Annotated in this window: 47 protein-coding genes, 1 tRNA gene and 1 pseudogene (1 of these 49 running past the window's edge); 29 read left to right on the plus strand and 20 right to left on the minus strand. The window is 41.4% G+C overall.

The window, feature by feature from the left end; genetic code table 11:
- The 3 genes from BKM01_RS08295 to BKM01_RS08305 all read left to right on the plus strand — a co-directional run.
- A protein-coding gene (locus tag BKM01_RS08295; protein WP_072359482.1) for an NADH:flavin oxidoreductase crosses the window boundary here: on the plus strand, positions 1–711 show its 3' portion. Its footprint begins 375 nt before the window's first position; 711 of the gene's 1,086 nt are visible here — the last part of the coding sequence; its start codon lies off the left edge, out of view; its stop codon occupies positions 709–711.
- 111 nt (positions 712–822) lie between these two features.
- A complete protein-coding gene (locus BKM01_RS08300; RefSeq protein WP_072359690.1) occupies positions 823–1,479 on the plus strand; it encodes a S4 domain-containing protein in 657 nt (218 codons plus the stop codon).
- 7 nt (positions 1,480–1,486) lie between these two features.
- Positions 1,487–2,065, plus strand: coding sequence for a DUF2119 domain-containing protein (locus BKM01_RS08305; RefSeq protein ID WP_072359484.1), 579 nt, complete (start codon positions 1,487–1,489; stop codon positions 2,063–2,065).
- Between the two features lie 24 nt (positions 2,066–2,089).
- On the opposite strand, the gene thsA is transcribed toward BKM01_RS08305, so the two are convergent.
- A complete protein-coding gene (gene thsA / locus BKM01_RS08310) occupies positions 2,090–3,718 on the minus strand; it encodes a thermosome subunit alpha (RefSeq protein WP_072359486.1) in 1,629 nt (542 codons plus the stop codon).
- A gap of 142 nt (positions 3,719–3,860) precedes the next feature.
- Here thsA and dph5 point away from each other — a divergent pair, with 142 nt between their 5' ends.
- From dph5 to BKM01_RS08335, 5 genes are all read left to right on the plus strand, one after another.
- Complete coding sequence (gene dph5 / locus BKM01_RS08315) at positions 3,861–4,667, plus strand: diphthine synthase (RefSeq protein WP_072359488.1); 807 nt, start codon at positions 3,861–3,863, stop codon at positions 4,665–4,667.
- 45 nt (positions 4,668–4,712) lie between these two features.
- A complete protein-coding gene (locus BKM01_RS08320) occupies positions 4,713–6,347 on the plus strand; it encodes an ATP-binding protein (RefSeq protein ID WP_072359490.1) in 1,635 nt (544 codons plus the stop codon).
- Between the two features lie 10 nt (positions 6,348–6,357).
- Positions 6,358–6,639 carry a DUF357 domain-containing protein gene (locus tag BKM01_RS08325; RefSeq protein WP_072359492.1) on the plus strand — a complete coding sequence of 94 codons (282 nt, stop codon included), beginning with the start codon at positions 6,358–6,360 and terminating at the stop codon, positions 6,637–6,639.
- A 161-nt stretch (positions 6,640–6,800) separates the two neighbouring features.
- A complete protein-coding gene (locus BKM01_RS08330; RefSeq protein ID WP_072359494.1) occupies positions 6,801–7,145 on the plus strand; it encodes a DUF555 domain-containing protein in 345 nt (114 codons plus the stop codon).
- A 13-nt stretch (positions 7,146–7,158) separates the two neighbouring features.
- On the plus strand, positions 7,159–8,052 hold the full coding sequence (locus BKM01_RS08335; protein ID WP_072359496.1) for a carbohydrate kinase family protein: 894 nt from the start codon (positions 7,159–7,161) through the stop codon (positions 8,050–8,052).
- A gap of 16 nt (positions 8,053–8,068) precedes the next feature.
- On the opposite strand, the gene ppdK is transcribed toward BKM01_RS08335, so the two are convergent.
- Positions 8,069–10,726, minus strand: coding sequence for a pyruvate, phosphate dikinase (gene ppdK / locus BKM01_RS08340; RefSeq protein ID WP_198926184.1), 2,658 nt, complete (start codon positions 10,724–10,726; stop codon positions 8,069–8,071).
- Positions 10,727–10,999: 273 nt separating this feature from the next.
- Here ppdK and BKM01_RS08345 point away from each other — a divergent pair, with 273 nt between their 5' ends.
- The 5 genes from BKM01_RS08345 to BKM01_RS08365 all read left to right on the plus strand — a co-directional run bounded on the left by BKM01_RS08345 (position 11,000) and on the right by BKM01_RS08365 (position 14,120).
- Complete coding sequence (locus BKM01_RS08345; RefSeq protein WP_072359500.1) at positions 11,000–11,260, plus strand: H/ACA ribonucleoprotein complex subunit GAR1; 261 nt, start codon at positions 11,000–11,002, stop codon at positions 11,258–11,260.
- Positions 11,261–11,307: 47 nt separating this feature from the next.
- Complete coding sequence (locus BKM01_RS08350) at positions 11,308–12,321, plus strand: transcription initiation factor IIB (protein ID WP_072359502.1); 1,014 nt, start codon at positions 11,308–11,310, stop codon at positions 12,319–12,321.
- 50 nt (positions 12,322–12,371) lie between these two features.
- Positions 12,372–12,983 carry a LysE family transporter gene (locus BKM01_RS08355; RefSeq protein WP_072359504.1) on the plus strand — a complete coding sequence of 204 codons (612 nt, stop codon included), beginning with the start codon at positions 12,372–12,374 and terminating at the stop codon, positions 12,981–12,983.
- A 4-nt stretch (positions 12,984–12,987) separates the two neighbouring features.
- On the plus strand, positions 12,988–13,983 hold the full coding sequence (locus tag BKM01_RS08360) for a class I SAM-dependent methyltransferase (protein ID WP_072359506.1): 996 nt from the start codon (positions 12,988–12,990) through the stop codon (positions 13,981–13,983).
- Between the two features lie 65 nt (positions 13,984–14,048).
- Positions 14,049–14,120: transfer RNA gene (locus BKM01_RS08365), tRNA-Thr, on the plus strand.
- Between the two features lie 253 nt (positions 14,121–14,373).
- On the opposite strand, the gene BKM01_RS08370 is transcribed toward BKM01_RS08365, so the two are convergent.
- From BKM01_RS08370 to ppcA, 3 genes and pseudogenes are all read right to left on the minus strand, one after another.
- Positions 14,374–14,889, minus strand: a complete 516-nt coding sequence (locus BKM01_RS08370; RefSeq protein WP_072359508.1) for a glutamine amidotransferase-related protein — start codon at positions 14,887–14,889, stop codon at positions 14,374–14,376.
- Positions 14,886–15,264, minus strand: a pseudogene (locus BKM01_RS11095) (carbamoyl-phosphate synthase domain-containing protein). Before BKM01_RS11095 ends, BKM01_RS08370 begins: the two are co-directional and overlap by 4 nt.
- Before the next feature lie 2 nt (positions 15,265–15,266).
- The gene (ppcA, locus tag BKM01_RS08385) at positions 15,267–16,847 is read right to left on the minus strand and encodes a phosphoenolpyruvate carboxylase (RefSeq protein WP_072359512.1); all 1,581 of its coding nucleotides are present in this window, start codon (positions 16,845–16,847) and stop codon (positions 15,267–15,269) included.
- Positions 16,848–17,122: 275 nt separating this feature from the next.
- Here ppcA and purE point away from each other — a divergent pair, with 275 nt between their 5' ends.
- Positions 17,123–17,506, plus strand: coding sequence for a 5-(carboxyamino)imidazole ribonucleotide mutase (purE, locus tag BKM01_RS08390; RefSeq protein WP_332882195.1), 384 nt, complete (start codon positions 17,123–17,125; stop codon positions 17,504–17,506).
- 48 nt (positions 17,507–17,554) lie between these two features.
- Here the strand turns inward: purE and BKM01_RS08395 are convergent, their stop codons facing one another.
- From BKM01_RS08395 to BKM01_RS10925, 4 genes are all read right to left on the minus strand, one after another.
- A complete protein-coding gene (locus BKM01_RS08395) occupies positions 17,555–17,845 on the minus strand; it encodes a MarR family transcriptional regulator (RefSeq protein ID WP_072359514.1) in 291 nt (96 codons plus the stop codon).
- Positions 17,846–17,882: 37 nt separating this feature from the next.
- The gene (gene purC, locus BKM01_RS08400; RefSeq protein ID WP_072359516.1) at positions 17,883–18,650 is read right to left on the minus strand and encodes a phosphoribosylaminoimidazolesuccinocarboxamide synthase; all 768 of its coding nucleotides are present in this window, start codon (positions 18,648–18,650) and stop codon (positions 17,883–17,885) included.
- A gap of 283 nt (positions 18,651–18,933) precedes the next feature.
- Positions 18,934–19,461: a fasciclin domain-containing protein gene (locus BKM01_RS08405; RefSeq protein ID WP_072359519.1), complete on the minus strand. Its 528-nt coding sequence runs from the start codon at positions 19,459–19,461 to the stop codon at positions 18,934–18,936.
- A 603-nt stretch (positions 19,462–20,064) separates the two neighbouring features.
- Positions 20,065–20,220, minus strand: a complete 156-nt coding sequence (locus BKM01_RS10925; RefSeq protein ID WP_169922782.1) for a hypothetical protein — start codon at positions 20,218–20,220, stop codon at positions 20,065–20,067.
- Between the two features lie 124 nt (positions 20,221–20,344).
- Between BKM01_RS10925 and BKM01_RS08410 the strand changes: the two genes are divergently transcribed.
- The 13 genes from BKM01_RS08410 (at position 20,345) to BKM01_RS08470 (ending at position 34,809) form a co-directional block, all read left to right on the plus strand.
- Positions 20,345–21,154, plus strand: coding sequence for a ZIP family metal transporter (locus BKM01_RS08410; RefSeq protein WP_233125613.1), 810 nt, complete (start codon positions 20,345–20,347; stop codon positions 21,152–21,154).
- 298 nt (positions 21,155–21,452) lie between these two features.
- Positions 21,453–22,529 (plus strand): uroporphyrinogen decarboxylase family protein, encoded by a 1,077-nt coding sequence (locus BKM01_RS08415; RefSeq protein ID WP_072359523.1) that lies wholly within the window; start codon positions 21,453–21,455, stop codon positions 22,527–22,529.
- A 101-nt stretch (positions 22,530–22,630) separates the two neighbouring features.
- A complete protein-coding gene (locus BKM01_RS08420) occupies positions 22,631–23,476 on the plus strand; it encodes a DMT family transporter (protein WP_072359524.1) in 846 nt (281 codons plus the stop codon).
- Positions 23,477–23,569: 93 nt separating this feature from the next.
- Positions 23,570–23,944 carry a PH domain-containing protein gene (locus tag BKM01_RS08425; protein ID WP_072359526.1) on the plus strand — a complete coding sequence of 125 codons (375 nt, stop codon included), beginning with the start codon at positions 23,570–23,572 and terminating at the stop codon, positions 23,942–23,944.
- 209 nt (positions 23,945–24,153) lie between these two features.
- Positions 24,154–25,686, plus strand: a complete 1,533-nt coding sequence (locus BKM01_RS08430) for a class I SAM-dependent DNA methyltransferase (RefSeq protein WP_072359528.1) — start codon at positions 24,154–24,156, stop codon at positions 25,684–25,686.
- A 9-nt stretch (positions 25,687–25,695) separates the two neighbouring features.
- Positions 25,696–26,364: a hypothetical protein gene (locus BKM01_RS08435; RefSeq protein ID WP_143744132.1), complete on the plus strand. Its 669-nt coding sequence runs from the start codon at positions 25,696–25,698 to the stop codon at positions 26,362–26,364.
- 80 nt (positions 26,365–26,444) lie between these two features.
- The gene (locus BKM01_RS08440; RefSeq protein WP_072359533.1) at positions 26,445–26,936 is read left to right on the plus strand and encodes a hypothetical protein; all 492 of its coding nucleotides are present in this window, start codon (positions 26,445–26,447) and stop codon (positions 26,934–26,936) included.
- Positions 26,914–28,182 (plus strand): restriction endonuclease subunit S, encoded by a 1,269-nt coding sequence (locus tag BKM01_RS08445; protein ID WP_158008569.1) that lies wholly within the window; start codon positions 26,914–26,916, stop codon positions 28,180–28,182. The genes BKM01_RS08440 and BKM01_RS08445 overlap by 23 nt, the downstream gene beginning before the upstream one ends.
- 2 nt (positions 28,183–28,184) lie before the next feature.
- The gene (locus tag BKM01_RS08450; protein WP_072359537.1) at positions 28,185–29,435 is read left to right on the plus strand and encodes a coiled-coil domain-containing protein; all 1,251 of its coding nucleotides are present in this window, start codon (positions 28,185–28,187) and stop codon (positions 29,433–29,435) included.
- A 135-nt stretch (positions 29,436–29,570) separates the two neighbouring features.
- Positions 29,571–30,869 (plus strand): Fic family protein, encoded by a 1,299-nt coding sequence (locus BKM01_RS08455; protein WP_233125615.1) that lies wholly within the window; start codon positions 29,571–29,573, stop codon positions 30,867–30,869.
- 76 nt (positions 30,870–30,945) lie between these two features.
- Positions 30,946–31,152: a type II toxin-antitoxin system HicB family antitoxin gene (locus tag BKM01_RS08460; RefSeq protein ID WP_072359539.1), complete on the plus strand. Its 207-nt coding sequence runs from the start codon at positions 30,946–30,948 to the stop codon at positions 31,150–31,152.
- Complete coding sequence (locus BKM01_RS08465; RefSeq protein ID WP_234993658.1) at positions 31,136–31,363, plus strand: type II toxin-antitoxin system HicA family toxin; 228 nt, start codon at positions 31,136–31,138, stop codon at positions 31,361–31,363. Before BKM01_RS08460 ends, BKM01_RS08465 begins: the two co-directional genes overlap by 17 nt.
- A 293-nt stretch (positions 31,364–31,656) precedes the next feature.
- Positions 31,657–34,809, plus strand: coding sequence for a type I restriction endonuclease subunit R (locus tag BKM01_RS08470; RefSeq protein WP_072359541.1), 3,153 nt, complete (start codon positions 31,657–31,659; stop codon positions 34,807–34,809).
- Positions 34,810–34,840: 31 nt separating this feature from the next.
- Here BKM01_RS08470 and putP read toward each other — a convergent pair whose 3' ends face one another.
- The 3 genes from putP to BKM01_RS08485 all read right to left on the minus strand — a co-directional run bounded on the left by putP (position 34,841) and on the right by BKM01_RS08485 (position 38,727).
- Positions 34,841–36,331, minus strand: coding sequence for a sodium/proline symporter PutP (putP, locus tag BKM01_RS08475; RefSeq protein WP_200807989.1), 1,491 nt, complete (start codon positions 36,329–36,331; stop codon positions 34,841–34,843).
- Positions 36,332–36,440: 109 nt separating this feature from the next.
- Positions 36,441–38,090: a DUF2070 family protein gene (locus BKM01_RS08480; RefSeq protein ID WP_072359543.1), complete on the minus strand. Its 1,650-nt coding sequence runs from the start codon at positions 38,088–38,090 to the stop codon at positions 36,441–36,443.
- A 73-nt stretch (positions 38,091–38,163) separates the two neighbouring features.
- A complete protein-coding gene (locus tag BKM01_RS08485) occupies positions 38,164–38,727 on the minus strand; it encodes a hypothetical protein (RefSeq protein WP_072359545.1) in 564 nt (187 codons plus the stop codon).
- 112 nt (positions 38,728–38,839) lie between these two features.
- On the opposite strand from BKM01_RS08485, the gene BKM01_RS08490 reads away from it, so the two are divergent.
- Complete coding sequence (locus BKM01_RS08490; RefSeq protein WP_072359547.1) at positions 38,840–39,502, plus strand: hypothetical protein; 663 nt, start codon at positions 38,840–38,842, stop codon at positions 39,500–39,502.
- Between the two features lie 819 nt (positions 39,503–40,321).
- Here BKM01_RS08490 and BKM01_RS08505 read toward each other — a convergent pair.
- Entirely contained in the window at positions 40,322–40,993 is a 672-nt protein-coding gene (locus BKM01_RS08505; RefSeq protein ID WP_072359551.1) for a hypothetical protein, read from the minus strand.
- Positions 40,994–41,099: 106 nt separating this feature from the next.
- Here BKM01_RS08505 and BKM01_RS08510 point away from each other — a divergent pair, with 106 nt between their 5' ends.
- Positions 41,100–42,095, plus strand: coding sequence for a YbgA family protein (locus BKM01_RS08510; protein ID WP_072359553.1), 996 nt, complete (start codon positions 41,100–41,102; stop codon positions 42,093–42,095).
- Between the two features lie 2 nt (positions 42,096–42,097).
- Here the strand turns inward: BKM01_RS08510 and BKM01_RS08515 are convergent, their stop codons facing one another.
- The 7 genes from BKM01_RS08515 to BKM01_RS08545 form a co-directional block, all read right to left on the minus strand.
- A complete protein-coding gene (locus BKM01_RS08515; RefSeq protein WP_072359555.1) occupies positions 42,098–43,603 on the minus strand; it encodes a cryptochrome/photolyase family protein in 1,506 nt (501 codons plus the stop codon).
- Between the two features lie 25 nt (positions 43,604–43,628).
- Positions 43,629–43,940, minus strand: a complete 312-nt coding sequence (locus BKM01_RS08520) for a YbjQ family protein (protein WP_072359557.1) — start codon at positions 43,938–43,940, stop codon at positions 43,629–43,631.
- A 69-nt stretch (positions 43,941–44,009) separates the two neighbouring features.
- Complete coding sequence (locus tag BKM01_RS08525) at positions 44,010–44,807, minus strand: mechanosensitive ion channel family protein (RefSeq protein WP_072359559.1); 798 nt, start codon at positions 44,805–44,807, stop codon at positions 44,010–44,012.
- A gap of 93 nt (positions 44,808–44,900) precedes the next feature.
- Complete coding sequence (locus tag BKM01_RS08530) at positions 44,901–45,317, minus strand: DUF1284 domain-containing protein (RefSeq protein ID WP_072359561.1); 417 nt, start codon at positions 45,315–45,317, stop codon at positions 44,901–44,903.
- A 43-nt stretch (positions 45,318–45,360) separates the two neighbouring features.
- Positions 45,361–45,768 (minus strand): fasciclin domain-containing protein, encoded by a 408-nt coding sequence (locus tag BKM01_RS08535; RefSeq protein ID WP_072359562.1) that lies wholly within the window; start codon positions 45,766–45,768, stop codon positions 45,361–45,363.
- 29 nt (positions 45,769–45,797) lie between these two features.
- Positions 45,798–46,334, minus strand: coding sequence for a KH domain-containing protein (locus BKM01_RS08540; protein ID WP_072359564.1), 537 nt, complete (start codon positions 46,332–46,334; stop codon positions 45,798–45,800).
- 16 nt (positions 46,335–46,350) lie between these two features.
- Positions 46,351–47,142 carry a serine protein kinase RIO gene (locus BKM01_RS08545; RefSeq protein ID WP_072359566.1) on the minus strand — a complete coding sequence of 264 codons (792 nt, stop codon included), beginning with the start codon at positions 47,140–47,142 and terminating at the stop codon, positions 46,351–46,353.
- Between the last annotated feature and the right edge of the window lie 672 nt (positions 47,143–47,814).

The raw sequence follows: 47,814 nt of genomic DNA on the forward strand, positions 1-47,814 counted from the left end.
GGTAAACTTCCAAGGGCAATGACAGAAGATGAGATCCTTGAAACCATTGATGATTTTGTTAATGCTACCCGCAGGGCAATGGAGGCAGGTTTTGACGGAGTACAACTGCATTGTGCCCATGGCTTTTTGCTGAGCAGTTTTATTTCACCCTATACCAACAGGCGTGAGGATAAATGGGGTGGTTCTGTGGAAAACCGTACACGTATTATCACCGAGATAGTGCGCCGTATCCGGGAGGATGTCTCCTCCGATTTTCCTGTAATGGCCAAACTGAATGCAACTGATGGTTTCGATATATATTCTGGTCATATTAGCCTGGATGCACCTGAATGCGTGGAAATTGCTGCCCATCTTGAAAAAGCGGGAGTATGTGCCATAGAGGTAAGTGGTGGAATTGTCGAGGCTGGTTCTGTGATGTCCCAGCCCGGAGTTGATACAGAGGAAAAGGAAGCCTACTTCAGACGCTATGCCAAGATGATAAAGGACACTGTAAGTATACCCATAATACTGGTAGGGGGTATCCGCACAAGAGCCATTATGGATGAAGTCCTCAGGGTTTATGCGGATATGGTCTCCATGAGCCGCCCGTTCATCAGCGAACCAGACATTGTGAAAAAACTGGAACAAGGTGCAGAAGGAGCACGATGTGTTTCATGCAACCGCTGTTTTGATAAAAGTGGCATTAGGTGCAATTATGATTTTGCCCTCTAAGGTCAGGATATTTCTAAAAAGTAAACAGGAACTATTGGCGGGCATAAACATTATTAATTTTTGTGCAGGTCAACTTACCCTATATATAGGGCGTTGTACATCTTGTATCTCATGCGACTTGATGTATATCTTATAGAAACCGGCTTTTTCAGTTCCCGGGGAAGGGCCAAGAAGGCAATTAGTGAAGGTCATGTGAAGGTTGACGGGAAAGTCACAACGAAATCTTCCCGTGAAGTGTCCGAGTTCAATGAAATAGAAGTCGATGAAGGGCTTGATAAACCCCGGGGATATTTTAAACTTCGTAACATACAGGAAAAATTTGATTTAATCAAAGAAGGCGACAGCGTATTGGACCTGGGTTCCAGTGCGGGAGGTTTCCTTATGTTTGCCTGTGAACTCGGTGCGAATGCCGTAGGGATTGAATACAGCCGCCATTTTCGTTCAGAACTTGGCAGGCTGGCTTATGAAAATCCAAATATTACCATAATCCTTGACGATGTATTTACGATGCCGACTTCTAAAATACCTGGAAGTCCCTTTGACGTATTGCTTACTGATATGACTCTTGAGCCAGAGGCTTCGATAGAGGCCCTCGGCAAGGTACTCCCCCTTCTCAAGGAAGGTGGAATGATTTTTCAGGTAATTAAACTGGGCAGGGGAAGAAATAAAAAACACTTGGTTGAAAATATTAAATCACTGGGAATTGAAGTCCTGGAAGTCCTGGATTCTGCCCAGAGGGAATTTTACGTAGTGGCAAAAAAGACATGAGGAACTTATGTTGCTCAAGGTTTATGGTGAGGGCAGGCCCTACAGGCTTTTTGCTGCAGGGATGCATGGTGGTGAGTGGAAAGACACTTCCACACTCCTGCTTAAGTTGAACCCTCCATTGTCGGGTTCTCTTTTCCTGTTGCCCCTTGTTGACCGGGGTCACTATCTCTCTACTCTTCATGAAGGTTACTACAAAGGTCCCGGTTCTAAAATTCCTGTTTTTGTGAACAATTGCGCGCCTGAGATATATATTGAGATTCATTCCTATTCAAAGCAGAATTTCCATAAACTTGCCGGAAGGGATCGTATTTCCAGAACAGGGATTCCTCCTTACAGTGTGCTGGAAGAAGGCCTGCTGCTTGGTTCGGTGTCTCCTCACATCAGGCTACATTTCCCCAAAGAGGCCCTCTGCTTATCTCTGGAGGTGCAAAGGGAAAATCCTGCATCATATGAACTTGCACTTCATATGCTTGATAGGATGAAAGAGTGTAAGGGTCGGGATGATTTTATTGCCTTTTTGAAAAAAAAGTATCCATCTGCGGCTCTTAAGGCAATTGAGGATTATAAAAAATTTTATGGCCTGTGAATATGTCACAGGCCAGACGGGCATTTAGAAAGGCCTGTTGTAGTTATGGATGTTATGTTCGGGGTTGACATCCATCATATCTTTTTTCTGTGCCCTCATCATGTCGTCGATCCTGAGGATCATGGTTGCAACTTCTGAAGCAGACCTTATAGTTTGGGTCTTTACACGAAGGGGGTCCACTATTCCTTTTTCAACCATGTCAAGGTAATCACCGCTATAGATGTCCAATCCAATATTGGGATTTTCGACATGTGCATTACGCAGTTTCAGGATTACGGATGTCGCATCCATTCCACCGTTTTCAGCAATATCCATGGGTATGGATTCTACGGCATCGGCAAATGCAGTGATTGCAAGTTGTTCCCTGCCACCTATGGATGAAGCATAATGACGTAGTCTCTGGGCAATTTCCACTTCTGCTGCACCGCCACCTGCCACGATCTTGCCATCCTCAAAGACGGAGTTGATAACATGGAGTGCGTCATCAAAGGCTCTTTCCAGATTGTCCGTGACATGTTCGGTACTCCCGCGAAGCAGAATGGTAATTACCTTTGTATTTTCACATTTCTTTATGAATATCTTGGCAACGGTGGACTCTCCTTCTTCTCCAACTTCGCCTGCATGTCCCAGGTCCTCTTCACTGAGATCAAAGACCTTTTTCACAATTTTTGCGCCTGTTGCATAGGAAAGGTTCCTGATATCATCATCACTGACTCTGCGGATACCCATAACACCGCTCTTTTGCAAGTAATGTGCTACCTTGTCGCCGATATTCTTGGAGCATATTACGACGTTTGCCCCGCTTTTGATGACATGGTCTGCCATCTGCTTGAAATCATCCTCTTCACGGGCAAGGAAATTTTGCATTTCATCAGCATTGCTAATTTGTAATTTGGATGTGTTTGATGTTTTCTGGGTTTCAAGAGGTGTGTCTATAATAGCGATCTTTGCATCCTTTACAGTTTTTGGCATACCAGGGTGTACCCTGTACTTGTTGAGCATTATGCCATCGAGGATTTCTGTTTCATCGACACTTTTTCCAGGTTCCTGTCTGAGGATTATGTCGTTGTCTACATTGACACTTCCCTTTTTGCTAATCTGCAGGATTGCATCCACACAAAGTGATGCAAGTATCTCCTTGTTTGTTTCGGAAGCTTTTCCTGACATAGAAGTGCTGGCTATTTTTTCAAGAGTTTCCCTGTTTCCTTCGGATACATCTATGGCAAATTCATTGAGAATTTCCAGAGCTTTTTCAGATGCATTTTCGAATCCTCTTACAAGAACACGTGCATGCACACCTTCTTCTATAAGATCGGATGCTTTGTCAAGTAATGTACCTGCAGTCACGACTGCACTTGTTGTACCGTCACCTGCAATCTCTTCCTGGGTACGGGCAACCTCTACGATCATTTTGGCAGTTGGATGCTCGATATCCATTCCCTTGAGGATCATGGCCCCGTCGTTGGTGAGGACGATGTCTCCAATGGAGTTTACCATCATTTTGTCCATACCCTTGGGTCCAAGGGTAGTCCTAACAATGTTTGCTACTGCCTTTGCCGCGGCGATGTTTACGGATAAAGCATCTCTTCCCTGCTTGTGTTCGGTGCGGGGATTCATGATGTAGGCGGGTTGTCCGCCATAATGTCCTGGCATTGATGTTGAACCTCCTGATGAATAATCTGTATATAAAGAAATCTAACTGTCTATGGTTCTATAAATACGTTTCGCAGTAACTCTCTGCTATTGCTACCCTTTTCAAAACCTTTAATATATAGAGCGGGCTCTTATAAAGCCTATGCTTTATTTTGTCGGACTTGGGTTATTTGATGAAAAGGATGTTTCTGTAAAAGGGCTTGAAGTTATAAAAAATGCCGATAAGGTGTATGTGGAATTCTATACTTCCCGGTTGATGGGTGCGGATAAAGAAAAGATGGAAAACCTGTATGGCAGGGAAATACACGTTCTTGACAGGCAGGAAGTAGAGCAAGATCCCTGGTGGCTTGAAGAAGCAAAAGATATCGATATAGCTTTTCTAACAGGCGGGGACACGATGGTATCCACTACTCATGTAGATATCCGGCTCAGAGCAATGGAGATGGGCATTGAAACCCGTTTGATCCACGGCTCTTCCATAGTCTCCGCTATATGCGGTCTGACTGGCCTCCAGAATTACAGGTTTGGCAAAGCTGCAACCATTCCTCATCCATACACGAGCACCCGGGGAAATACCATTATTTCTGAAACTCCCTATGATACTATTCTACACAACAGGCAGATGGGTCTGCATACGGCTGTATTTCTTGATATTGATATGAATAAAGGCTATATGACGGTAAATCAGGGAATTGAACTTTTGCTTAAGATAGATGAAAAAAGAGGTGAAAATCTCATAAAAGGCTCAATAGCTGTAGGTATTGCAAACGCAGGTTCTGAAAAACCTATTGTAAAGGCAGATTTTGCTGAAAATCTCGAAAGTTACGATTTTGGCTCTCCCCTGCACATTGTAGCTATTCCGGCAGATCTACACTTTGTCGAAGCAGAATCCCTTGTTAAACTTGCGGATGCACCCGAATCTATCCTTGAAGAAGGGGAAGAAAATTAATTTGAAGTATTCTGTGTAAAAATCATTTACTGGTGAGAGTATAATATGGTACGTGGTTCAGTAGGAGTCATATTCGGTGAAACAGGAACTCTTAATTTCAAGTTCCTGATATCGGACAGTACGGCAGTTCTGAGAGGGCATTATGTCAAAATATGGCATGAGACAGATGGATGGATACTTGCGCAGGTAATGTCAATTGTGCGCTCCAGTGAAAAATATTCTCTGGAAGAAGCTAAAAAAGGGCAGAGAAAAGATCGAAATGATGACCGTATAGTGGCCTCTGCCACAATAATAGGAAGCAGGGATGATCGTGGTCTTTTAAGGGCACCTATGAGTCCTTTCAGTCCCGGGGATCTGGTCTATCTGGCAGATGATACACTTATTAGAGATACACTGGGTCTTGTGGGAGATGACATGTATATCGGATTGCTTGAAGGTACCGGTATTCCTGTACATCTTAATGTGAACAGTCTTGTACAGAAACATTGTAGTATCCTTGCAAAGACTGGTAGTGGTAAGTCTTACACTGCCGGAGTAATTCTTGAAGAATTACTTGATCATAATGTGCCCATGTTGATAATCGATCCTCATAGTGAATATTCTTCCCTTAAAGAATCAGCCGGTGGAAATGAAGGTGACCTGAAAAAATACGGTATAAAATCCAAAGGATACGGCTCCAGGGTACAGGTTTATACTCCTGCCGATAAGTCAATTAATCCAAATGCTGATCATCTTTTCAGGTTAAACGGGGTTAATCTTACTCCCAGTGAACTGATGACTTTATTTCCTGATAATTTTAACAGTACTCATTCCGGCATTCTCTATGAAGCTGTACACAGGTTACGTGCTGATGTGGAAACCTATTTCCTTGATGATATAATCAGGGAGGTCAGTAACAATGAAAGTAAGGCCCGCTGGAATGTAATTAATTTACTTGAAGATATTAACCAGCTGGATATACTTTCCCCTCAACCTACTCCGGTTGAAGAATTAATGCAGGATGGTAAGGCTTCGATTATTGACCTGAAAGGGGTCCCCCCTCATATACAGACAATGATTGTGGCCCAGCTCTGTGATACTCTTTTTGAAGCTCGCAAACTTGGCACGATTCCTCCGGGAATGCTTGTTGTGGAAGAAGCCCACAATTTTGCTCCTGAAAGAGGGTATAGCAAGAGTTCCAGTTCCGAAATTCTCCGAACAATAGCCTCAGAAGGGCGAAAGTTTGGTTTGGGTATGCTGGTCATCTCCCAGAGGCCCGCAAGGGTTGATAAAAATGTACTTTCACAGTGTGGAAGCCAGATTATATTGAAAGTTACCAATCCAAATGACCTTAAATCCATCAGTAAAGGTCTGGAGGGTGTAAATTCCTATGTAGAAGAAGAATTGTTACGCCTGCCACCCGGGATTGCGATGCTGGTGAGCAATGATATTGAACGCCCGATTCTTGTGGATATACGTGTCAGGAAATCCAAGCATGGTGGGGAATCCGTGAAAATTCTCAATAAATCTTCATCTAAAGCCTCTCCAGGTGTCAAAAAAGAGTCTAAAACAGAACCTGTAACCAAACCTGTAGAAGAAAAAAAATCCCAATCCCCGCCACCTAAAAGGAAACCAAGCCGCAATCCAAAGAAAGAAAGTGGTGGTCTTTTCAATAAGCTGTTTGGCTCTGAAAGTAAATAAGGTGTTATAAATGGCAGCGGATTTGAATGAGAAAGTTGGACGATATGAAAAATTGCTTAAAAAGGCCCTGGAGCTTGCACAACCTGCTCCCAGGACCAATTCCCATTTGATGAAAGTGGCAGATGATTACCTGAATATGGCCCGAGCCTATTACAATGACGGTCTTCATTTCGTTAGAATTGAGGATCCTGTAAATGCTCTTGTATGTTTCAGTTATGGACATGCCTGGCTGGATGCCGGTGCAAGGCTTGGAATTTTTGATGTAGATGATAATGTGTTATTTACAATATGATCTGCCATACCTTATTCAAATTCGATTTAAGCAGAGAATTAATATAAGTGAAACGAATATGACTGAGTTTATTGCTTAATATACTATTTGTGCTTATTAGTTTTGATGGCGATGTTTTAATTTGAGAGAATGTAGAAGTTTTAAACCTGGAGACGAAAAGTATGCCGAGTTATCATGTAACCCTTGAAGCCGCCTGGTTGGTAAGGGATGTGAAAAGCGCAGATGATGCCATTGGTGTAGCAATTGCTGAAGCCGGAAAGAGGCTCAATCCCCAACTTGATTTTGTTGAAGTTGACGTGGGTTCTACTTTCTGTCCTGCCTGTAATGAACCTTTTAGTAGTGTTTTCATAGCAGCAAATACCGGTATCGTCGGCCTTATCCTGGAAATGAAAGTTTTTGATGCTGAAAGTGACGAACATGCTTCCCGTATTGCCAAATCGGTCATCGGAAGGACCTTGAGGGATGTCCCTCTAACTGTAATAGATGTCGAAGAATTTGTAAGATGAAGTGGGAGATTTAATGTCGGCCCCCATAGATGTTGTAGGACATGCGGCATTGGATTATCTTTTTGAAGTAGAACATATCGCTTCACCCAATGAATCCTATCCGATAACAAGCTACGAAGTGCTTTTCGGAGGGGGTGCTGCCAATATTGCCGCAGCAATGGCGCAGTTGGGCGGTAATTCCCGTCTGGTTGCTGCTGTGGGGGATGATTTTTCCACAAGCGGCTATGAGCAACATCTGAATAATCTGGGTGTTGATCTTTCTCTTCTTTATCATATAGAAGGTGAGGAAAGTACCAAAGCTTTTGTCTATACTGATCCAAATCATAATCAATCGTCCTACTTTTACTGGGGTTCATCTTCAAAGTTGCCGGATATAGAAGCTCCAGCTCTGGATTTTGTCCATCTTGCAACTTCTGAGGCAAGTTTCAATGCCCGGGTGGCCCAGAAATCAAAGTTTGTTTCTTTTGATCCGGGCCAGGATCTGGTTACTTACTCGAAAGAGCATCTGGTTACGATACTGGATAATACGGATATTCTCTTTGCCAATGTCCATGAGGTCAAGCGTGTAAAAGAGATGACTGGAAGGTCTTTTGGTGACCTGAAGAAATCCATACCAACGGTTGTAGTCACATGTGATTCCAGTGGAAGCAATATATATTGTAAAGATAAAAAAATTTATATCCCCATCGTATCTGTAAAAGCTGTGGACCCCACCGGGGCGGGAGATGGTTACAGAGCGGGATTCCTTTTGGCTTTCAGCAAAGGCCTACCCTTTGAGGTATGTGGTAAAATAGGTGCAACAGTTGCTTCATTTGAAGTGGAATGTGTTGGATGCCAGACCAATCTGCCAACATGGGGTGCTATGAAAAAAAGATATGAAGAGAACTTTGGAGCATTGCCCCTCTGATCTCTTCTTTTTTGTTTTATTTATTTTTGTTTTCGATCACGGCCTGGGCTGCTGCCAGTCTTGCAATTGGAACACGGAATGGTGAACAACTTACATAATTAAGTCCCACGTTATGGCCATATTTTACAGAAGCAGGTTCCCCACCGTGTTCTCCACAAATACCAATCTTGAGTTTACTATTTGTGTTTCTGCCTTTCTCAATACCGATCTTGACAAGTTCACCTACTCCGTCCTGATCAAGTACTGCGAAAGGATCCTGCTCTAGTATATTGTTCTCTATATAGGATGGGAGGAACTTACCTGCATCATCCCTGCTGAAACCGAATGTTGTCTGGGTCAGGTCATTGGTACCAAAGGAGAAAAATTCTGCCTCTTCAGCGATACGGTCTGCAGTCAGGGCTGCTCTTGGCAGTTCTATCATGGTTCCCACTAGATAATCGATGGTTGAACCGTTACAATCCATTACTTCCTGTGCAGCGGATTTCACTGTTTCCTTGATTATCTTGAGTTCATTGACATGGCTGACCAATGGGATCATGATTTCCGGTACAATTTCCAGTCCTTCCTTTTTCAGGTCACATGCTGCTTCAATAATAGCTTTGACCTGCATTTCGTACACTTCCGGATAAGTAATGCCAAGGCGGCATCCACGGTGGCCAAGCATCGGATTGACTTCTTTGAGTGATTCCACTCCGCCTATCAGTCGGTTTACTTCAGCTATCTCTGATTGTTTGGCGCCCTTAGTTTTCAGTTCGCGTAGTTTTTCCGTGAGTTCCTCATGGTTGGGCAGGAATTCGTGAAGTGGAGGATCAAGCAATCTGATTGTAACAGGATAACCTTCCATTGCACGGAATATTCCGGTAAAGTCTTCCTTTTGCATTGGAAGCAATTTTTCAAGTGCCTTTTTCCTTTCCTGACTGCTTTCTGCCATTATCATTTCACGAACAACAGGGATTCTTTCCTCGCCAAAAAACATATGCTCTGTACGGCAAAGGCCAATCCCTTCAGCTCCGAATTCCCTTGCTACTGTTGCATCATGGGGGGTATCGGCATTGGATCTGACATTTATGGACCTGATACTGTCAGCCCATCCCAGAATTGTATCAAGTTCACCACTCAGTTCAGGAGAAATGAGTTTGACTTCACCCAGTATGACTTCTCCTGTGCTGCCGTCGATAGTTACATAGTCTCCTTCTTTTACAGTAACCTTCCCATTGGTGAATTCTTTTTTGTCCATATCGATTGTAATTTCACCACAACCAGCAACACATGGTTTACCCATTCCTCTGGCAACAACTGCGGCATGAGATGTCATTCCCCCGCGAACAGTGAGTACACCTTCAGAAGCTGCCATTCCTCCGATATCCTCCGGTGAGGTTTCGGTACGTACAAGAATGGTCTGTTTTCCTTCCTTGGATTTTTCTTCGGCTTCTTCTGCTGTGAATACAACCTTTCCGACTGCTGCACCCGGGGATGCCGGTAATCCAGTAGCAATCACATCGAGGTTTGCATCAGGATCTATCATTGGATGGAGGACTTTATCGATCTGTGAAGCTTCGATACGTGATACTGCAATTTCTTTATCAATGAGACCTTCTTTTTCCATTTCCACGGCTATTCTGATAGCTGCTTTTGCAGTCCGCTTACCGTTTCTTGTCTGGAGCATGTAAAGGTTACCTTCCTGAATGGTAAATTCTATGTCCTGCATGTCCCGGAAGTGATTCTCCAGTTTTCTGTAGATCTCCACCAGTTTATCATAGACCTCAGGCATGCTGTCCTGAAGTGCTTCGATGGGTTGTGGGGTGCGTATTCCTGCAACTACGTCTTCTCCCTGGGCATTTGTGAGAAATTCGCCGAAGAAGCATTTTTCACCGGTAGCAGGGTCGCGTGTGAATGCCACACCTGTTCCGGATTTTTCACCCATGTTCCCATAAACCATGCTCTGTACGTTTACAGCAGTACCCCAATTGTCAGGTATATTATTCAGGCGGCGGTACTTTATTGCTCTCTGGTTGTTCCATGAATTGAATACAGCATCGATTGCCATCTGGAGTTGCTTTCTGGGATCCTGTGGAAACTCTTTCCCTGTATTGTCCTTTATTATTGCTTTGAATTTTTCGACCAGATATTTGAGAGAATCCGTGTCCAGTTCGGTATCCAGTTCTACATCCAGTTCTTTTTTCCGGGATTCTATTACCTTTTCAAAATTTTCAGTAGGTATTCCAAGTACAACATCTGCGAACATTGTCAGGAATCTTCTGTAACTATCATAAGCAAAACGCTCGTTAGATGTCTTTTTTGCAAGTCCTGTGACAGTTTTGTCGTTTAGGCCGAGATTGAGAACAGTATCCATCATTCCAGGCATTGAAACCCGTGCTCCGGAGCGAACAGAAAGGAGGAGAGGATTGTCCGGATCGCCAAATTGTTTGTTATTTGCTTTTTCGAGTTTTTGTAACGCCCGGTCCACCTCATCAAGCACTCCGGGTGGATATTGATTGTCTCTTGTATAGAGCACGCACACTTCGGTGGTAATTGTAAAACCTGGAGGTACCGGAATACCCAGGTTTGCCATTTCGGCAAGGTTTGCGCCTTTACCACCCAGCAAATCTTTCATGCTGTTTTTTCCTTCGGTTTTATTATTTCCAAAAAGATAAACGAATTTTTCATCTGCCACTAACTTTCCTCCCATGGAAATGTAGATTCCTGATTATATGTAGGGTCCTGTTTGTTAGTAGATGACACAATAGTTCATTTTATATTAAGGTTTAACGATGCATTATATTTTGAAGCAAAGAAGAAATAATTTCAGGAGAATTAATTTTGTTTAATATCCTTTTTTGTGCCCGGGAATTATATCTGTTTATATTAAAGGTGTTGCGATACATTTATATATAATCAATTTAATCTATTTATACTTCCAAATTACCTTATATAATGGAAAATGCGTATGAAAAGGCTTGGAGTAGTGTCCCACCTGATAGGTGGCAGGAAACTTATAGTTAAAGGCTCCGAAAGCATGTCTTCATGCAATATAAAGGAATTGCCCCGAAAAGGGTCGCCAGTTCTGGACAAGAAGGTTGCAAGAATTGGCAAAGTTTCCGATATAATAGGGCCGGCTTCCCAGCCTTATGTTGTAGTCAAAATTTTTAGTGACGTACCAGATTCGAAGATAAAAAGCTGGATTCGAGAAAAGGTGTATGTCAAATAATTAATGTTTGCGTTTTTATTCCGTGATTTTAATCAGAGGTCCAATACATGGTAGAAGTTGAAAGGGTAAGGTATTCAGACACTTCCGAACGAGAAAAAATGCGTGCTATGATAAAAGCGCGTCGTGAGAAGGAAAAGAATACTGATGTAGAGAATAAGGCACTTGAGTGCCCTGAGTGTGGTAGCCGCAATCTTGAACAGGATTACGAACGTGCAGAACTTGTATGTGCGGATTGTGGTTTAGTAGTCGATGCTGATTTTGTAGATGAAGGACCTGAATGGCGGGCTTTTGACCATGACCAGAGGATGAAGCGCTCCCGTGTGGGTGCGCCGATGACCTACACGATACATGACAAAGGTCTCTCCACAATGATCGATTGGAGGAACCGTGATTCTTATGGAAAGTCAATATCATCCAAGAATCGTGCCCAACTGTATCGTTTGAGGAAATGGCAGAGGCGTATCCGTGTAAGTAATGCAACGGAAAGAAACCTGGCATTTGCTCTTTCAGAACTTGACAGGATGGCCTCAGCCCTTGGTCTTCCCAGGACGGTTCGTGAAACAGCAGCTGTTGTTTACAGAAAAGCGGTTGACAAGAACCTGATTCGTGGTCGCAGTATTGAAGGTGTTGCAGCAGCTGCTCTGTATGCGGCATGCAGGCAGTGCAGTGTTCCAAGGACACTGGATGAGATTGGAGAAGTATCCAGGGTCAGCAGGAAAGAAATTGGTAGGACATACCGTTTCATTTCAAGGGAATTGTCCCTCAAACTAATGCCTACTTCCCCGATAGATTACGTGCCCAGGTTCTGTTCGGGTCTCAGCCTGAAAGGCGAGGTGCAATCCCGCGGTGTAGAAATCCTGAGGCAGGCATCTGAGAAAGAATTAACAAGCGGACGTGGGCCTACAGGTGTTGCTGCTGCGGCTATCTACATTGCCTCTATCCTGTGCGGGGAACGCCGCACACAGCGTGAGGTTGCAGATGTGGCAGGTGTGACAGAGGTTACCATTCGTAACCGTTACAAGGAACTTGCAGAGGAACTCGATATCGAGATTATCCTCTAAAATTTGGAAGGATAATTTTAATATCCTTCAACTTCTTTTCTTCCCGATCCATGCTAGCAATACTGGACATGCTGTTTGTGGGGTTCGCAGTAGGTCTTACAGGAGCGCTTGTGCCAGGCCCGATGCTTTTTGCCACCATTGAAGGGTCTTTGAAAAAAGGATGGAGGGCAGGACCTGAAGTTGTCCTTGGCCATGCTTTGATTGAACTTTTAATTTGCATTCTTATTGTGCTGGGCCTTACATCGCTTATAGGGGATGCGGAAATGTCCGTTATATTCTTTGTAGGAGGTATGGTTCTTGTTGTATTTGGTTTACTTACAATAATACAGTCCCGGAACACATCTATTGATTCAGGGTTATCCGGTGGAGTTCTGGCAAACCCTGTTTCTGCAGGTATACTAACTTCAGCTTCTAATCCTTTTTTCTGGATATGGTGGCTGGCTGCAGGGAGTGCACTTGTGCTCAGGGGATTGGAGATAGGTATATTTGCTGCTGTGATGTTTGTAGTCGGTCACTGGCTGGCTGATCTTGGATGGTTTACCTTTGTTTCCACATCTCTTAGCAAGACGAGAAGTTTCTTTTCGGGACCTATATATAGAGGTGTCCTCACCTGTTGCGGACTTTTCCTGATAGGATTTGGTACCTGGTTTGCCCTGGGGTGATTCAATGGAACGTTTGTGTGTGAAAGTGAAAAAACGATTTGGAGAGCCTGTCAGGCAGGCACTGGCGGAGATGGACTTACTGGATAATTCATACAGGCTGTCTGCAGATGATGACTGTCTGTATGTACCTGTTATGGACGAGTGTCCGGAAGATGTCTGTTCAAATCTTCCCCATGCTGCAGAACTGGTCAAACATGACTTACAACCCAATAAGAAACAGGTTACTCCCGAAAGTTTACTTGGGTTTTCTCCCTCTTTTGAAATTGTGGGGGATATTGCGATTCTTGACGCCGATGAAGAGGAACCTGAAAAAATTGCTCGGGCCCTTCTGGAGTTTAGAAAGAGTCTGCGTGTGGTTTTACAGGAGGAATCAGGGATCACGGGGGAATTTCGGGTACGCAGTTTCAGGCTGGTTGCCGGAGAAGACAGGACCGAAACGGTGCACCGGGATCATGGATGCCGGTATCTGGTGGATGTTGCCAGGGTTTATTTCACACCCCGGCTTTCCACGGAACGCCAACGGGTGGTTTTGCAGCTGAAACCGGATGACGTAGTTGTGGATATGTTTGCAGGTGTGGGTCCATACAGTATCCCGGCGGCAAAAAAATGTGGTTATGTGTATGCGATTGATAAAAATCCGCACGCAGTTGAGTACCTGCAAAAAAATATCGAAACCAACCGGCTGGATAATGTTGAAGCCTTCGTGGCAGACGCCCGTGACCTTCCGCAGAGGCTGGGTCAGGTAGCAGACCATGTTATAATGAACCTGCCTCACAATGCCTGTGATTTTGTTGATGAGGCCGTGGCCCTGACAAAACCCGGCGGTATTATCCATTATTACGCAATGGCACACGAAGATGATCTTTTTGGTCCCTCTCTTTGCCTGATCGAAGGGGCCGCAAAAAAAGCAGGTAGGGAATTTGAAGTGCTGGCTACCCGCTCGGTCCGTTCGTATGCCCCCCATCAGTACAATGTATGTATTGATATGCGGATCAATTGATATTATGCAGGCAAAATAGCGAAATGGTTAAATCCTAATATCCGTATCTGGATACGCCTCTATTTGCCGTCGTGGCTTAGTGGTATAGCGGCTGATTCGTAATCAGCAGGCCGGGGGTTCGAATCCCCCCGACGGCTATCGGCCTTTTTTCAAATAAGTTACTTCCACTCGGCTAGATTATTTTTAAAGTGGCGTGGTGATCATGATAAATTCCCAAGAAAAGACATTGACGAATGTCGAACAAAAGATTCGATGGAGTGATATTGATGAATCATACAAAAAGTACTTTTTACGTTTGAAAAACGAATTTTTATAGAGGGTTTTTAAAAAGTTAGAGTAATGAAATATTTGAGCCAACTTTATACTTTTACTAATTGATGGGAATTGAAATTAAAAACAGTTTTTCTGACTATGGATCTCCCGACCGATATCACAGTCTACTACTGGATGATTAGTACCACGATGGCCAAACTTTAACTTGTATGTCTTTGCACCCAATGCAAGAGAGATAATTTGATGTCCAAGACAAATCCCGAACAAGGGTATTTTTCCTGTTAATTCTCTCACGGTAGATATAGTATGTTTCAATGTTGAGGGATCTCCTGGTCCATTAGATATCAGAACTGCATCAGGGCCCGTATTAAGTATGTCACTGGAAGTAGAATTGAATGGAACAATTAGTACATCTGCATTTCTTGATTTGAGTTTTTCGAGTATAATGTTCTTTATTCCACAGTCGATGACCGTTATTCCTGGCCCATCTATGCTCTTGATTCTCTTGTATTTCTTTGTGGACAGCTGATCTACAACTTTGCATTCTGATATTCCAGGTTGTGCGATTGTTCTCCTCATCAAGGAAGAAATGTCAGGCTCATTTTTCTCGTATACAACTATCCTGCATTTCAATGTACCATGTTCACGGATTTTTTAGTCAATTCCCTGGTATCCATACCTTCTATTCCTGGAACATCGTTTTGTTCCATGAATGTGTCAAGGTCCATCTGTGATCTCCAGTTACTCGGAGCCCTGCATACTTCTTTCACCACAAACCCGCTTGCCTTTATGGTTTCTGATTCACAGTCCTCGCTACATACTCCATAATTTCCTACCAGTATATGTAGACATTAGTATCTGTCCGGTATACGAGGGATCTGTCAGCGACTCCACATATCCATTCATACTAGTATTGAACACTAATTCTCCGTAGGTTTCACCTACTTCCCCGAATCCTTTTCCAAATAGCTTTGTACCATCTTCGAGTACCAATATTGCTTTTTTCATTATTATCCCAAAGATTTTCGAATTTTTCCCATTTTGAAAAGTGCTGACCTTGTGAGCTGAAGGAGTTCCTCATCTTCATCACCTGAATTTCTATTGGGCAATAATACTCCAGGTGGCAACATCTCAAGCAGGATTTCATAGGATGGATTGCATGTATTGTCCAGATCGAATAGGTCTCTTAATATATCGATATCCTGGGAAACATGCTTCATGAAAACATTTGGCAGGAATTTAGATGCTACACTCATGTCCAGATAATCAAAGGCAAATTGAAGATCAGACTGCATGGAAGGGAAATACTTTGTCAGTAACCTCTCACAAGCTTTTTCACCTATTTTTTCCTTTACATCCGCTATGGCACATCCGGTTCCGATGATTTCGGGAGGTAAGCCTATAGAATAAAAGGCACCTGTAAACTTGATTGCCCGTGGTAGATCAAGATTCTCTGAAGGCATACAGGCCTCCAGTTCCTTTTTGATATCACTGCAGCAAAGGTTCGATATAGGGGTTATATCGGGTGCATCTCTTGAGTATCCGGTCTTTCCACGACGTGTCAGACGATCACGCTGCTGAGGCAGAAAATCCGAAATGCTGTTTATAACCGGTGCTACACTTTTCATTGCTTTGTTGTACCGGGCACCAAATATTGCTATAATGTTGATAAGTTCCTTTTTTTCATCATTGGATAACACATTCGGCTGACTTGAAAGTTTGTCTTTGGCTATTTTAACTAACTTCTCTGCATCCCCAATTTCGTGGTCGTATCTCAATCCAGACTGGAGTGTTAGAGTGTCTACTCCGCGGTATTCTTCGAAAAAATTATCAGCATTTTCAAGGGTTACATGTCCTCTGAATGGAAGGGAACCCCCTCCAAATATAATCCCTATCCTTGTATCTATTTCTGTCTCCAATTCATGCAGAGTGCTTATGGCATACTTACACGAAAGGGTACTTGCAACGTGGCCGAATGTCAGTGCAGAGTCTGATTTCCCTATAAATATCCTGTATTTTTCAAATGTATCATTCAGTTGATCCTGGCACCCGAGAATCGTGTTTGCCGTAATGTCCTTTGCATTCAGAAGTCCAGGTACATCTTCGATCAAAGGTATTATGCGGGGAGGATCCATTTCGAAACTGAATTCTTTTTTGGCCAGCTTGCTTATATCTGTCATATGTTGCTGTGCATCTACAATTTCTTCGATGCTACTTGTCATTGGATGTACTAATTCAGAGATAGCCTGATCTTCTGAATATTCATAGGCGCTATAGTTTGCTTCAGCAACAGACATCATTACCATAAGTTGCCTGAATCTGTTTTCGTGAACTGCACTCGGTGCTCTGGGGGTAATGAATACATCCCTTCCGGGAATGTATCTTGTCTCCTCAATGAGCTTTGATACAATCTGAACATTTTGATGATATGGTGTGGTCTTTCCTTCGTAGTCAGGCATGTATTCGTCGCATCCATATCTTGTGACCGCTTCAAAGGCTTCTGTAATTTCTTCCTGGGTAGAGGTGTACTTTGACACTGAATCAGGATGCTGCGTACACATCACTTTTGGAAATTTGATCTTTGATCCCATATTGAATCACACATATTATGAATGATTATGACAAGTTATTTAAAGTTATTGCAAAATATGATATTATGGTATAACTTATGACAAACATGACGGTTCAAAGCCGCAGAAATATGAATATGTTTATATATTTTATCATATATTTGCATACGCTCTCATATCATTGAATAAAAGAGTGAACCAATGACCGATGTAACAATAATACTAGGAAGCAAATCAGACCGGGAAATAGCAAAAAAACAATAGCGATCTTCGATAAATTCGGAATCGATTATGCAATTACAGTTGCATCAGCACATAGAACTCCCGGCAGGGTCATTGAGGTAATTGAAGAAGCTCATAAGAACAATGTTAAGGTCTTCATAGCTGTGGCGGGGTTAGCAGCGCATCTCCCAGGTGTAGTGGCAGCACATACAATGAAGCCGGTTATCGGGGTTCCTGTGAATGCCCAGCTTGATGGCAATGATTCTCTACTTTCTATCGTTCAGATGCCGCCGGGCATTCCTGTTGCCTTTGTGGGGATCGGTAGGGGAGATAACGCTGGCATTCTAGCTATTCAGATTATGGCTGCCAATAACAAGGAAATGGAAGCAAAACTGGCATTTTATAGAAAGGAGCTTGCCGCTAAAGTAGAAAAGGATGCTCTCAGCCTTTTAGAATAAATTTCAGTAAGTTTAGTAGTTCAAAATACTTTCAGATAAAGATGAATATCAATCATAATATTCATCTTCTATTTTTTTTAAGATCTCTTTGCCTGTACTTGTTAAAATATATTTCTTCCAAGTTGCTTTATCGGGAGTTAGGCATTTAATCAAATTCTTTTCTTCGAATTCTCTCAAAGCGCGGCTGATATTTTGTGTAGATCTTTTTGTTTCGTGAGCAATATCAGAAGCTTTGATTATCGTATGATCCTTCATAGCCTCCATTAGTACCTGACGTCGATCGACACTTATGGCCCATATAAGCAGCTCATCTAAAGATTTCTCATTTAGCTCTTTCATGGGGGTCTCCTATGATGCAAGTACCCGTTTTTGTACTTCATTTATTGTTTTTCTGCAACTTGTTAAACAATTCCCTGTAAGCAACAGTCAGGTCTCCAATACTTTTTCTGAATACATCTTTGTCAAGACTAATTATGGCTCCCTCATCAAATTCATCTTTTTTCCAAAAACGGCATCCATCAGGAGTGCCAACTTCATCAGCGAGAATTATTTCGCCATCAGGTTTTCTTCCATACTCTACCTTGAAGTCCGCCAGTATTATACCACTGGCAGCTAGTTCCTGACTCATTATATCATTTATTCTTTGTGTTAGATCTGTTATATATGTTATTTCCTTTTCACTCAACCAGCCATTGGATATTATTTCGTCTGTGTTTATCGGCCTGTCCACGGCTTCGAACTTTGTGGTGAACTCAATCATTCCACCATGTATTGGGGAACCTTCTTCTGTACCCACTCCTTCGGGGAGTTTAATTTCGCCTGCTTCATATCGACGCAAAAAGGAACCTGCTACGTAATTTCGCCAGATAACCTCCACAGGTATAATATCCAGACGTTTGACTATCATACTTGTTGAAGTCGGACACTCAATGTAATGGGTAGGTATATTGTTGTTTTCCATTATATTGAACCAGTACTCCGCAATTTTGCAAGTGATCTCTCCTTTTTCATTGTAGTCCGATTTCTTTTTGCCATCAAAAGCAGTTACTCTGTCGGTAAATTCAAAAAGAAGGGTTTCGCTTGAGTTTTCATAGATATCTTTCGCTTTCCCTGAAGAAACATATTTGAGATTCATTTCTTTCATATGCCATAAATTACATCTCTAGTTTAAATAACTTGTCATATGTTTCCATATGTCTGAACCTAGCACTTTTAATCTCTGTAGAAAAGTTATTGATAAACACTTTAATATCAATTATTCTGCAAATAATTGTCATTAAGAGCTGCATGTAATGGGGAGTCTAACGATTTTCATCAAATGACTAATATGCATAATGTACTTTTCATACATTTTAGTTCAAAAAAAAAATTTATAAATAGAAAAAAAATAAAAAAGTGAATAGGTAATATCCTGTTCATTTATGGGTTCAGTAGTCTCCAGACATCCCCATATCCGTTGTTTGGGTGCTATCCTTCATTGAAGGAGGCATGATAACTTTGTCAATCACATGGATGACTCCATTGCCGGTTTCTATATCTGCCTGGATCACACTTGCATCGTTTACCATTACACTTCCATCGCTCACCTCTATGGCTATCTCCTCGCCCTGCACTGTTTCAGCAGATGTCATATCTGTAATATCAGAAGACATGTATTCTCCCGCAACCACATGATAGGTAAGTACTTCTTCATCTTCCAGCAAATCTTCGAGAGTTCCTTCAGGCAATGCCTCAAAAGCTTCGTCAGTAGGTGCAAATACAGTAAATGGTCCTTCTCCACTCAATGTCTCATCCAGACCGCTTGATTGAAGTGCCAATACCAGCGTTTCAAAAGACCCTGCATCGACTGCTGTTTCAACTATGTCCATTTCTTCTTGGGCCGGTTCCTCTGCACAACCGGCTAAAAACACGCTTGTAGCTACAAGCAATGCTAGCATCATTTTAATTATTTTCATTTCACTAACCCCCAATATTTAAGACCCAATTAAAGGATATATTAAGTTATAGGTCTTCTATATTTTATATATCCCTCACGATTTTCCAGAATGTAAAGTAGGTGGGAGAATGCCTTTTTCAACTAAATGATTGATTTTGATTCTGGCAGAAGCAGTGGCATAACACCACCAACCATTTCCAAAGACACATCCACAGATTAACTCCGCTGTTTAGAGAGTAAATTGTAAATGCTAAAACGACTCAGGGCGAAGCTTTCTAAATAATAAACAGAGTATAGATTATATCTCAAATAATCTATGACTTTGTACTTCAGATTAATACAAAACTTCCTCTTCATAACCTTCCATATGCAGCAAATATTTCCAAAATTATTTCTGATTATGCCATTTTGAGGGCATATTTCATAGTGAGTAATCTCCGATATAGGAGATTCGTTAATTTGTGAAATATTGGGTGTTGATGGTTTTAGATTTTGATATGGAAAATTTACAAACCCTATTTTATCTATCTTACTTTGGATCAACAATTGCATTATTAAAAATTTAAATCTAATTATTAATTTTATATATTTTATTTGGAATAAAGTAAATTCTATAAATTTGTTATAAGCCCCCTAACCATCTTGTTAGAAGAATAGCATAGAGAACAAGTAGAATAATCCCAGCTGCGAGTTTTATATGTACATGTTCTACTGTCCATGCTGTTGACAAAAAGTCGTCTGGAATATATTTTTCAATATTATAGTTTTCAATTCCCATTTGTAAGTTCCCCAACAAGAATAGGATTTCATTTTATATCTTCTTTTTTAATGATAGTTAAATTAATAACCAATTCAAAACAAACTTAAAATAAATATCAAGGGATGGAGAATCTGGAGGTGTGGTGGATTTTTTACAAGACTTAAGTCCGGTAGTAAAGGCTCTACTTGCAGGAATTTTTACATGGAGTTTTACTGCACTTGGAGCTGCAAGTGTATTTTTGATCAAAGAGATTAATCGCAAGTTTCTTGATACTATGCTTGGTTTCGCAGCAGGTGTGATGATAGCTGCAAGTTATTGGTCACTCCTTTCTCCTGCTATTGAAATGTCATCAGTAAAGGAAGTTCCTATTTGGCTTCCTGCGACAGTTGGCTTTCTTCTTGGCGGGCTTTTCTTAAGAGGAATAGATGAATTATTTCCTCATCTTCAATATGGCCGTCTATCAAAAGATGCAGAAGGTATCAAAACGTCTTGGCAGCGAAGTACGTTGCTTGTTCTTGCGGTGACATTACACAATATCCCTGAAGGACTTGCTATTGGTGTTGCATTTGGAGCAGTTGCAGTTGGTTCTGCATCTGCTAACTTGGCAGGTGCTTTGGCTCTTACTATAGGAATTGGTATTCAGAATTTCCCAGAAGGACTTGTGATTTCTCTACCTTTAAGGCGTGAAGGTATGGCTTGCTCGAAGAGTTTCATTTATGGGCAGGCATCTGCAATAGTAGAACCAATAGCCGCTGTTGTTGGGGCCGGGTCTGTTATTTTAGTCGAATCAATATTGCCATATGCTTTAGCTTTTGCAGCGGGTGCTATGATTTTTGTTGTGATTGAAGATATCATTCCTGAGTCACAACGAGGTGGCAATGCATCTTTAGCAACTATGGGTGCAATGATAGGTTTTGTTGTAATGATGATTCTTGATGTGTCTTTTGGCTAACAAGAAGTTGTTTTGTATAATCTGCAAGTAGAATACAAATATAAAATTTCAACTAACAAGTCTACTTAATTTATGTTTTAAATTTGCTATTTGTCACTCAATAAATATATAATTACTTTAGTTTTAAATTGACAATTCTGTGTTATTACTATTTTTAGTTTTTATAGCCTATTTAGTACTAAATAAGTAAGTAAGTTGGTTATTTGTTTTCACTTATTCACACATTTTAAAAATATAGCATAGGTTTTTAAGTTAATGGATTAAATTATTAAATATAGTTTTTTAGGATGAATTAGGAATGGCTTCAAGAATGACACCACCTGAACGCATGGCATCTGTCATGTCCGGGCAAAAACCAGATCGTATCCCGGTAGTACCTTTTATTCTCGGGTATGCATCAAAGATCACTGGAATATCTCTAGGTGATTTCTATGCAGATGGGAACAAATGTTTTGATGCACAGTTTGCATCAATGCGTCTTCACGGCTATGAACAAACACCAATGTATGGATATGCATCATTAGGGCCCTGGGAATTCGGAGGTAAAATCGGTTTTCCCTATGGGAAAGGCCAAGGTGCACCGTATGTCATAGAACATCCTGTAAATACAATTGATGATATTGAGAATATAAGAGTTCCTGACTTTAAGAAAGAACTTCCCGGTGGGTACAAACAGGCTGATATCGTGGCTTCAAGATGTGCAGAACACGGGATGCCCATCACTGTACAGATAGGAAGTACTTTCACTGCCGCATCGGTGGTAGCTGAGACATCTGAATTTTTTTCATGGATCCTTACTGATCCGGATAAGGTGCACCAGTTACTCGAAAAAGTAAGTGACATGTTCATAAATGCACTTGACTACTTTGCCAATAAATACGGTCCACAAGCCCTTCTTCCCTTTGATGGTGGTCCTTCAGAATCAAATACCATGATATCTCCACAGATGTTTGAGGAGTTTGCTTATCCATACATGCAAAAGATCCATAATCATGTTAAGGAATTAGGTATACATGCTGTACTTATGCATCCCTGTGCAAACCAGAATGCCAATGTTCCCTACTATACCAAAATGAGGGAGGAAAATGACTGGGCAGGTAAATATGTATGGCTTTTTGGTCCGGAAACTCCTATCAAGAACCAGATTGATGCATTTGGGGACTATGATGTTATATGCGGTAATATCAATCCGCCATTGTTCCTGAACAGTACATACGAGGAAGTTCTGGAACTCTGCAAGGAAAATATTGAAGAAGGTATTGATTCGCCGGGTGGCTATATATTGGCTCCGGGTTGTGAATTCCCGTTGGATGCTCCACCTATAAAGGTTATGGCAATGATGGATGCCGCCGAAATGTATGGAAGTTACATCTAATTTTCCTTCTTTTTCTTATTTGATTTTGTAGCATTTTTAATAAGACCTTTATACTTGCCGGCTTTATTGTTTAGAATACACTATTAAATGTGGGCTAACAAATGATTCCTGCTGAATTCCTAGTCGTATTTTTTGGGCTTATTTCTGCCGCTTCCTGGGGAGCCGGTGACTTTAGCGGAGGATTTGCCTCAAAGAAGGCAAATGTCTATGCAGTGGTACTGATTACCCAGGCAGTTGGCGTGTTTCTCCTTGCAGGTTCTGCATACATAATCGGGGAAACGTTTCCACCGTTTGATGGTATTATATGGGGAGTACTTGCCGGTATTTTCATTAGTATCGCTCTGCTGTCCCTGTACAAAGGGCTTTCAATGGGTAAAATGGGCTTTGTTGCCCCTGTGTCAGCGGTTGTGGCTGCGGGTGTGCCGGTAATATATGCTGCTATTTTTGAGGGTTTGCCTGAAGTTCACAAACTGCTGGGTTTTGTGGTTGCCCTGATTGCTGTGTGGCTGATAGCCGCAGACAGTGAAGGAATCACTGTGCAGAAAAAAGATATGTACCTGCCTCTTACAGCAGGTCTGGGTTTTGGTCTTTTCTTTATTACAATAGATCTTGTAAGTGAAACGGCGGTTTTGTGGCCCCTTACTGCTGCCAGGATCGCTGCTGTAGGTGTCTTGCTTGTGTTCATCGCCCTGTCCGGTCCGGTAGAGATGCCCGAGCGCAGTGTTTTGCCTGTAATCCTTGTGGCAGGGATTTTTGATACCGGGGGAAATACCTTCTATGCTCTTGCTTCCCAGGCTGGCAGGCTGGATATTGCATCAATTACCTCTTCACTGTATCCTGCAGGCACAGTACTTTTGGCCTGGTTCATACTGAAGGAAAAACTTGCTCAGAAACAATGGATGGGAGTGGCAGCTGCCCTGGTGGCTATTGTGCTGATTTCGATTTGATGGCAGAGCCCTTTGAAATTATTAGATAAGTTTATATCTTTATTAGTATATTTGTTATTGCTGTTTATTAATAAAGAATGGAGTAGTGATCATATGGGCCTTTCTGGTATTTTTGGTAATGCAGGTGTTGTTGAACCTGAGAAATTGGAATCGGATTATGGACAACTTATGTGTGACGGGGAAACAATAGAGATTGGCTTTGTTGTCATCCGGGATACGTTTATTTTCACAAATAAACGGTTAATTGTCGTTGATGTACAGGGCATGACGGGCAAGAAAAGAAGTTATCTGTCGATTCCCTATGACAAGATATCAAAATACAGCATTGAGACTGCAGGGCATTTCGATCTGGATGCAGAACTTAAGATATGGATTGGCAGTGATCCACGGCCGATTGAAAAGACCTTCAACAAAAAAGTGGATATTTATGAGTTGCAGAAAGTACTGTCCACACATGTGCTTGGCTGATTTTATCGGATTATGGTTTTTTATTTAGCAAGGCGGGTGATATGTATGCCCGCTGGATTCTTCTTATTTCAATGGGATTTCCTGTGTCTATTTATCGATGGAATTTGCAGGGGTTTAACTGTTTGTTGTTTTTGCAATAACTAATGCAATAAAATTATATGCATTGTATTATTTCCCCTATGTATTATCACAATTAATGAGAGATCACAATGAGCAGGGAATCAACGGGTGAGAATATCAATTTTGAGGAGAAGTTGTGGCAGACTGCAGATAAACTCCGGAATAATATGGATGCTGCGGAGTATAAGCATGTCGTGCTGGGTTTGATTTTCCTGAAGTATATTTCCGATGCTTTTGAGGAGAAGTACACTGAACTCAAAGAGGACGAGTGGGCCGATCCAGAAGATCAGGATGAGTACCTGGCCGAGAATATTTTCTGGGTGCCTCCGGAAGCCCGCTGGGAGTACCTGCAGAATAATGCCAAGAGACCGACTATCGGCAAACTTGTTGATGATGCGATGGCTGCGATTGAGAGGGATAATTCCACCCTGAAAGGTGTGCTGCCGAAGAATTATGCCCGGGAGGCCCTGGATAAGCAGCGACTCGGGGAGTTGATCGACCTGATCGGAACGATAGGACTGGGAGATCGGGAGAACCGCAGCAGGGATGTGCTGGGCAGGGTTTACGAGTATTTCCTGGGCAGGTTTGCGGATGCAGAGGGCAAGCGTGGCGGTCAGTTCTATACCCCGCGCAGTATTGTGAGGGTGCTTACCGAGATGATCGAGCCGTACCACGGCAGGGTGTACGATCCGTGCTGTGGTTCGGGCGGGATGTTTGTGCAGAGTGAGAAGTTCATTGAGGCCCATGGCGGCCGGGTTGATGATATCGCGGTGTACGGCCAGGAATCCAACCAGACGACCTGGCGGTTGTGCAAGATGAACCTTGCCATCAGGGGCATAGACGGTAATATCCAGTGGGGCGATTCTTTCCATGATGACCGGCACAGGGACCTGAAGGCGGATTTTATCCTGTCCAATCCGCCGTTTAATGATTCGGACTGGAAAGGCGACCAGCTGGCCGATGACAGCAGGTGGCAGTTCGGCAGGCCGCCGAAGGGCAATGCGAATTTTGCCTGGGTGCAGCATTACATCCACCATCTCTCCCCTACAGGCATTGCGGGTTTTGTGCTGGCCAACGGTTCGATGTCCTCAAATACCGCAGGCGAGGGAAATATTCGCAAAAGTATCGTGGAAGAGGACCTGGTGGATTGCATGATAGCCCTGCCGGGCCAGTTGTTCTACAATACGGGCATCCCGGCCTGCCTGTGGTTTGTGACCCGCGACAAGCAGAATAACAAATTCCGGGACCGCCGGGGTGAGGTGCTGTTCATTGATGCCCGGGAGATGGGTTATTTGCGGGATCGCACCCACCGGGAACTCACGGATGAGGAGATTAAGCAGATCGCCGACACCTACCATGCCTGGCGCGGTGAGGATGTCAGTTTTACATATGAGGATATCCCGGGTTTCTGCAAGTCCGCAAACCTCGAGGAGATCGCAAAGCACGACCACATCCTGACCCCGGGCCGTTATGTGGGCTTTGCCGAGGAGGAAGAGGACGATGAGCCCTTCGAGGAGAAGATGGAGCGGCTGACAACTCAATTGGCGAAGCAGTTCAGGGAGTCCCGGGAGCTGGAAGAGCGGATTAAGGAGAATTTGAAGGGGATTGGGTATGAGTTGTGATTGGCAAGAGTGGAATTTGAAAGAATGAATTTAGATCAAATTTTAGACCTGTGTCTTGTAATAATAAATTTCATCCTGATCTTTTTTATTTTCCTTCAATTTAGAGATTCAAGAAAGCCTGTTATTTTGACAGGAATAATCTCTGGGGACAAAGAGGTCACCGACCAGCCCAGTGTTCTGGAATCAGGCACATTGTTTTTTGTAATTAAAAACGAGTCTAATAATGTTGCAAAATCACTTGATGTTAGTTACCAATTCCATTTTGATGCATATTCGATAGAGGGAAAAAGTACTGATAACGAGATTAGTTATCTTAATCCCGGAGAAGCAACAAAAATTTTGTTGGAAACCAGTTCTATACGGAACAACAATCCAGATATTTTTGATAATGTTATTGTGGGTGACACAAGAAAAGTAATTCCTAAAAAGACACTGAAGATGAACTTGACTTTGCAGGTGCGTTATAATCCAATTTTTATTGGTTTCAAAAATAAGATAGAGGATACTTATTATATAGAATGGCTATCTCTGGAAAATGTTCCGGATTTTGATCAACACCCTGTTTTTAATTGCTGGAATAAACGCAATGAGAATTTTTACATCTTTAAGACATATGGCTCGGCCCAGAAAGTCGAGTTAACTGAAAATCCGGCTGATAATATTACAGAAAATTTTTAATTTTGAGATAAAACTATAAATTAAAGGGGCTGAAAGGTACTATAATTAACTACTTTCTATTATTTATGGGGAGTTATAGTATGAAAAAGCGTAAACCAACAAAAAAGCAATTAGAAAATTTAGCGAAAGGACAAGAAATACATTTCCAAAATCAATTGAAAAAGAGAGGCATTAATCTAAGCATGCCTTCAAGAAATGTGACCAGAGAATCCATGAGGCAACCTGCCACAAATAATATGACACAATTCAAGCCCAATGTTCAATTGTCATTATTCAATAAATTCATGGGATTAAAATTTTTCCCAATTGAAATTAATAATAAAAAAGAAAATCTTAACATTACAGAATTACTCAACTATATTTTCTCCCGTTTAGATATTCACAGGAAGAATATACATTCTAATAACGTTAAAATTGATCAAATTACTAATTATTTAGATTCAAGAGATGAAAAATATGTTAATACAATTAATGCAATGAATACTGAAATATTGCAATTAAAAGAAGAAAACGCAGAATTAAAAGAGCAAATTAAGGTCATATATGAAAATGCAACAAAAGACGAAGTTTAAACAAACTGAAATTGGCCTAATCCCTGAAGATTGGGTTCTTGACACAGTTGAAAACCAGTGTGATATAATCATGGGGCAATCTCCACCTTCTGAATACTATACACAAAATACAGGTGATTTACCATTTCTACAAGGTATTCGAACATTTTGTGACTTGTATCCTTGTTTTGACACATATTGTTCTAGTCCCAAAAAAATTGCTGCTAAAGGAGATATCTTGCTCAGTGTGCGGGCTCCAGTAGGTGAAACAAACATTGCGCCGAGAGAACTCTGCATAGGAAGAGGGCTAGCTTCGCTTAGAATGAAAAATCAAAATAACCACTTTTTGCTGTATTTATTGAGGAATTTTAAAAATAATCTGATCGCCAAAGGTACAGGAACGGTATATTCATCGGTAAATAAATCTACAATATCTAACTTGAGATTGCCCTTCCCTCCTCTCCCCGAACAAAGCGCCATCGCTGAAATCCTTTCCTCCCTCGACGACAAAATCGAACTCAACCGCCGGATGAATGCCACCCTCGAGCAGATCGCACAGGCCATCTTCAAGCAGTGGTTCATCGATTTCGAGTTTCCGGATGAGAATGGGCAGCCCTACAAATCCAGCGGCGGTGAGATGGTGGAGTCGGAGATGGGGGAGATTCCGAGAGGATGGGAAGTAAAGGAGCTGAAAAATTTTGGTAATATAATATGTGGAAAAACACCATCAAAGAAAATACATGATTACTATGAAGACGGAACTATTTCATTTATTAAAATTCCAGATATGAGAAATAAAATATTTCCTATTGATACTGAGGATAAATTATCTAAAAAAGGTGCAGAAGCAATTTACAAGAAAAAGGTCCCTGCAAATTCAGTTTGTGTAAGTTGCATTGCAACTGTTGGTTTAGTTTGCTTGACAAATGAGGAAGCATATACAAATCAGCAGATCAACTCTATCATTCCAGTTTCGAGTGTGAGTCCTTACTATCTTTATTTTGCTATGAAAGAACTATACGAAAAGTTACATTTGTGGGCTAGTGGTGGTTCGGCGACACTTAACCTCAATACAAAACAATTCTCTGGAATAAAGATAGTTATGCCACCAGCAGATGTCATGGTAAAATTCGATGATCAGAATGATTCCATTTTCAAGAAAATACTTTGTAACTCTGTAGAAAGCAAAGTACTTTCTCAAACCCGCGATTTATTGCTTCCTAAACTAATGTCTGGATATATACGTATTCAATTAAATGGTGATTAATTATGAAGGCAAAATCTGAGGAAATTAAACAATTGCTTGATGATGATAGTTTTGTCGATTTAATGCCTCTCCAGCAGAAAATAAGAGATTTGAAACTTCCTGTTGAACATAATGAGTATACATTAAATGAAGCTGTAGTAGACTTTAGTAATGTAAGAGATCTTTTGCTAGAAAGCATAGATAATGGTGTTTTAGATGATTATGATATAAATTCAAGAGAAACTATACAATCACACTTGACATCAATAAAAAGCAATATTGATAATATTTATCGAAAAGGGCAAAGAGAAGTACCGTCTTTGCTTAATAAAATACAAAATCTAAAAAAATATGTTTTTTTGAGTATGAATCTAGATCTTAGAGTTTCGGGTTTAGTTGATTACAAGGCTAAAATATCTGAATTGAATGAATTACAACAAAAGTATAACTCTTTGCTAAATGAAATTGAAGATGCTGCAAAAACAAATAAAGAAATCCACTCTCAAGTTGAAATTATAAAAGAAAACCTGTCTCAAAGTAATGATCTAATTAATCAACAAAAAAAATTGGATGAACAATTTGCTGTAAGAAATAGAAATACTTCTAAGATTACTTCCGAATTAGAATCTCGCCATAATCGTACTGAATCTATGGTGGATACAATTAGTGAATTTCATGAAAGCATAAATAATTATAAAGAAAGTCTGGATGATCATGAAAATAAAACACAAGAATTAATTGAAAATAATAAAGAATTAGAATCAAAAATTACTGATCTCTTAAGTTCGGCGGTTGGTGGGGCATTAGGCAAAACTTTTGGTGAGAGAAAGAGTGAACTTAAAGATTCAGAAATATTTTGGAAAAATGCTACCTTTGTTGCTATCTTGATTTTGTTTGGTGCAGCTGGGGCTTTATATTTTGAAATTTTAAGTGGAGTAGATGAAACTGCAACTATTATTTCAAAAATTTCTTTATTAATTCCTGCATCAGCAGCAGTTTGGTTTACAGCTTCTAATTATAACCGTGAACGTAAATTGCTTGAAGAATATGCTTTTAAATCATCTCTTTCTCTTTCATTGGATTCATACAGAAAAGTTCTGAATGAAGAATTAGACGGAGATGAAAGGGTTAAGATCGCAGAATTTTTGATCAATTCGATGGAAAAAATCTATTCATCACCTCTGGAAAATATATCCAAACATTCTCCTAAAGATGAAATTGAGATATCTCTGTTTGAAAAAATGATGAATTCTATAGGCAAGAATTGGAAATAACTCATATATATGAAATTTTATTCTCTACTCTAGCAATCCACTCTTCCCAAAAACTACCAATTCCCACCAAATTGGTAGTAATCTATTTATTCCAATAAATACCAATAAATACCAAAAACTAACGGATTGGTAGTTATGAAGGTTCCGCAGAAGGCCCCGGATATGTGGGCGGTGATTGAGAAGTATCCTGATGTGTATTCGCTGTTTGTTGATCCCGGGATACAGGAACTTGTTACAAAATATAACCGGGATTATCTGCACTGGGAGGAGCTGCGCCGCAGGAAACTGCCGGTGGAGGCGGAAAAACTCTGGGCTGTGATCAAAAGTAGCAGGGTGATGCAGGCGCGACACATCGAATTCGGGGAATGGGATTTCCAGTATGTGCAATCCAATGAAACCCTGCGCAGGCTGCACCTGCTGGACACCCGGGGGGCCGGTAATCTGGAAGGTCGGCCGGGTGGGGTCAGTGCTGCGGATCGCAGGCGGTATATCGTCAACTCCCTCATGGAAGAGGCCATCGCATCCAGCCAGCTGGAGGGGGCGGCCACCACCCGGGAAGCCGCCAAGCAGATGCTACGGCAAAAACGCCGGCCCCGGGATTACTCCGAGAAGATGATCGTCAACGGCTATCGCACCATTCGCAGGATCGCCGACATGAAAAGCAGGACCATTGACGTGGACACCCTGCTTGAAATCCACAGGGAGATCACCCGGGATACCATGGAAAACCCGGTGGATGAGGGCAAATTCCGGGACAACAACGACATAGTGGTAGCCGATCCGCAGGACGGGAGTAAAATCTATCACACTCCACCGGACTACCGCAAAATCCCGGCACTCATGCAGGAATTCTGTGAATTTGCCAGCAGCGATGAAGACGAATTCATCCATCCCCTAATCAAAGGGATCATGCTGCACTTTCTCATCGGCTACATTCATCCCTTCATCGACGGCAACGGCAGGTTTGCACGCTCCGTCTTCTACTGGTACATGCTTAGCCGGGGTTACTGGCTCTTTGAATACATGCCCATCTCCCGGATACTGCTTCACTCCAAGACGAAATACGCCCGCGCCTATCTTTACACCGAAACCGACGACAATGACCTGACATATTTCATAAACTACAACCTCTCGGCAATCGAAAAAGCCCTGGAGGACCTCGAGGAATACATTGTCCGCAAAAAGGAGGAACAGGCCGCAGCCATGCAGCTGATTGAATCCGCTGAAAACTTAAACCTCCGGCAGGCTGACATCCTCAAAACCCTGCTTGGAGAATCCGATAGGCTGTTCTCCATTGCTGAAATAATGGGCAAATACAATGTTGCCTACGACACCGCAAGACGCGATATGCAATATCTCTCGGAACTGGGGTATATTGAGCAAATAAAGGTCCGCAACAAATTGATGTACAGGTATTCAGGTGTAGCAGGGTGAATTAAATCCCGATACCTTACTTCCAGTCAAATCAGTACAATCAAATTTAATATACCAGAAACACGGATGATTAACTATGGAATATACAGTTGTTCTTGAGGTCGCAGAAGAGGGCGGGTACACGGCACGCTGTCTGGAACTTCCATCGGCTATAAGTGAAGGTGACACAAAGGCAGAAGCCCTGGAGAATATCCGGGAAGCCATCGAACTGGTGCTTGAAGTAACAGAGGAACAGGCCAAGGTTCTCGGGGAAATTACAAAGGTTGATGTTGCAAGTGCCTGAAATGCCAGTTATTTCCGGTCAGAAAGCCATCAAAACCCTGGTGAAACTCGGTTTTGTAGTTGTCAGGCAAAAGGGAAGCCATGTTTTTTTGCAACGTGAAAATGATACCGTTACCGTGCCCCTGCATAATCCACTTAAAAAAGGTACTCTGAAAAGTATCCTTAGGCAGTCTAACGTAACAATGGATGAATTTTTGCGGGTTCTAAAATAATATATCCAATCTGAGAACCGTACACGTTGCGCCTTGGTTAGTGGATGATTACCAGTGTTTGTCGGTAAATAAAATCAGGCTTATGACCGAATTTTTGTGTGGCCTCTGAATGGATGCCTGATCTTTAACTTCCATAAGTATCTGGAATGGTTAATTACCAAAAACTACCAATTTCTACCGGATTGGTAGTTTTAACACATTCTCCGGACATCTCTTGGCATAAATTAATAAAATATATCTAATAGTAAAACAACATATCCTGCAATGCCCTAATAATTTATGGGAAGTAATTCATGTCGGCCATAATCTCAGAATCTGAAGTAGAGGAAGCAGCCCTGGATATTCTTGTAAATGATCTGGGTTATGGATACCGGTACGGGCCTGATATTGCTCCCGGGATGCCTGATCAGGAGCGTGCAGGTTTTTCTGATGTGGTCCTTGAGAATCGCTTGCAGGCTGCAATCGCAATCCTCAATCCTGATATCCCCGTGCAGGCCCGGGTGGAAGCGCTGAAAAAGGTTGTCCGGGAAGAAAGTCAGGACCTGTTGCACAGCAACCGCAGTTTCCATAACATGCTTGTCAACGGTGTGGATGTGGAATACAAAAAGGAAAGTGGGGAAACCACCTATGATAAAGTTTGGCTTTTTGATTTTGAAAATTTCGATAACAACGATTTTCTGGCTGTAAACCAGTTCACAGTGGTAGAGGACAGGCATGAACGCCGGCCGGATGTAATTCTCTTTGTAAATGGGCTGCCTCTTGTTGTAATCGAACTCAAAAAACCCGACAACATGGAGAATTTTGAAGACAACGACCTTCTGGATAATGCCTACAACCAGTTACAGACCTACAAAAAAGAAATCCCTTCCCTGTTTCGCTACAATGCCATACTTGCAATCAGCGATGGGCAGGATGCCCGTGCAGGAACCCTTACATCAAACAGGGAATGGTTCCTCTCATGGAAGACCCTGGACGGAGAAAAAATTGCCGAATTCCTGGTACCGCCCATGGAAGTCCTCCTGAAAGGCATGTGTGAGCCGAAAATTCTTCTTGATCTTACATGCAATTTCATTGTATTTGAGGAAAATCACGGTCCTATCAGCAAAAAATTGGCCCGTTATCATCAGTACCATGCGGTCAATAAGGCTGTGGAAAAAACCAGGGGTGCCGTCTCTGCTGAAGGAGACCGCCGATGTGGGGTTGTATGGCATACCCAGGGTTCCGGGAAAAGCCTGTCAATGGTTTTCTATTCGGGCAAAATTGTACAGGCTCTTAACAACCCTACCGTCGTGGTAATAACAGACCGCAATGATCTGGACGGCCAGCTCTTTGAGAATTTTGCACGATGTCATGAGCTTTTACGCCAGACGCCGGTACAGGCAGAAAACCGCAACCATTTAAGGCAACTATTGTCAGTGGCCTCAGGCGGCATAATATTCACCACCATACAAAAATTCCTTCCCGGGGAGGATGAAGATCGCTTTCCAGTGCTTTCGGAAAGGAGCAATATTGTTGTAATTGCAGACGAGGCCCACAGGAGTCAATATGGTTTTGATGCAAAGATTACCCGGAAAGACAACGGTGCACAGATAAATTACGGCTTTGCAAAACACATGAGGGATGCTCTCCCTGAAGCCTCCTTCATCGGTTTTACAGGGACTCCTGTAGAACTGGAAGACCGCAACACCCCTGCAGTTTTCGGAGATTACATTGATATCTATGATATCGAGCAGGCTGTACGGGACAATGTAACCGTCCCGATTTATTATGAAAGCCGCCTTTCCAAACTGGAGATCTCAAACGAAGTCAGGGAAACCCTGGATTCGGACTTTTACGGGATAACCGAAGGCCGGGAAGATTATGAAACTGAAGAATTGAAAAGTCGCTGGTCACGGCTTGAGGCGGTTGTGGGCAGTAAAGACAATCTCAGCAAACTTGCCGGCGACATAATAGATCATTTTGAAAATCGTCTTGAAGTACTTGAAGGCAAAGGTATGATTGTCTGTATGAGCAGACGCATGTGTGCAGACCTCTACGCCGAAATCATAAAGTTTCGCCCGGAATGGCACGACGATGACGATCTTAAAGGTAATCTCAAGGTGATAATCACAGGCAGTGCCGCCGATGAGTCCCGGCTTCAGCCCCATATTCGCAGCAAGAACCAGAGACTTAAGGTCAGAGACAGGATGCAGGCCCCTGAAGATCCTCTAAAGTTTGTCATTGTATGCGACATGTGGCTGACAGGTTTTGATGCTCCTGCCCTTCACACCATGTATTTTATAAAATGGCTTACAGGTCACAACCTCATGCAGGCAATAGCACGTGTCAACAGGGTATTCGGTGATAAGCCCGGGGGCCTGATTGTAGATTATGTTGGTATACTGTATGATCTCAAAAAAGCCATGAATAACTATACGGAAAACGGCGGTCGGGGTGATCCTGCCAGTTTTAAGGAAGAAGCGATTGCATTAATGCGTGAAAAATATGAAATTGTAAAGGATATGTTTCATGGTTTTGATTATCAACGTATATTCTCCGCCTCGCCCCGGGAGAAGCTTTTAATTGTACGGCAGGGTGCGGATTTCATTCTCTCCAAAGGCAATACGGATAAGGCAAAGGATGATGAAAAGAAACGCTACATTAAACATGTGGCCGAACTTTCCAAAGCTCTAGCTCTCTCCAAACCTCATGAAGAAGTGGATCAAATCAATGAAGAGGTAGGTTATTTCCAGGCCGTACGATCTATTCTGGTCAAGATTGACCGAAGTTCTGTAAAATCAAACAGGGAATTAAATTCGGCAATCAAGAATCTTGTCTCCCGGTCGATTGTAACTGATGAAATAATAGATATTTTTGATGCAGCCGGGCTCAAAAAACCGGATATATCTCTCCTGTCTGAAGATTTCCTCGATGAAGTGCGTACGCTTCCCCAGAAAAACCTTGCCTATGAGGTCCTGAAAAAATTACTCAATGATGAAATCAAAACCCGGACAAGGAAAAACCGAATCCAGGGTAAATCTTTTGCAGAGATGCTTGAAAAATCGGTTAACAAATATAAGAATCGCAGTATAGATAATGTGCGTATCATTGAGGAACTCATTGAACTGGCCCGTAAAATGCGGGAGGCAGATCTGCGCGGGGAAGATCTTGGTCTCACAGATGAAGAACTTGCTTTTTATGATGCCCTTGCAGCAAATGAGAGTGCTGTTGATGTGCTTGGCGATGATACCTTAAGGCTTATGGCTGAAGAACTCGTGCGCCTGATCCGCCAGAACGTCACAATTGACTGGACCCTGCGCAAAAACGTGCAGGCTAAAATGCGGGTAAACATAAAGCGGCTGCTCAAAAGATATGGTTATCCTCCGGACAAACAAAAAATGGCAACCCGAAATATCCTGGAGCAGGCAGAGATAGTATGCAGGGATGCGGCAGTTTCTGCCACCTAAATTTTAAATAAAGGTAAATAAAAAAAAGAGTTCAGGCCGATTGCTGAACTCTATCGAACTCTTCCTGTATCTCCGCGGCAGGTTCACGGTCCATTCTTGTTATCAATAGGATAACAATGCTGGAAAGGATAAATCCCGGAACGATCTCATAAAGATCAAAAATCCCTCCAGATAACTGCTTCCACAGGATTACCATTACACCGCCTGAGATCATCCCTCCGAGGACTGCATTTCTTGTCACCTTCCTGGAGAACAGGGAGAAAATAATGGCTGGGCCGAATGCCGCACCAAATCCTGCCCAGGCATAAGCCACCAGGTCCAGGACAGAGCTTGCCGGGTCCAGAGCGAAATAATAGGCAAGAAGGGATATTCCGATTACTGTGATACGCCCCATCCATACGAGTTCTCTCTGGGTGGCATTTGACTTGAAGACCAGTCTGTAGATGTCCTCTGTAAATGCGGATGCTGCCACAAGTAGCTGGGAATCAGCGGTACTCATTATAGCCGCAAGGATGGCTGCCAGCATAATTCCGGCAATTATCGGGTGGAACAGGCTGTTTACCATTACCATGAACACGGTTTCACTTGATGCACCCGCCAGGAATTCCGGCACATAAGCCCTTCCCACAAGACCGACAATCACTGCGAAAGCCAGAGAGATGGTGACCCAGGTTATGGCAATTGCCCGGGACTGTTTGATTTCCTCCGGGTTATTTATGGCCATGAAACGTACGAGGATATGGGGCTGGCCAAAATATCCAAAACCCCAGGCTAGCAAAGAGACTACACTTATCAGGGAAATCAGGTTCCCATCAGAACCGGTGAAAGGGGTCAGCAGGCTCGGGTCAATGGTTCTGACTATATCAACCGTTGATGAGATGCCACCCAGGCCGTTCATTGCTGCAAAGGGTACTATTGTGATGGCCAGAACCATAAGCAAACCCTGGAAGAAATCAGTCCAGCAGACTGCCATGAATCCGCCCAGGAAAGTATAGGAAATAATTACAAGTACGCCTATTGTGAGGGCAGTAAAGTATTCAACTCCAAAGACCGTACTGAAAAGCTTACCTCCTGCAACAAACCCAGAGGAAGTATAGAACAGAAAGAATATAAGGATAAACAGGGCAGAAATCGTTCTTAAAAGTTTACTTTTATCCCTGAAACGATTTTCAAAATATACCGGGAGAGTCAGGGCATCTCCTGCCTCTTTTGTGTATCTGCGCAGCCTTTTGGCAACAAATTTCCAGTTAAGATATGTTCCGACTCCCAATCCGAGAGCAATCCATCCTGCTTCCATTCCAGAGAGATATGCATAACCCGGCAACCCTAAAAGCAGCCAGCCGCTCATATCCGATGCCTGGGAACTTAAGGCGGTTACCCATTTGTTCAATCGCCTGCCACCTAGAATATAATCGGACAGGTTTTCGGTTTTCTTGTAGTAATAAAAACCGATTGTCAACATGAAAAGTAAATATAATACAATTATAATTGCAACACTCTGGTTTCCTGATGTCATTTCCATGAACTTTATCTCCTGTGGACACCGTAATTGAATTGGCTCTCAGATACAGGTTTTCAGTTATTAATGTTCTGATTTTATATAATCAATTCATGGAAAGTGGTTATTTGTCTCACAATATCCACAATATCAATGCTATGTAGAGTAAAAAAAGAGTGAGGGGAATCAATCGTGCAAGTATGTTGATACTGTAAGCCAATCCCAGGTAATCATCCTTTAGTAATTTCATGGGTTCAGCCTTTTTGTTCATAAAACCTGCGCTTGCCTTTGATACATTTTGGCGGGCACTTTCAATGACATTTTCCAGGCTTTTAGGGTCTACGTGCCTGTCCGCAATCATGCTATGTATGCTGCTATGTGTATCGGTTGTAAACATTATGATGTCATCAAAGTAGTTTTCATATTCAAGGGCTACATCCATCATTTCGGAGGATATTCCATTGCCTTCGGTGCCAAAGACAAGTATTCTCTGGCCATCAACTTCTTCAACAAGGGCAAATTTAGGTGTACCTGCAACTTCGGTGGCAAAACCTGCACGGTAATCATGTAGTTCGCACTTTTCAAGTTCGTCGAGAAAATCTTTTAGGCAATTTCTGAAATGCTCGGCTTCCACAGTGCCATAAATGAGCTGCTCTTTAGGTTCCTTATTACGTTCATGGTTGTGAAGGTCTATTATCACTACTTTATTGAGGTCCAGGATTTCTGTAAATACGGGTATCTCGTAATCTCCATATTCTTCAGCTTCCATGTATACTATCTTCTGGTTTCCCCATTTTCTCCCGTAAAATACCAGTTTTCCATAATCCTTTTTTAACATTTTTGAAGCATAATCAGTTGTTTCGGGCTCTTCGAATGCCCCTATTATTTTTTTAATGTCCCCGGGATTTGCAGGATCGGATTTATGGGTGGATGGGACATGCAGGAAAAACCCTTCACTGTTATTATTCAGGTGATTGATTATGTCTGTGGATGCCCTGCCTCCGCCGAATCCTTCGAGTGGGCCGGGATGTATCCAGGGAATTGCAATAGTGGATTCCCCATTTTTATTTTTCAGCAGTAAGGTCTGTACATCTGGTTTTACTAAATAACCCAGGTCCAGAATTTCCTGTTTTTTATGCATCATTCCGGAGAACAATTTAATAGCTGAAACATTCACATTGGTACTTATCAGGTATTCTGCAAGTAAAAAAGCCAGCAGGATTGTTATACCTGCCAGGAAGAAAACGCCTAATTTTTCCACGTAAGTCACATAAGTTATATCCTGTTCCCGGCCTAGGAAAATGTGGTAGGTTGCAATTATCATAAGTGGATGTGCTAGGCTTACTATAGTGATTCTTTTAATATTTTCGTACCCCAGCGTTGATATCAATACGATCATGCTGATCAGGAATACCGTAATAACCGCAAGCCAGAATATGTTCCAGCTGCTTGCAATTCCTGTTGGCCCGGCGGCACTCAGGATCATACCATATATAAACAGGATACATTCGCTAAATAGGGCTATGAAGTAACTCCATTTACGGGGATACTCCTCAAATGACAAATGGTAAATCTCACCCGCAATAAGTGTCGGGATTACGAAAACCATCAATATTGTTTCTATAATATAACGAACACTCAATTCTAGCGGAGATACAGATGATAGGAAAAAATTAACGATTACTCCATACAGGCAACCTGATAGTATTACAGCAGCAATCACCGTTTTCATTGGTGGGATGCTGAATATCACTTTCTTGAATACATCGATATTGTCAGCCATTGATTTCAATTAGTTAATATTGCATACCCTTTATGTATATTTTGATTATATTCTATATAGTTTTAGCATAAGTTTATTTTGTTGCTGCAATGGAATTTTTTTGCATTTCATATTTGCTGAATATGCGATACATTTTCCTGTATTCGGTTATGGGTAAAATCAGTATCATTACCAACATCGCATGCAGAAAACCATCTTGGAATTCTGCCATTAATGATGAGAAATAGAGAATAACTCCAATTATAAGGAATATTATTGTAACCTCTATCGTATGAATAAAGGATGCAAATTTTGCACCTTTGGAGGTAACAAGTTTTGCCCATCCGTCTGCGGTCCCAAAATAATCTAGTGCTTTCATGGGCTCTTCAGTGTTTGCAGCTTTCATTTTATCGAGAATTGTTTTATCTGTTTTATTTTTCATTTGTTTCCTGTACTTGAAAACAATCAAGCCACCAAATATAATGACTAAGGTTATTAAATGATAATATCCCAGATATGCAGCCAGCGTGCCGATAAACATCATCAATCCAATCACGGGTGCCACAAATATTGTTTGGTCTTTCCTCCACATGTAGAGGTTATATATTGTCATTAAGGCAAAGAATGTCAGTGCCAGTATCCACACTATTTTTTCCATAAATATCTCCTTTGTTTACTTGATGCAGTTCATTTCTTATATTTTTTTATCAGCAAATCATTTTTAATATTAGAAATTACATTAATTATTTGAATAATCTCAGGTATTTATTATGTACTCAAAACATATGATTATATTGTTATGTTTCCTGCTTGCAGGGCTATTCATTCTTCCAGTTTCAGCAGATGTGATGCCGCCGGGTTACAAAGCAGTAGAAAGAACTGTATTTATCGAAAACGTTGAAGAATATCCAAATGTTGTTTTTGTGGGTAACATACAGGGTCCTGTAATACAGTGTAAGAATCCCTATGTTATTTACCCGAATACTACTCTTACCCAATTTTATAAGGCAAATAATCTTACAATATATGCAATTGATAGATCTTACTTTGAAAAGTATGGTTTGGAGAATTTGGATTTGAAATCCGGTACGGAATTTTATTCCTGTTCATTTCCAATAAATCCTGACTGGTATTCTACTACGATTGTCAATCCTGTGAATAGGGAAGAGATAAATTATTCAGTTGCAGGCTTTAAAGACAATCATCTTATACTTTATATGTCTTATAAGAAGTCTGTTCGAAGCGGCCTGCCAGATAAAATAGAACACTTTGATCCTCCTCAAATTGATGGTCTTTACAAGAATATTGGAACTAGTTCCAATGATATTGACTCGTCAGGATCTTCCAATTCTTTGGAAAGTAGTATGTTTTCTAACATCCTCCGGGATATATATGATTTTTTTAGTAATTTATTCAGGATTTTTGTTATATGATATATGAATATGTGTTCCTGAAATCCCTTTTATTAACTCTGGCGATTGAAATTCCCATAATTTTCTTTATTGTCAGGAATCTTTTTGGGTTGAAGCGAAATATCTTATCGGATAGCCTTTTATTTTCCTGTGCAATTTGTGCTACAGCTTTGACTTTACCTTATCTATGGTTTATATTCCCGGCTATTATAGGCTCATATTGCTGGCTTATTCTGGCAGGTGAAGGAATTGTGATTCTGGTAGAAACTTGGATTTATTTTGTCTTCCTTAAATTGGATCTGGATGAATCCTTACTTATTTCGATTTGTTGCAATTTGGCTTCAGTTTTTGCCGGTTTTTTGCTAGGGAAGTCCATTTTTTGATCATGATACTTTAATTCAGCTTTAATGGTATGTAGTATGGTATTGTAGGAATTTTCCTTATAAATTGCAAAAGAAAATATAATTACTATATATTATATAACAAAAACATTTATATTTGTATGGTTTCTATAGTTATATAATGTCAGATGAATATTCTGGAGGTGGGGCAGCAAATCCCGGCATTGTAAAAATCGCCTGATATATTTTCCAGAGGTACAGTCGCAGAACACTGATCCTTAGAATATGATGCAAACTACTCGGAGTGTGAAACACACGATAATAAGTTGCTCCATACAGATTTCCGGAATTGGCCGTCGACCCGTTTTCCCTGTCCATAACCCCTCTTTCCTGCTCCTTCATGAAACTCCCTATTCTCCTCCTGTCCCGCCGGATTGGTTTTAGCGTTATACCGAAAACTAACCCTTAAGCCTTTTAGGCAAAACCATTTTTTCTTTTTTCATTTGCCTTTTCTTAGGTATCTCCGAATAAGTACCCATATGGCTCCTGTGGCGGATATGAATATTACTAGCATGAACATACCGAATATATTGAAATAGGCTTCATGGGCAGGCCTTTCAAAAAAATCCGACTTCAATTTAGGCATAAGGTAGACAGTATTCAGGAATTCGATGGCAGACCACTTTTCTTTTTCCCCAACTACAAGTACATATTTTCCCTTATTGTCCGGGCTGAAAACTTTCAATATATATTTTCCAGTTCCTACTTCTATTCCTTTTACTGTTTTTCCATCCTGGTCTGTTATTAGTTCGGGTCCGTCGTAATAGTAATCTCCTCCGAATTCCTCATAATACGGGGTCCACTCATGGGACATCCCATCAAGTACAGTGCAATTTGTATCATCGATTCCTTCACGGCATATTTTTACAGATACATCCTTTTCGATACCTTCGGTTGCGGGTACAAGCAGGCTGGCATATAGTCTGAAAGACGTATTAGAGTCTATAACGTATATGTCGGGCACACCTCTAAGTTCGCCGTAGAATGCCTGGGAAATTTCAGGATTTTCAACATTGGTTGTATTGCTTTCAACAAGCCGTGGCAGATGGGCAGAACCAACTGCAGGGGCAAGCAGGAGGGCAGCGAGGAGTATTATTGGGACAAGTTTCATGAAATAAAATCTATCTTTCGGGCATATAGTTCCTTTGCTAAAAATTCAGTGGTCCATTGAATACGAATCAAAAGTGATTTATGTTAACATCTCTCAATAATATATTATGATACCGCAAATATCCTTTTCCCGGCCAGTTGTGCTTGTAAGCAGGTGCCTTGAATTTGAAAAAGTACGTTATGATGGCCAAGTGATTCACTGCCAGGCAGTGCGGGACCTTGAGCCTTTCGTGGATTTCATTAAAGTATGTCCGGAAGTAGACATTGGTCTTGGAGTTCCGAGGGATACCCTGAGGATTGTAAAGACCAAAGGGGAATACCGTCTTGTACAACCCAAAACAGGAAATGATGTAACTGAAAAAATGGATGAATTTACGGATTCTTTCCTTGAGGAATTGTCGGAAGTGGATGGTTTCATTTTTAAGTCCAAGTCTCCGACAATTGGTATTCGTGATATCAAGGTTTATAGTGGATTAAGTAATGCCGGGGTAATTGAAAGAGGCAGTGGATTCTTTGCAGACAAGATTCTGAAACGCTATGGTGGTTATCCCATTGAAGAGGATGACAGGTTGCGTAATGTACGTATCAGGCATGATTTCCTCACTCGTCTTTTTGCTTTTGCAGACTTCAGGGAGACCTTGGGTTCTGGAAACATGGAGCAATTGGTAGAATACAACCGCCGTTATCACTATCTTTTCATGCTTTACAGCCAACCGCTAGCAAACAAAATGAATTCTCTTATTGAAGGGTCGCAAGGGGCTGTTTTCAATGAGGTTTCAGGGGAATATTTTACACTGCTCAAGGAAGTTTTCTCCAATCACCCATTTTCGAAATCCTACATAAATATGGCACAGAATATATATTCGGGTTTCAAGGAACAGGCAACTGTGGAAGACGACTTTCTATTTAATGATGTAATTAATCTCTATTCCCGCAATCTGGTGGATGTGGGTGCAGTTCTTGAAATGCTGAAATTCTTTGTCGGCAAATTTGCTTCAGAGGCATCAGCTTATTCCAGGTTTTTCGAACCCTATCCTGCGGAGCTGAAAATGGAAGTGGACCCTGGTAGGGATAAGGATTACTGGGAGCATTTTCATTTCTAATATTATTTAAGGTAGTTAAGGAAATCATCTGCTTGTGCCAGTATTTGCTTAAGTTCCTTTTTATCGATTCGCTCCAGGTTTTTTAGAATGAGTTTCATACGGGCTATATTTCTAAGTTTTTTATTATTTTTGTGAAGAAATGCCCAATAGAGGTAATTAAAGGGGCAGGCATCTATACCGGTTCGATGGTTGTGGTTATATGCGCAATTGCGACAGTAATCACTCATTTTGTTGATATAGTTTGCAGAAGAGATGTAGGGTTTAGTGGCAATAATTCCTCCATCTGCAAACTGCCCCATTCCTATAACATTGGGTTGCATAACCCAGTCATATGCATCTATGAAAGCTGTATGGAACCAGTTTTTAACCTCTAAGGGATTAATTTCTGCAAGCAGTGCAAAGTTACTCAGTACCATAAGTCTCTGTATATGGTGTGCATAGCCTGTATCACGTACCTCTTCAATTACACTGGCCATACAGTTCATAGCTGTTCTTTCGGGGTACCAGTATATAGTGGGTAATTCCCTTTCATGATTAAACCAGTTGTTTTTTAGGTATTTTTCCCCTTTGTAGTTGTAAATGCAATGCATGTATTCGCGCCATCCAAGTATTTGCCTGATGAATCCTTCGACGCTGTTTAGGGGGAGATTTTTTTGGTAATAAGCCAGCTCGGCCTTTTTGACTACATTTAGGGGATGTAGGAGGCCGAGGTTTAGATAGGGGGATAAAATTGAATGCCAAAGTACATTGTCACCTGTAAGCATTATGTCCTGGTAGGATCCGAAATTGGCGATTTTTTCTTCTATAAAGAAGTCGAGTGCTTTTTTTGCATCTTCATGGGTTACAGCTAAATTGAAATCTTTTCCTTTTCCATATGTAGGATATTTGCTTCTTTCAACTTCTGCTATAACTTCTTTTGTGATCTTATCAGGTGGAAACTTTATATGTTGGGGTGGTTTATCCTGAAATCCATCTTTAGGTGGAGGTTTGCGGTTTTCCCGATCTAGGTTCCATTTTCCTCCAAAGGGTTTACCATCTTTTTCAATCAGGATGTCATATTTTTTGCGGCCTGTCCTATAGAAATTTTCCATGAGAAATTTTTTACGTGAGCATGCCCAATCTCTAAATTCCTGTGCTTGCCACATAAATTGGTTATCCGGCAGGAATACTACTTTGCAATTGAGATTGAGCTTTTCGATATCTTTTTTAAGATGGATATTCGCAGGTTCCGAAATATGGAGTTCATCTATTTCTTTATTTTTTATCCATTTGTTTAATGGTTTTTCCATTTCTGCGGCCTTTATGTAGGTTAAATCTGCACCTCTTTTTCGAAGTTTTTCTGCATAGTGGCGCATTGCAGACCACACAAGAATCAGCTTTTTTTTGTGATAAGTTCTGGAAAGGCTAAAACCGGTATATTCTATCATTATTAGGGGGGCACGCGGGGAATTTTGGATCAAAGGATTGTCCTCTATCAACTGGTCTCCTACAATCCATATGCCTTTCATTCCTGCCCATCTCCCTTATTTTTGATCAGATGAATTTCACGGCAGTTCCGTATGCAAGGATCTCGGCGGCAGAGGCCATTGTCTGCGATGTTGTGAAACGCACATTAACTATTGCATCGGCATCCAGTTTTTCTGCTTCTTCAATCATGCGTTGCATTGCTTCATCTCTGGATGTTTTGAGCATCTTTGAGTAACCTTTAAGCTCCCCTCCGACTACATTCTTCAGAGCTGCCCCTATATCGCTACCGATATGTCTCGATTGTACCGTATTTCCCATCACGATACCAAGGATTTTTTGTTGCTTTCCATCAACCGTTTCAGTAGTAGTGATAATCAAGATAGGCTCTCCATGACAAGATTTTTTATCATTAAAAAAAAAATAATAAAAAAAAGATATTGGATGTCATTACTCTTTTTCAAGATGGACATCCAGCTGTGGGAATGGGATCTCTATTCCCAGTTCTCTGTAGGCCTTGAATATATTTTCTGTGAGTTCTTTCTTTACATTCCAGAAATCCTCTGTTTTTGTCCAGGCACGAAGCTGCAGGTTTACAGAGGAATCTGCAAGTTCGGTTGTCATTACTGCAGGGGCAGGATCTGACAGCACTTTACTGTGGGATTTCATTGTTTCAATGGCAATTTCAATGGCTCTGTCTATATTGGAACTGTAACTTATTCCTACATCAACACTTACTCTCCTGGTGGGCAGGCGTGTTGCATTGATGATAGCGTTTCCCCATACAAGTTTATTAGGGATGGTGATGAATTTGTTATCTGGTGCAAGAAGTTCAGTAGCCATAATCCCAACGCCCGAAACAGTTCCTGAGATGCCGTTTATTTCTACGTATTCATTTTTATCTATGGGGCGAAGTGCAGCAATCCATATTCCTGCCCCCAGATTTGTGAGTGTATCCTGCATCCCGAATCCAAGGATCAATCCAATCACGGCTGACAATCCCAGGACTACAGGTCCGACATCAAAGTTCAATGTTGACAATGTGGCAAGGATTACAATAACGTAGAGAAGAATGCTGAAAAATCTTGCCAGGAAGTCAATTACAAGTGAAGGTAATTTTGTTCTGGAGATGCTGTCTTTAAACATTCCTGTCAGGATGCGGGCAATGATAGAACCTGCAACCAGTACTATCAGGGCCGCTCCGATGTCCCATACTGTAAGGTTGTTGAATTGAAACATTTCTGCCATTCTATCCTCCTTGAATCAATTTTTACTCTACAAAGAAAATGGGGCATAGGTATATAAAACAGATGTTACTTGGACTTCAAGGTATGTTTTGCATTATATGCCAATAATTCTTTTTTTACAGTAGCCGAGACTGTACCATTGGCATTCAGAACAAATATTATCGAATTTTTCTTCATCGATATATTTCAGTTTTTTAAGAATTTCGCTGTACAGGTAATGTTTTCCAAAATAAATTCCAAGAGAATCAGCTACTTTTCTGTCGAGCATTTTGACTTTCGTTTCAACTTCACAACCAATAAGACTTATTTTAGCATTTTCGCTTTGTGAATCAATGATTTCCAGTCTGGGGCAGGCTGTGCAAATACAATCCGGAGTATTTGTGACCTCTATCAGGAGATCACAGCTGTTTAGTTTTTCAATAATGTTTTCCATATTCTCTATAAATTGTTCAGAATAACCCTTCCCGATGAAGCCCTGGATGCAAAATATATGGTGTGCCCGGATTTGCATTTTTCATCCACATCTAAGAAAGTTAATGGAAAATGAGTACTATTCAGGGTACGAGAATATCTCCTATGGAATGTATGATTCCATTGCTGCATTCGATATCAGGTTTAAGGATTGGCGTGTTTTCCACAAATATTTTCCCCTCGTTTTCCCTCAACCTCAATTTGTTGCCTCCTGTCGTAGTCAATGTGGTATTTTCGCGGAGGTCTTCGGTGCTGTATTTTCCTTCTACTATATGGTAACTAATAATATCTCTAAGGTAATCAAGATCTTCGAAGGCATCGTCTATAACTGAATCAGGAATGGGTTCAAAAGCACTTTCCACTGGCGCAAAAATGGTGAAAGGCCCTTCTGTGGAATACTTTTCCATAAGGTCAAGTGCTTTGGCTGCTTTTAAAAGGGTGGTGAATTCTCCCATGTCCTTTGCGGTTTGGATAAGGTCCTTTGACTCCATTCTTTTCTCCTATGGTTAATTTTGTATGATTAATAGGAATCCAGCTGGGCTTGCATCAATTCTTTGTGTTTCTTTTCGAGGAAACTGTACACGGGGCCATGATTTGCTCCTTCTATGAGCATTTCAACTGCAGTTCTCATAATTTGGATTTGCTCCGGGTATCCTATGAAACTGACTGTTTTTCCATAGATTGAGATTTTCACTCCAATTAGGTTTTCAGCAATTTCTCGGGTTTTACCCCCTTTGCCTATAATCCTGCCCTTTAGACGAGTCATTTCCTTATTTGTAGATGCATGTTTTGAAAGATCAATAACCTCCAACATCAGCAGATCATCATCCAGCATAGGTATTGTTTTTTCAGGGTTGAATCCTCTTCCAATGGCTTTGATTGTCTCGATGGCCCTGAGGGTTCCTACGGGGTCATCTCCCTGTATGACTTCTACGCTCCCATTTTCACTGTCGATGTTGAGTTGTGAAGATGATTTTTCCTCTATGAATTTTTTAGTCTGGCCTTTTGGCCCGATGATTGCACCAATTCTATCTTTTGGTATTTTTAAATGCGTCATAATTTTCAACCTGTGTTTACTTGTCTCTTTGTTTTTCGGTAATAATCCTTAAAAGTTCTTCTTCGTCGGGCTGTATGCCGTATTTCTTGAAGTGGCGGGCAAGATTTCTGATATCTCGTTTTAGAAAGTCATTTGCCGATGGATGCTCCAGTGTTACAGATTGGCCCATGTCTATGAGATATGGTTCAAGGGTAGATGGATCTAGCAAAATATTGTATTCGCTAAGGTCTCCATGTACTAGTTTGGCTTCACTATAAAGTAGTTCGAGGTAATGTATAATTGTCCCAAAAATTGTTTGTGCAGATTGTTCACTAAGTTTTACTTCCTTTAGAAGAGGGTAGGGTTTGTCTCCTTCTCCGATAAATTCCATGGCAAGTATGTTTTTGTGGGTATCTATTGGCCTGGGGGCAGCTATGCCGCATTCTCTGGCACGCATAAGATTGCGGTACTCTTTTTTTGTCCATGCAAATATGATATCTTTTTTCTTGTGACGTATATTGCTAAAACGTGGGTCTCCTCGTATATATTCATCCATGGAATTAAAGGTGCTTGAAGATATGCGGTATATTTTGAGAGCTATGTTTTTGTCTTTGCCTTCTGCAAGGAATACGTTTGCTTCCTTACCGGTGCTAATTGATCCGCCGAGACTTTCTATCACGCCTTTTCTTGCCAGGTCATAAAGAGCTTTGAGGGTGGCTTCATCAAATACATTTTCTTTTACTTTCAGGTGCTCACTGTCTTTGCGTCTGATGCGCATTTTGTCGACATCAGTGTCGAGTTTTCGTATGTCTTTTGATTCTTTTTCCATGCTGCCACATCTTTTCAATATATATTTCCCGGGATTTGCTCTTGCAATATTTTATTTTTGTAGGATCTTCGTTTTTTGTTTTGAAATATGCCAGCTTGATAGGTTCTTCATGCTATTTATGCGTTCCATTTATGGATGGATTTGTTTTTTGCTGTTCTCAACATTTCATTTCAATATTTGTTTGCACGATAACTATTAATATCAGTGGGCATATGTAGGAGTCCCGCTCAATGAATGGGTGCAGATGTAGCATACAATGCTTGCAACTGCTTGATGCCTGTTTGTTCAGTGGAAATTAATAATGCAAATGCTTATATACGTTCGACACGTATATATGTGTCCTGTGAATGGCACAGTATTGGTAACCTGTTTCATGCGTGAACCTTGCTGGTTTGTCGTGTGAATTGTTCCGGCTTGGCCGGATCAAAAGGTTTATATACCAAAAACAGTATTCATGTGTTCCCGCACAGAACGTGTGTGGAAACATAATCACCTTCATTTTAATGGAGACAGGAGATAACAATTCTGTCTGACTCACGCAATGGCAGTTCGGTGAATTCTGATCGTTAGTATTAAGAATTCACTGTGCAGGGCCTTTAATCAGCATCCATGTTGTTTAACAGGTACCCTGCCAACAATTTCCTTTAACCTTCAAAAGGTGTGCTAGAAATA

Origin of the sequence: Methanohalophilus portucalensis, from assembly GCF_002761295.1 — an archaeon.
In the GTDB taxonomy this organism is placed as follows: domain Archaea; phylum Halobacteriota; class Methanosarcinia; order Methanosarcinales; family Methanosarcinaceae; genus Methanohalophilus; species Methanohalophilus portucalensis.

Coding starts and splice junctions, on each gene's coding strand:
- BKM01_RS08465 (WP_234993658.1), top strand. CDS start 31,136: ATGTTGCAAGTGCCTGAAATGCCAGTTATTTCCGGTCAGAAAGCCATC.
- BKM01_RS08545 (WP_072359566.1), bottom strand. CDS start 47,142: ATGGAAAAAGAATCAAAAGACATACGAAAACTCGACACTGATGTCGAC.
- BKM01_RS08350 (WP_072359502.1), top strand. CDS start 11,308: ATGGTAGAAGTTGAAAGGGTAAGGTATTCAGACACTTCCGAACGAGAA.
- BKM01_RS08335 (WP_072359496.1), top strand. CDS start 7,159: ATGTCGGCCCCCATAGATGTTGTAGGACATGCGGCATTGGATTATCTT.
- BKM01_RS08420 (WP_072359524.1), top strand. CDS start 22,631: ATGATTCCTGCTGAATTCCTAGTCGTATTTTTTGGGCTTATTTCTGCC.
- BKM01_RS08445 (WP_158008569.1), top strand. CDS start 26,914: ATGCAACAAAAGACGAAGTTTAAACAAACTGAAATTGGCCTAATCCCT.
- BKM01_RS08505 (WP_072359551.1), bottom strand. CDS start 40,993: ATGAAACTTGTCCCAATAATACTCCTCGCTGCCCTCCTGCTTGCCCCT.
- BKM01_RS10925 (WP_169922782.1), bottom strand. CDS start 20,220: ATGGGAATTGAAAACTATAATATTGAAAAATATATTCCAGACGACTTT.
- BKM01_RS08455 (WP_233125615.1), top strand. CDS start 29,571: ATGAAGGTTCCGCAGAAGGCCCCGGATATGTGGGCGGTGATTGAGAAG.
- BKM01_RS08305 (WP_072359484.1), top strand. CDS start 1,487: ATGTTGCTCAAGGTTTATGGTGAGGGCAGGCCCTACAGGCTTTTTGCT.
- BKM01_RS08480 (WP_072359543.1), bottom strand. CDS start 38,090: ATGGCTGACAATATCGATGTATTCAAGAAAGTGATATTCAGCATCCCA.
- BKM01_RS08360 (WP_072359506.1), top strand. CDS start 12,988: ATGGAACGTTTGTGTGTGAAAGTGAAAAAACGATTTGGAGAGCCTGTC.
- BKM01_RS08405 (WP_072359519.1), bottom strand. CDS start 19,461: ATGAAAATAATTAAAATGATGCTAGCATTGCTTGTAGCTACAAGCGTG.
- BKM01_RS08490 (WP_072359547.1), top strand. CDS start 38,840: ATGTACTCAAAACATATGATTATATTGTTATGTTTCCTGCTTGCAGGG.
- BKM01_RS08450 (WP_072359537.1), top strand. CDS start 28,185: ATGAAGGCAAAATCTGAGGAAATTAAACAATTGCTTGATGATGATAGT.
- BKM01_RS08355 (WP_072359504.1), top strand. CDS start 12,372: ATGCTAGCAATACTGGACATGCTGTTTGTGGGGTTCGCAGTAGGTCTT.
- BKM01_RS08415 (WP_072359523.1), top strand. CDS start 21,453: ATGGCTTCAAGAATGACACCACCTGAACGCATGGCATCTGTCATGTCC.
- BKM01_RS08430 (WP_072359528.1), top strand. CDS start 24,154: ATGAGCAGGGAATCAACGGGTGAGAATATCAATTTTGAGGAGAAGTTG.
- BKM01_RS08540 (WP_072359564.1), bottom strand. CDS start 46,334: ATGACGCATTTAAAAATACCAAAAGATAGAATTGGTGCAATCATCGGG.
- BKM01_RS08510 (WP_072359553.1), top strand. CDS start 41,100: ATGATACCGCAAATATCCTTTTCCCGGCCAGTTGTGCTTGTAAGCAGG.
- BKM01_RS08470 (WP_072359541.1), top strand. CDS start 31,657: ATGTCGGCCATAATCTCAGAATCTGAAGTAGAGGAAGCAGCCCTGGAT.
- BKM01_RS08460 (WP_072359539.1), top strand. CDS start 30,946: ATGGAATATACAGTTGTTCTTGAGGTCGCAGAAGAGGGCGGGTACACG.
- BKM01_RS08485 (WP_072359545.1), bottom strand. CDS start 38,727: ATGGAAAAAATAGTGTGGATACTGGCACTGACATTCTTTGCCTTAATG.
- BKM01_RS08440 (WP_072359533.1), top strand. CDS start 26,445: ATGAAAAAGCGTAAACCAACAAAAAAGCAATTAGAAAATTTAGCGAAA.
- BKM01_RS08515 (WP_072359555.1), bottom strand. CDS start 43,603: ATGAAAGGCATATGGATTGTAGGAGACCAGTTGATAGAGGACAATCCT.
- dph5 (WP_072359488.1), top strand. CDS start 3,861: ATGCTTTATTTTGTCGGACTTGGGTTATTTGATGAAAAGGATGTTTCT.
- BKM01_RS08325 (WP_072359492.1), top strand. CDS start 6,358: ATGGCAGCGGATTTGAATGAGAAAGTTGGACGATATGAAAAATTGCTT.
- BKM01_RS08425 (WP_072359526.1), top strand. CDS start 23,570: ATGGGCCTTTCTGGTATTTTTGGTAATGCAGGTGTTGTTGAACCTGAG.
- putP (WP_200807989.1), bottom strand. CDS start 36,331: ATGGAAATGACATCAGGAAACCAGAGTGTTGCAATTATAATTGTATTA.
- BKM01_RS08535 (WP_072359562.1), bottom strand. CDS start 45,768: ATGGAGTCAAAGGACCTTATCCAAACCGCAAAGGACATGGGAGAATTC.
- BKM01_RS08300 (WP_072359690.1), top strand. CDS start 823: ATGCGACTTGATGTATATCTTATAGAAACCGGCTTTTTCAGTTCCCGG.
- BKM01_RS08395 (WP_072359514.1), bottom strand. CDS start 17,845: ATGAAAGAGCTAAATGAGAAATCTTTAGATGAGCTGCTTATATGGGCC.
- BKM01_RS08530 (WP_072359561.1), bottom strand. CDS start 45,317: ATGCAAATCCGGGCACACCATATATTTTGCATCCAGGGCTTCATCGGG.
- BKM01_RS08345 (WP_072359500.1), top strand. CDS start 11,000: ATGAAAAGGCTTGGAGTAGTGTCCCACCTGATAGGTGGCAGGAAACTT.
- BKM01_RS08525 (WP_072359559.1), bottom strand. CDS start 44,807: ATGGCAGAAATGTTTCAATTCAACAACCTTACAGTATGGGACATCGGA.
- purC (WP_072359516.1), bottom strand. CDS start 18,650: ATGAAAGAAATGAATCTCAAATATGTTTCTTCAGGGAAAGCGAAAGAT.
- ppcA (WP_072359512.1), bottom strand. CDS start 16,847: ATGGGATCAAAGATCAAATTTCCAAAAGTGATGTGTACGCAGCATCCT.
- BKM01_RS08320 (WP_072359490.1), top strand. CDS start 4,713: ATGGTACGTGGTTCAGTAGGAGTCATATTCGGTGAAACAGGAACTCTT.
- thsA (WP_072359486.1), bottom strand. CDS start 3,718: ATGCCAGGACATTATGGCGGACAACCCGCCTACATCATGAATCCCCGC.
- BKM01_RS08330 (WP_072359494.1), top strand. CDS start 6,801: ATGCCGAGTTATCATGTAACCCTTGAAGCCGCCTGGTTGGTAAGGGAT.